General features: G+C 39.9%; 32 protein-coding genes. 17 read left to right on the top strand and 15 right to left on the bottom strand.

Features of this window, described 5'->3' with window-relative positions; all coding sequences use genetic code 11:
- Positions 1 to 986: 986 nt before the first annotated feature.
- The 5 genes from AC106S_RS05255 to AC106S_RS05235 all read right to left on the bottom strand — a co-directional run bounded on the left by AC106S_RS05255 (position 987) and on the right by AC106S_RS05235 (position 6,945).
- Positions 987 to 3,197, bottom strand: coding sequence for a glycoside hydrolase family 3 C-terminal domain-containing protein (locus AC106S_RS05255; protein ID WP_482438418.1), 2,211 nt, complete (start codon positions 3,195 to 3,197; stop codon positions 987 to 989).
- A gap of 218 nt (positions 3,198 to 3,415) precedes the next feature.
- Positions 3,416 to 4,222, bottom strand: coding sequence for a methionine ABC transporter substrate-binding lipoprotein MetQ (gene metQ, locus AC106S_RS05250; protein WP_482438030.1), 807 nt, complete (start codon positions 4,220 to 4,222; stop codon positions 3,416 to 3,418).
- A gap of 27 nt (positions 4,223 to 4,249) precedes the next feature.
- A complete protein-coding gene (gene metI / locus AC106S_RS05245; RefSeq protein ID WP_482438029.1) occupies positions 4,250 to 4,906 on the bottom strand; it encodes a methionine ABC transporter permease MetI in 657 nt (218 codons plus the stop codon).
- Positions 4,899 to 5,927 carry a methionine ABC transporter ATP-binding protein gene (locus AC106S_RS05240; protein ID WP_482438028.1) on the bottom strand — a complete coding sequence of 343 codons (1,029 nt, stop codon included), beginning with the start codon at positions 5,925 to 5,927 and terminating at the stop codon, positions 4,899 to 4,901. The genes metI and AC106S_RS05240 overlap by 8 nt, the downstream gene beginning before the upstream one ends.
- A 19-nt stretch (positions 5,928 to 5,946) precedes the next feature.
- On the bottom strand, positions 5,947 to 6,945 hold the full coding sequence (locus tag AC106S_RS05235) for an EamA family transporter (RefSeq protein ID WP_482438027.1): 999 nt from the start codon (positions 6,943 to 6,945) through the stop codon (positions 5,947 to 5,949).
- Positions 6,946 to 7,721: 776 nt separating this feature from the next.
- Between AC106S_RS05235 and AC106S_RS05230 the strand changes: the two genes are divergently transcribed.
- From AC106S_RS05230 to AC106S_RS05210, 5 genes are all read left to right on the top strand, one after another.
- Positions 7,722 to 9,848: a type IA DNA topoisomerase gene (locus AC106S_RS05230; RefSeq protein WP_482438026.1), complete on the top strand. Its 2,127-nt coding sequence runs from the start codon at positions 7,722 to 7,724 to the stop codon at positions 9,846 to 9,848.
- A gap of 944 nt (positions 9,849 to 10,792) precedes the next feature.
- Positions 10,793 to 11,215, top strand: a complete 423-nt coding sequence (locus AC106S_RS05225; protein WP_482438025.1) for a PaaI family thioesterase — start codon at positions 10,793 to 10,795, stop codon at positions 11,213 to 11,215.
- Between the two features lie 107 nt (positions 11,216 to 11,322).
- Entirely contained in the window at positions 11,323 to 11,667 is a 345-nt protein-coding gene (locus AC106S_RS05220) for a phage holin family protein (protein WP_482438024.1), read from the top strand.
- Between the two features lie 386 nt (positions 11,668 to 12,053).
- Positions 12,054 to 14,048 (top strand): S9 family peptidase, encoded by a 1,995-nt coding sequence (locus AC106S_RS05215; RefSeq protein ID WP_482438023.1) that lies wholly within the window; start codon positions 12,054 to 12,056, stop codon positions 14,046 to 14,048.
- A gap of 100 nt (positions 14,049 to 14,148) precedes the next feature.
- Positions 14,149 to 14,640, top strand: a complete 492-nt coding sequence (locus AC106S_RS05210) for a DNA-deoxyinosine glycosylase (protein WP_482438022.1) — start codon at positions 14,149 to 14,151, stop codon at positions 14,638 to 14,640.
- Positions 14,641 to 14,945: 305 nt separating this feature from the next.
- On the opposite strand, the gene AC106S_RS05205 is transcribed toward AC106S_RS05210, so the two are convergent.
- The 6 genes from AC106S_RS05205 to AC106S_RS05180 all read right to left on the bottom strand — a co-directional run bounded on the left by AC106S_RS05205 (position 14,946) and on the right by AC106S_RS05180 (position 21,870).
- The gene (locus AC106S_RS05205) at positions 14,946 to 15,974 is read right to left on the bottom strand and encodes a phosphotransferase enzyme family protein (RefSeq protein ID WP_482438021.1); all 1,029 of its coding nucleotides are present in this window, start codon (positions 15,972 to 15,974) and stop codon (positions 14,946 to 14,948) included.
- Positions 15,965 to 16,873, bottom strand: coding sequence for a nucleotidyltransferase family protein (locus tag AC106S_RS05200; RefSeq protein ID WP_482438020.1), 909 nt, complete (start codon positions 16,871 to 16,873; stop codon positions 15,965 to 15,967). Before AC106S_RS05200 ends, AC106S_RS05205 begins: the two co-directional genes overlap by 10 nt.
- The gene (locus tag AC106S_RS05195; RefSeq protein ID WP_482438019.1) at positions 16,863 to 18,260 is read right to left on the bottom strand and encodes a Gfo/Idh/MocA family protein; all 1,398 of its coding nucleotides are present in this window, start codon (positions 18,258 to 18,260) and stop codon (positions 16,863 to 16,865) included. The genes AC106S_RS05200 and AC106S_RS05195 overlap by 11 nt, the downstream gene beginning before the upstream one ends.
- A 140-nt stretch (positions 18,261 to 18,400) precedes the next feature.
- The gene (locus tag AC106S_RS05190; protein ID WP_482438018.1) at positions 18,401 to 19,474 is read right to left on the bottom strand and encodes a serine hydrolase domain-containing protein; all 1,074 of its coding nucleotides are present in this window, start codon (positions 19,472 to 19,474) and stop codon (positions 18,401 to 18,403) included.
- Between the two features lie 120 nt (positions 19,475 to 19,594).
- On the bottom strand, positions 19,595 to 21,127 hold the full coding sequence (locus AC106S_RS05185; RefSeq protein ID WP_482438017.1) for a M61 family metallopeptidase: 1,533 nt from the start codon (positions 21,125 to 21,127) through the stop codon (positions 19,595 to 19,597).
- 50 nt (positions 21,128 to 21,177) lie between these two features.
- Positions 21,178 to 21,870: an AIM24 family protein gene (locus AC106S_RS05180; protein ID WP_482438016.1), complete on the bottom strand. Its 693-nt coding sequence runs from the start codon at positions 21,868 to 21,870 to the stop codon at positions 21,178 to 21,180.
- 255 nt (positions 21,871 to 22,125) lie between these two features.
- Between AC106S_RS05180 and queA the strand changes: the two genes are divergently transcribed.
- The 5 genes from queA (at position 22,126) to AC106S_RS05155 (ending at position 27,391) form a co-directional block, all read left to right on the top strand.
- The gene (gene queA, locus AC106S_RS05175) at positions 22,126 to 23,175 is read left to right on the top strand and encodes a tRNA preQ1(34) S-adenosylmethionine ribosyltransferase-isomerase QueA (protein WP_482438015.1); all 1,050 of its coding nucleotides are present in this window, start codon (positions 22,126 to 22,128) and stop codon (positions 23,173 to 23,175) included.
- 101 nt (positions 23,176 to 23,276) lie between these two features.
- Positions 23,277 to 24,311, top strand: coding sequence for a dual-specificity RNA methyltransferase RlmN (gene rlmN, locus AC106S_RS05170; protein WP_482438014.1), 1,035 nt, complete (start codon positions 23,277 to 23,279; stop codon positions 24,309 to 24,311).
- Between the two features lie 73 nt (positions 24,312 to 24,384).
- Positions 24,385 to 25,320, top strand: a complete 936-nt coding sequence (locus AC106S_RS05165) for a sterol desaturase family protein (protein ID WP_482438013.1) — start codon at positions 24,385 to 24,387, stop codon at positions 25,318 to 25,320.
- A gap of 141 nt (positions 25,321 to 25,461) precedes the next feature.
- Complete coding sequence (locus tag AC106S_RS05160; protein ID WP_482438012.1) at positions 25,462 to 26,340, top strand: hypothetical protein; 879 nt, start codon at positions 25,462 to 25,464, stop codon at positions 26,338 to 26,340.
- A 73-nt stretch (positions 26,341 to 26,413) separates the two neighbouring features.
- On the top strand, positions 26,414 to 27,391 hold the full coding sequence (locus AC106S_RS05155) for a polyprenyl synthetase family protein (RefSeq protein ID WP_482438011.1): 978 nt from the start codon (positions 26,414 to 26,416) through the stop codon (positions 27,389 to 27,391).
- A 116-nt stretch (positions 27,392 to 27,507) separates the two neighbouring features.
- Here the strand turns inward: AC106S_RS05155 and AC106S_RS05150 are convergent, their stop codons facing one another.
- Positions 27,508 to 27,801 carry a hypothetical protein gene (locus AC106S_RS05150; RefSeq protein ID WP_482438010.1) on the bottom strand — a complete coding sequence of 98 codons (294 nt, stop codon included), beginning with the start codon at positions 27,799 to 27,801 and terminating at the stop codon, positions 27,508 to 27,510.
- Between the two features lie 137 nt (positions 27,802 to 27,938).
- Here AC106S_RS05150 and AC106S_RS05145 point away from each other — a divergent pair, with 137 nt between their 5' ends.
- Both AC106S_RS05145 and AC106S_RS05140 read left to right on the top strand, forming a co-directional pair.
- The gene (locus tag AC106S_RS05145) at positions 27,939 to 30,368 is read left to right on the top strand and encodes an alpha-ketoacid dehydrogenase subunit alpha/beta (RefSeq protein WP_482438009.1); all 2,430 of its coding nucleotides are present in this window, start codon (positions 27,939 to 27,941) and stop codon (positions 30,366 to 30,368) included.
- Between the two features lie 182 nt (positions 30,369 to 30,550).
- A complete protein-coding gene (locus AC106S_RS05140) occupies positions 30,551 to 31,312 on the top strand; it encodes a methyltransferase domain-containing protein (protein ID WP_482438008.1) in 762 nt (253 codons plus the stop codon).
- A gap of 563 nt (positions 31,313 to 31,875) precedes the next feature.
- Here the strand turns inward: AC106S_RS05140 and AC106S_RS05135 are convergent.
- On the bottom strand, positions 31,876 to 32,271 hold the full coding sequence (locus tag AC106S_RS05135; protein WP_482438007.1) for a winged helix-turn-helix transcriptional regulator: 396 nt from the start codon (positions 32,269 to 32,271) through the stop codon (positions 31,876 to 31,878).
- Between the two features lie 175 nt (positions 32,272 to 32,446).
- Here AC106S_RS05135 and AC106S_RS05130 point away from each other — a divergent pair, with 175 nt between their 5' ends.
- Positions 32,447 to 33,508, top strand: a complete 1,062-nt coding sequence (locus AC106S_RS05130; RefSeq protein WP_482438006.1) for an NADH:flavin oxidoreductase — start codon at positions 32,447 to 32,449, stop codon at positions 33,506 to 33,508.
- Between the two features lie 211 nt (positions 33,509 to 33,719).
- Here the strand turns inward: AC106S_RS05130 and AC106S_RS05125 are convergent, their stop codons facing one another.
- Positions 33,720 to 34,637 carry a T9SS type A sorting domain-containing protein gene (locus AC106S_RS05125; protein ID WP_482438005.1) on the bottom strand — a complete coding sequence of 306 codons (918 nt, stop codon included), beginning with the start codon at positions 34,635 to 34,637 and terminating at the stop codon, positions 33,720 to 33,722.
- A gap of 373 nt (positions 34,638 to 35,010) precedes the next feature.
- Positions 35,011 to 36,213 carry a C1 family peptidase gene (locus tag AC106S_RS05120; protein ID WP_482438004.1) on the bottom strand — a complete coding sequence of 401 codons (1,203 nt, stop codon included), beginning with the start codon at positions 36,211 to 36,213 and terminating at the stop codon, positions 35,011 to 35,013.
- A gap of 145 nt (positions 36,214 to 36,358) precedes the next feature.
- Between AC106S_RS05120 and AC106S_RS05115 the strand changes: the two genes are divergently transcribed.
- From AC106S_RS05115 to AC106S_RS05100, 4 genes are all read left to right on the top strand, one after another.
- Entirely contained in the window at positions 36,359 to 36,877 is a 519-nt protein-coding gene (locus tag AC106S_RS05115) for an RNA polymerase sigma factor (protein WP_482438003.1), read from the top strand.
- A 12-nt stretch (positions 36,878 to 36,889) separates the two neighbouring features.
- Positions 36,890 to 39,160 carry a TonB-dependent receptor plug domain-containing protein gene (locus tag AC106S_RS05110; RefSeq protein ID WP_482438002.1) on the top strand — a complete coding sequence of 757 codons (2,271 nt, stop codon included), beginning with the start codon at positions 36,890 to 36,892 and terminating at the stop codon, positions 39,158 to 39,160.
- A 66-nt stretch (positions 39,161 to 39,226) separates the two neighbouring features.
- Positions 39,227 to 41,995, top strand: coding sequence for a TonB-dependent receptor (locus tag AC106S_RS05105; protein WP_482438001.1), 2,769 nt, complete (start codon positions 39,227 to 39,229; stop codon positions 41,993 to 41,995).
- Between the two features lie 3 nt (positions 41,996 to 41,998).
- On the top strand, positions 41,999 to 46,567 hold the full coding sequence (locus AC106S_RS05100) for a TonB-dependent receptor plug domain-containing protein (protein ID WP_482438000.1): 4,569 nt from the start codon (positions 41,999 to 42,001) through the stop codon (positions 46,565 to 46,567).
- The last annotated feature ends 727 nt before the right edge of the window (positions 46,568 to 47,294 follow it).

Raw genomic sequence — 47,294 nt, 5'->3', positions numbered from 1 at the left:
GTTTTTATCAGCCATCAAATAAAAAATCTGCGTCATCTGCAAGATCAGCGAGCGATTAAAAAATAAAACGCGTATTGATAATATGTTTTTACCACTCAAAATGAAACCTTTATTAGTTTTTACAAACAAATTCAACAGGACAGAAAATCATAATCAGCAGATATGATCTGTAATCTGCTGATTAACACTTGAGTTTTTTTAAGAGACAAGCTGTACGTTGATAAGTGCCCCTAAGTTTTTAAAAATCTACGGTTTTTATCAGCCATCAAATAAAAAATCTGCGTCATCTGCAAGATCAGCGAGCGATTAAAAAATAAAACGCGTATTGATAATATGTTTTTACCACTCAAAATGAAACCTTTATTAGTTTTTACAAACCAATTCAACAGGACAGAAAATCATAATCAGCAGATATGATCTGTAATCTGCTGATTAACACTTGAGTTTTTTAAGAGACAAGCTGTACGTTGATAAGTGCCCCTAAGTTTTTAAAAATCTACGGTTTTTATCAGCCATCAAATAAAAAATCTGCGCCATCTGCAAGATCAGCGAGCGATTAAAAAATAAAACGTGTATTGATAATATGTTTTTTTACCACGCAAAATGAAACCTTTATTAGTTTTTACAAACCAATTCAACAGGACAGAAAATCATAATCAGCAGATATGATCTGTAATCTGCTGATTAACACTTGAGTTTTTTTTAAGAGACAAGCTGTACGTTGATAAGTGCCCCTAAGTTTTTAAAAATCTATGGTTTTTATCAGCCATCAAATAAAAAATCTGCGCCATCTGCAAGATCAGCGAGCGATTAAAAAATAAAACGCGTATTGATAATATGTTTTTTTACCACGCAAAATGAAACCTTTATTCGTTTTTAGAAATATTCAGGATCAAAAGATAAAAAAGCAGATTCCCTTCAGAAACCTGCTTTATCAACTAAAAAAAACGACTGGAAACCGAGACTCTCTTTTTCCTGTCTTAAATCTATCTCAACGTAAACTTCACTTTCGTTTTAACAGCATCCGAAGAATTACCGATCAATGCTTCAAAGTCTCCCGGCTCTGCAATCCATTCATGTTTACCGGCATCAAAATAGCTTAATGCGGTTTTATCGATTGTGAAAGTCACTTCTTTTTGCTCACCCGGATTTAAAAATACTTTTTCAAAACCTTTCAGTTCTTTGGAAGGTCTCGGTACAGAAGATTTTAAATCGCTGATGTAGAGCTGTGCCACTTCAGCACCTGCTTTTTTTCCTGTGTTTTTTACAGTTACGGTAAAAGTGATTTTATCTTCCTGTGATATCGTGGTTTTATCCGCTTTGGCTTTTCCAAATTCAAAAGTCGTATAGCTCAGTCCGTGCCCGAAACTGAATAAAGGTTTGATGTTTTTGGTATCATGCCAGCGGTAACCTACAAAAATTCCTTCATTATAGGTAATATTGATCGGATTTTTCTGATCTTTACCTTTTCCTGCCGCCAATTCATCCTTCCGGCCCGGATATTCTCCGAGCTGATGGGCTGAATTGTCTTCAAGCTTCACAGGAAAGGTAAACGGAAGTTTCCCTGATGGGTTGGCATCTCCGGCTAAAACGGAAGCGATTGAATTTCCTGCTTCCGATCCCAGGTACCAGGCTTGTAAAACGGTAGGAACCTCTTTGATCCAGGGCATTGCTACGGCATTTCCGGTAACCAGAACTACGGCCAGGTTTTTATTGGCTTTGGCCAGTGCAGAAATTACGTTATCCTGATGATAAGGAAGTCCATAACTTTTTCTGTCGTTTCCTTCGCTATCCTGGAAATCAGATTTATTCAATCCGCCGATAAAGATGACATAGTCTGATTTTTTAGCCAGCTCTACCGCTTCGTTCAGCAGTTCTGTGGCGGAGCGGGGATCTTTTAAGTCCTGTCCGGATTTTACACCGTTGTATTCACCGCCAATGTCTCCCACATAGCCTCTGGCATACTGTACATCAGCCTGTTTGCCGAATCTGGATCTGATTCCGTCTAAAGGAAGTGTTTCATATTTTACCTTTAATGAAGAGGAACCGCCGCCCACAGTCATGATTTTGATGGCATTCTCTCCAATAACGGCTATTTTTTTTGCTTTATTAAGATCAATAGGCAGAACATTTCCCTGGTTTTTCAGTAAAACAATGCCTTCTTCACCAATTTCTTTGGCTATGGCTTTGTGTTCTTCAGAAGCGATATTTCCGAAAGGTTTGTTCCTGTTCATGGTGGTTTTGTAGGCAAGACGGAGTAATCGGGTCACTTTGTCGTCCAGCTCTTTGGTTCCCGCTTTACCGGATTTTATCAAATCCAGATAAGGTTTTGCCAGAAAGTAATTATCATAGGCATTTTTAGTTCCGGCAGAAAGACCGTTGGTCCAGGTTCCGAACTCAAGATCCAAACCGTTATAGACAGCCTGTTCCGTATTATTCACGGCACCCCAGTCGGAAACAACCACCCCTTTATAATTCCATTCTTTTTTCAGAATATCATTTAAAAGATACTGATTCTGGCTCGCATACTGGCCTTTATACATATCATAAGCTCCCATGATCGTCCAGGAGTCTCCTTCCGTTACCGCAGCCTTAAAAGGGGGGAGGTAAATTTCGTAAAGTGTTCTGTCATCCACAATTACATTACTGGTGTGGCGGAACATTTCCTGATTATTTAAAGCAAAATGCTTTACAGAGGTAGCCACACCATTGGATTGAACCCCTTTGATATAAGGAACCACCATTTTTGAAGTCAGATAGGGGTCTTCACCCATATATTCAAAGTTTCTTCCGTTCAGTGGAGTTCTGTAAATATTGACTCCGGGGCCCAGAAGAATATCTTTCTTTCTGTAACGGGCTTCTTCACCCAAAGCTTTACCGTAGTTCCAAGACATTTTTTTGTTCCATGTGGCGGATAATGCCGTAAGGGCAGGGTAGGCGATAATAGAGTCATTCGTCCATCCTGCCTGATCCCATTCATCCCACATTACTTCAGGACGTACGCCGTGAGGACCGTCCGTAGTCCAGAATTCCGGAATTCCCAGTCTTGGAACCCCCGGTGAACTGAATTTCGACTGGGCATGAAGCATGGCTACTTTCTCTTCCAGCGTCATTCTGGAAAGAGCATCCTGAATACGCTGTTCCACAGGTTTTGATTCATCTAAATAAACGGGTAAAGAAGTATTGGTCTGAGCCATATAAGAAACAGAAATAAAGGTGAATAAACTTAGAATAGCGGTTTTCTTTAACATATGCCTGGTTATTTGATTGTAAGCAAAAATAAAGAAAATTTTTTATTATCTCAAAATGAGAAAATGAAATTAAGCGTATAAAAAACTGCCGGTGCATTGAGCCGGCAGTTTTATATGAATGAAAAGCTGAAAAACCGGTTTGGATTTTCACCGGTAAGTCAATGTTACCAGCCCTTTACCGCGCCTCCTTTGAAAATTTCTCCGGCCTTTTTTTCCACTTCATCAGATTCATACGCCTTTACAAAGTTTTTTACTTTCTGGCTGTTTTTGTTATCCTGCCGGGCAACCACAACATTTACATAAGGAGAATCTTTGCCTTCTTTAAGAACGGCCTGTTTTTCAGAATCCAATCCGGCCTGAACGGCGAAATTATTATTGATGATTCCCACCACAACATCCCTGTCATCCAGCACTCTCGGGATCTGCGCGCCTTCAATCTCCATAATTTTAAGCTGCTTCGGATTTTCTGTAATATCAGTCACTTTTGGAAGAAGTCCCACTCCGTCTTTTAATTTCAGTAAACCGCTTTTCTGTAACAGAAGCAGTGAACGTCCTCCGTTGGTAGGATCATTGGGAATAACAATCGTATTTCCTTCCTGCAGCTCACTGATATTTTTGATTTTTTTGGAATAGGCGATGATAGGATAAACAAAAGTATTGCCTACAACGGCTAAATTATAGCCTCTCTGTTTGGACTGTTCCGTAAGGTAAGGGACATGCTGGAAAGCATTGGCATCAATATCACCATTAGTAAGAGCTTCATTGGGAACTACATAATCATTGAAAGGAATCAGTTCCACTTCAAGATTATATTTTTCTTTAGCCACTTTCTTAGCCACTTCAGCAATTTCCTGTTCCGGACCGTAAGTGATGCCTACCCGGATGAAATTCGGATCATCCTTTCTCCCTGAACATGCCGCAAACATGAGTATTCCGGCTGCCAGTACACCTAATATCTTTATTTTTCTCATTGTTTTATTATTTCTCAATCTAAAATACTACCTGTGATCAAATTTCTTTGACAGTCTGTCACCTGAAAATTGTATGATAAACACTAACAATACTAACAATACAAGGACTGTGTTCATAATCACAATATCATAACCGATATATCCGTACTGATAGCCAACCTGCCCTAATCCACCGGCACCTACGGCTCCTCCCATAGCAGAATATCCAACTAAAGTAATCAATGTGATTGTAGCATTATTGATGAGAGAAGGCAGGGCTTCCGGAAGCAGAACTTTTCTGATGATCTGGAATGGGGATGCTCCCAAAGCTCTGGCTGTTTCTATTAAACCGTGAGGCACTTCAAGAAGGCTGTTTTCCACCAGCCTGGCGATAAACGGTGCTGCTCCAACACTCAGTGGAACCAGGGCTGCATTCACCCCAATGGATGTACCTGCCAATATTCTGGTGAAAGGAATCATCCATACAATGAGAATAATGAAGGGGATAGCCCGGAAAATATTGACGATGATGGATAAGGTTCTGTAATAAACTGTGTTTTCCAGCAGCTGTCCTTTTCTGGTTAAAAACAGCATAATTCCTACCGGAAGTCCCAATACAAATCCAAAAAATCCGGAAACAAAGGTCATATAAACGGTTTCCCAGGTTCCCTTTGCCAGAAGGGCAATTACAGTATCACTAAGCATATCCTTTTACGGTATTTTGAATTTTATTCTGATTGAAATAATAGATGGCCTGCTGATTTTCTTCTGCTCCTCCCTGAAGCTGCAGCAGCAGTTTCCCGAAATTAGAGTTGCCGAGATATTCCACATCGGCTTTCAAAAGCTTATACGGAATCTTATATTGAGAGTACAGGGTTGAAAGAAGTTCTTCAACACTGATGTTTTCATTGAGTTCTATTTCAACCAGCGGAAATAAACCTTCCTGTGGTTCTTTCTGCAGTCTGTTATTAAGTTCCTGTGGCAGGGTCATAATGTCTGAATTTATAAATTGGCGGATTACAGGATTTTCTCTATCCGAAATAATCTCACTTAAAGTTCCTTTTGCTAATAATTTTCCTTTGTCGATCACGGCTACATGGTTGCAGACCGTTTTAATGACTTCCATTTCGTGGGTAATCAGAAGGATGGTAATTCCCAGCCTTTCATTAATGTCTCTCAGCAGCTGTAAAATCGACTGTGTTGTAGCGGGATCCAGAGCGCTGGTTGCCTCATCACATAGCAGAAGGTGAGGATCATTGGCTAATGCCCTTGCAATGGCCACTCTCTGTTTCTGTCCCCCTGAAAGGCTCCTCGGATAATCGTTGGCTTTATCTTCCAGTCCTACAATTTTCAGAAGCTCATTCACCTTTTTACGGATCCGGTCTTTACCGGTATGATCCAGTTCCAGAGGAAGAGCGATATTATCAAAAACAGTTCTTGAGGAAAGAAGGTTAAAATGCTGGAAAATCATTCCTATCTTCTTACGTTCTTCCGCCAGCTGTTTTGAATTTAGCCGTGTGAAATCCTTTCCATTGATAATTACCTGCCCTTCATCCGGTCTTTCCAGCAGGTTTACCGTACGGATCAGGGTACTTTTCCCGGCCCCGGAAAATCCGATGATACCTACAATATCTCCCTTCTCTATATTCAGGCTTACCCCGTTCAGTGCCTTAAAGGACTGTTTTTTCTGGTGGAAAGTCTTTGATATATTTCTGATTTCTATCATTCTGATGCTTTATATTTTTTTAAATAGGCTGATAGCGCTTATTAGTTCTGTTAAAAAATCGTCTTACCCTTCTTAATCTGACTTTCGACCGTTTTGAAAGTTTAAAATACCTGGTGACATTCGTCAGAAGTACTCCCAGCAATATGATTGCCAAACCATACAGCTGGCCTCCATTGATGCTTTGGCTGGCTACAATCCAGCCGGCAATAACGGTAACAATAGGGTTGATATAAGTATGCGTACTTACCAAAGCGGCAGGTTTCACAGACAGGAGCCAAATGTACGACAAATAAGCGACTATCGATCCGAAGAAGATCAAAAACAATACACCCAGCCATGCAGAAACCGGAATAGCGGAAACCGAAAAGCCAACCCATTCTTTTCTGAAAAAGGCGATAAGAAAAGAAACTAATCCGGCTACGATGAGCTGTTGGGCAATATTCATAAAGGTGGATTGGGAAGCAGGATTTTTCTTGGAATATAAAGAACCCAATACCCATGCTACCGAACTCAGACCCAATACAACAAATGCTGTGATCCGGAGCTTTCCGTCGGCCGCCGCATGAGCTGCATGGGAATGCACACTTCCTTTCAGAAATAATATCAGGCCTGCAAAGCCAATAATCAATCCTATCGGAATAAATTTATCCGAAAAATAATATTTCCAGTTTTTTCTGTCGATGGCAATGAACCAAAATGGTCCGGTAGCGATGGATATGGCAGCCTCCGATGCTGTTACATACTGTTCTCCCCAGGCTACAAGTCCTGTTCCTCCGGTAAGAATAAGGGTTCCCGTAATGGCATTTTTTTTCCAGTTAACCGGGGAATTGGCTTTTTCTCCTTTTGAAAGCAGATATCCAATCATCAGAATTCCTGCTGCCAGAAATCTCAATCCGGAAAGTATGAAAGGCGGAAAACCCTGCAGACCGAATGAAATTGCTAAAAACGTAATTCCCCATATTACATAGATGTTGGTAAACGCTAACGGAACCAGCCATGTGTTTTTAGAATTGTTCATTGTTATTTTTTTAATGTTGTTTACGGTTAATAAAAAAAGCTCTACAATCATGCAGAGCCTTTGAAAATATGTCATATAAAACTAAGGTCATCCACAATATTCCTGAGGTACAGGCATACAGATCCACATCATCATGGTTTTGATGGTATGTTTCTTTATTGAATTATTTTTTAATCCGGCCTTCATTTTATTTTATTTCCTGAATACGTTTGCAAATATAGAATATAATTTTTATTAGTCCACTAAAAAAGTAGGGTTTTTGAAAATTAAATTATTGTTAACTGGATAATCATTTGTCTTTTAGTGTTTTAATTGATTTTATTTTTTTGTTTTTCAATCAGGGAATTGCCGTTTAATTTTCATTTTGTTCAAAATTTATCCGTTTTCGGAAGTAATTTTCATTGTGGAAAACATAAAATAAATTCAAATTTTTGATAATTGTGTAAAAATATTGAATAGAAGATTTTCTTCCTGAACTGAGTAAATTATTTTAATTTAAATATCAGTAAATCAGAGTGTATTGGTTTCAGGTTTTAATTTTAACATAATTTGTGACCAGACATCAATGGATTGGCTGAGGAAGAGGTTCTCTTGAATTAAGAGGTCCTCTTTTTTATTTTTAATTATTGTTTGTGGTCTGAAACCAAATTTATTACCCTTCATGGAAGAGGTTTCCGTATCTTTCAGCTATAAATTATGAGGGGGCAGCGCTTAACAAAATTAGCGAAAGTCAAAAAAAATCCCGATTTTTGCACTCCTTCAATAAACCCGAGTTCATGAAATTATGTATTGCCGAAAAACCCAGTGTTGCCAGAGATATTGCCAAAGTATTGGGCGCTACCACGCCTAAACAGGGCTATATGGAAGGGAACGGCTATTGCGTGACATGGACGTTCGGGCATCTCTGTACTTTAAAGGAACCTCACGACTACGGACCTCAGTATAAATCCTGGAACCTGTTTTTACTGCCTATCATCCCCAACAGTTTTGGCATCAAGCTGATCCCGAACAAAGGAGTTGAAAATCAGTTTAAAGTAATTGAAAGATTGGTTGAGGAATGTGATGAGGTCATCAACTGCGGGGATGCCGGGCAGGAAGGAGAACTGATCCAGCGCTGGGTACTGCAGAAGGCCAAATGCAGCAAACCGGTTCAGCGTTTATGGATTTCTTCATTAACGGAGGAAGCCATCAAAGAAGGTTTTGCCGCTTTAAAACCGGCTGAAGATTATAAAAACCTTTACCTGGCAGGAAATGCAAGAGCTATCGGCGACTGGCTGCTGGGAATTAATGCGACAAGACTTTTCACTAAAAAGTTCGGAGGAAACAAAGCCGTGCTTTCCATCGGAAGGGTACAGACCCCTACATTAGCCATGCTGGTACAGCGTCAGAAAGAGATCGATGCTTTCACCACAGAAGAATACTGGGAGCTTAAAACAAAATACCGCGACGTGGTTTTCAATGCGGCCATTGACCGTTTAAAAACCCTGGAACGTGCTGAAAAAGGACTTGAATACCTTAAAGTAAACCCTTTTGAAATCGTTTCCTTTGAAATTAAAGAAGGAAAAGAAAAAAATCCGAGACTTTTTGACCTGACCGCCCTTCAGGTAGAAGCCAACAAAAAATACGGCTATTCGGCAGAAAATACCCTGAATTATGTTCAGAGCCTTTATGAAAAAAAGCACGTGACGTATCCGCGTGTCGATACCACGTATCTATCCGAAAGCCTGTATCCGAAAATAGAAGGTATTCTTCAGAAAATGTATCCCTATCAGGAACTGATTGCCCCATTACTTGAAGCCCCGATTCCAAAATCAAAGGCGGTTTTTGATGATACCAAAGTAACGGATCACCATGCGATCATTCCTACCGAAGTGCCTCCTTCCCAGAATCTGAGCAGAGAGGAAAAACTGGTATATGACCTGATTGCCAAACGTTTCATTGCTGTTTTTTATCCGGAATGTAAGATTTCAAATACCCTGGTAGAAGGGAAGGTGGGAACCATTCCGTTCAAAACCAGCGGGAGACAGGTTCTGGAACCGGGCTGGAGAACCGTTTATGCCAAAGAACCCAAAGAAGAATCCACAGATAAAGAGAAAGAAAAGGAAGAAGAACAGACCATTCCTGAATTCGTTGTCGGTGAAACAGGACCGCACGATCCGATGATCCACCAGGGAAAAACTTCCCCTCCGAAACCTTATACGGAAGCAACACTGCTGAGAGCGATGGAAACCGCCGGAAAACAGGTAGAAGATGATGAACTCCGCGAATTATTGAAAAACAACGGAATCGGAAGACCGTCTACCCGGGCCAATATTATCGAAACCCTTTTCAAAAGAAAATACATCGAGAAAAAAAGGAAAAACCTGATCGCTACCCAAACCGGAATTCAGCTGATCGATACCATTGAAGATGAACTGCTGAAGAGCCCGGAACTGACCGGAGAATGGGAACTGAAACTCCGGAAAATCGAGAAAGGCGAGTATGAAGCCAATCTTTTCAAAGAAGAGCTGATCCAGATGGTAACCGAGCTTACCGATAAAGTGGTTTACGGAAAAGGAAAAGTGATTACCCTTCAGGAAGAGGAAAAAGATGAGGTGAAGGAAAAGAAAAAAAGAGAGCCGGCCCAGAAAAAAGAACTTCAGTCCTGGGAAGAAACCCAATGTCCGAAATGTAAAAACCATAACCTTATTAAGGGTAAAACAGCGGTCGGCTGCTCCGACTTCAAGAATTGCGGTTTTAAAATAAGTTTTGAAATTTTCGGAAAGAAACTTTCAGATAAACAGCTGATGGATCTGGTAGTAAAAGGGAAAACTTCAAAACTGAAAGGCTTCAGTACACATCCGGAAGGCCTTACAGAAGGGGTTCTGTCTTTGACAGATCATTTTGAGGTGCAGCTTAGCTAGGCGTTTTATTAGTAAATCTGTATTATCTGCTGGAGAAAAAACACGCACAACATCGGTGAAATCTATTGAAATTGTTGAGAATTATTTTAACCACAAAGGATAAAAAAGTTTTTATATTTCTCGTAGATGGAGCAGATGGAGCAGATTTTTTTAGCACAAGAGATAGATTGGAAATATCCGTATAATCTGTGTAGTCACAGCAATCTGTGGAAAATTATTTTACAACAACAAGTACAAAAGATTTTGACACTTGAATTATTTTTAAGTTTAAAAGCTTGCGCATAGAAGCTCACTTAAGTTTACTTGGACAAACATAGGAGCTTTTAAAAATCTATGATTTTTATTCCTCACATTATAAAATTGCCTAATCCGGACAAAAAGTAAAGACTTTGCTAAGTGTCAACGCCTTTGCGCGCTAAATGCATCATTATAATTAAAAGCCCTTGCTCCCCTTGCGTTTTTCCAACAAAGCCTATAAAAAATCTGCTCAATCTGCCAGATCTGCGAGAAAATAAAACATCCATTAAGATCAGTGTTATCTGAAGAATCTGTGAGAAATTCAATTCTTATGGGTATGATGGCTTAGATTTTTTTATTAACGCTAAGGTTCATGTATAGGCAATACTGATTTTAAGAGAGCAAAGAGCAGAATCAACTCCGTTGATCCGATGAAGCGATGGAATAGCCTTCAGTTCTTTCAATCCTGAAAACAGATTGTAAAAATTGCTGAAAATCTCTGATTTTCTTGCGCCTTAAAAGCAGTATAATATTAAAAAAACCTTGTACCCTTGCGTTTTTCCAACAAAATCTATAAAAAATCTGCCGGATTTGCGGGAGAAAAAATATGTGCAGACATCAGTGAAAACCCTTTGTCCATTATTTTTTTATCTTTTTGATTCTCTCATTTTAAATCTATCTTTAAATTTACGTCAAATTAAAAAATAATGACACCAGAGAAAAAGAAACTTATCACAGACAGCTTCGGGCGCTCAGAAACTTTAAAATTCTATAAGGCCGAACTGCTGGAAGTGGAAACGGATTTCGTCTCCATTAAAATTCCTAAAATGGATATGATGACCCGGAAAGCAGGAATGTTCAACGGGGCCATGATCGCTTCTTTGGTAGATGTTTCCTCGGGGTATGCCTCTGTAAGCCATTATCCGGAAGACTGTTATGTGGTGACGGTAGAACTGAAGGTGAATTACCTGCGTCCGGCAATAGGAGATGCGCTTGTTTCAAAATCTTATGTTATCAAAGGAGGAGGGAAGATCATTGTTGTAAGGACGGAAATCTATGTTCAGAGTGAAGATGCTGATTCTGAAAGTCATGTAGCTACTTCACTGGTTACAATGATGAAAATAAAATAATAGTTTTTCATAAAATATTCCCTGAATAAAAGGGTTTACAGCGTTTTTCTGACCGGAATGGAATGGCTTTTGCTCCACCTATCCCATAAATATTAAAAAATAACGATATGAACTTAATTATCCGATTGTTCGTAACGGCCATAGTGGCCTATCTTTTAACCAAAATTTTACCGGGAGTACATTTTGAAGGATTTTCTTCAGCAATTATTTTTGCTATTGTACTGGGAGTCCTGAACATATTTGTTAAGCCGATTCTGAACCTTTTTGGGCTTCCGCTCACCATCATCACACTCGGTTTCTTCGCGCTGGTTATTAATGCAGCCATTATTCTGATTGCAGATTATTTCATAGACAGTATGGTAGTAGATGGCTTCTGGTGGGCATTTATCTTTAGTATACTTTTGTCAGTCGTCACCTCTCTGGCCAGTTCAATGTTCTCAGATGGAGATTAAATAGACTCAGGATAAAAAATAAGAAAGTCCGCTGGTGTAATGCCGGCGGGCTTTTTTGTTGGAAACGGTAAGAGAACTTAGGTGTTTTCAAATGGGTTTGAAGCAGCGAGCTGGAAGAGGAAAGTTATGAACGCCATCAATAAAATAAGTGTTGAGCTGTTTTAAGATCATTTGATTTTACAGTGTCCTTCAATATTTATAACCAAAAGTTACTTCTATCCTCCGTCTTCTATCTTCCATCCTGATTTCAAGTTAATCCTAATTTTAATGTTAATTATTTCGTTAATTTTTATTTTAAGTACTAACTTTGGCAATCTTTGAATTTAATAATAGGAAATGTATGAAATTAAAATAAATACACGTCCGTTAAAAATGAATATCAACATATGAAACTTAAGTACAGTCTGCTGGCTCTGGCAGCTCCGCTTTTAATGAATGCACAACAAGTAATGACGCCTGAAATTCTTTGGACTTTGAAAAAAGTGGGAGTACAGGCAGTTTCACCGGATCAGGCTTCCCTTATTTATAAAGTGGGACAGGTAGATCTGAAAACAGAAAAAACCAAAAGTGAGAACTACTTTCTGAATGTTCTTAATAATCAGTCTTCCAAAATCGATTTCGGTAAAAAAGCCCTGATTCAATGGGATAAAAACGGGATTTATGCCCAGGAAGGCGATAAAATCTATCTTTCAAAAGATGCAGGAAAGACCTGGAGCGAATTTTACACCATCGGAGAGGCTGATAATATTGTCATTTCTCCGGACGGCAAGAGAATTGCGTTCAGCAGGCAGGTATTGGTAGAAAAGGTAATGGGGAAAGATAAATTCAGCGATACTCCCAAAACCACGGCTCAGGTATATACTGACCTGAACCACAGACACTGGGATTACTTCAATGAAGGGAAATACAATCACGTATTTGTTGTCAGCACTTCCGATAAAGTAGAATCAGCAAAAGACCTGCTGGAAGGCAAAACCTGGGATTCTCCGCAGAGACCTTTCGGGGGAGCTGAAGATTTTATCTGGAGCCCGGATTCGGCACAGCTTTTATATGTTACCAAGCCTAAAAGCGGTAAAGAATATGCAACCAGCACCAATACGGATATTTTTGCCTATGATCTGGCTTCCGGAACGACAAAAAACCTTACAGAATCCAACAAAGGATATGATGTAAATCCTAAGTTCAGTCCGGACGGAAAATCACTGATCTGGCAGAGCATGGCAAGAGACGGTTATGAAGCTGATAAAAATGATGTAAAGATCATGGACTGGAAGTCAGGAAAAACAACCAATCTTACGGCAGGCTGGGATGAAAGTGTTTCCGGGGATGTGCTTTGGGGAGCAGATTCCAAAACCGTTTACTTCACAGCGGCTTACAGGGGAACAAAACAGCTTTTCTCGCTGGATTCCAAACTGGCAAAAGTACAGCAGATCACTAAAGGCGACTTCGATGTCAACGAGATCTTTACCGATAATAAAACCTCACTTCTGGTAGGAAGAACAGACGTAAACCATGCCACGGAAATCTTCTCTGTAAACCTTAAGAACGGAGAAATGAAGCAGGTTACCGAAGCCAATAAGGAAACGTATGCAAAAATGGCTCAGGGTAAATCTGAACTTAAAATGGTAAAAACATCAGACGGTAAGGAAATGGGCGTATGGTTCCATTATCCCCCGAATTTTGATCCGAATAAAAAATATCCAACCCTTGTGTACTGCCAGGGAGGTCCGCAGTCCGCGCTTACTCAGTTTTTCAGCGTAAGATGGAACTTCTCCTTAATGGCAGCAAACGGTTATATCGTTGTGGCACCGAACAGAAGAGGAATGCCGGGATGGGGAACCAAATGGAATGAAGAGATTTCCAGAGACTGGGGCGGACAGCCGATGAGAGATTATCTGGCCGCTACCGACTATGCGAAAACATTACCTTATGTAGACGGAAGCAGAGTAGCCGCAGTAGGTGCCAGCTATGGAGGATACAGCGTATTTATGCTGGCCGGAATTCATGAAAACAGATTCAAAACGTTCATTGCCCACGATGGATTATTCGATATGAAATCATGGTACCTGACGACTGAAGAACTTTGGTTCGCCAACTGGGATATTGGTTCTCCCTGGGAAAAACCACAACCAAAAGCATATACGGAATTCAATCCGAGCAACTTCGTAGATAAATGGAACAAACCGATCATGATCGTTCAGGGAGGAATTGATTTCCGTGTACCTTACGAGCAGGGACAGGAAGCTTTCCAGGCTGCGAAATTAAAAGGACTGAAATCTAAACTGGTGTACTTCCCGAACGAAAACCACTGGGTACTTCATCCGCAAAACGGACTGGTATGGCAGAGAGAGTTTTTCGACTGGCTGAAAGAAACATTGTAGGTATTGAAAAATGACTTTAAACATCAATATGAGCGGGCTTTAGCCCGCTTTTTTTATGGAAAAGATCCGATGGCTTTAGCCAAAATTTATATATTTGAATATGCAAAACCGTATTTCTTCATTTCCGCCTCTCATCGACAGCCAATCTGAAATTATCATCCTCGGCTCCATTCCCGGTGTGAAATCCCTGGAAAAACAGCAATATTATGCCCACCCTCAAAATAAATTCTGGAAGATCATCTTTGAATTGCTGAATGAAGACTTTACCACAGACTATTCTGAAAGACTTGAAGTTTTAAAGAAACACCACATCGCTCTTTGGGATGTTATCGATTCCTGCGAAAGAAAAGGAAGCCTGGATTCTGAGATCAGAAATGAGGAAGCCAATCAGATCGCTGAACTGCTGGAAGAGCATCCCAATGTAAAGGCTATTTTCTGTAATGGAGGGAAATCTTTTAAAAACCTGCAGAAACTGTTAGGGAAAAATTACAGGCTGCCCGTTTTTCTATTGCCTTCCACAAGTCCGCTCCATACGGTATCTTTTGAGAAAAAAAGGGAAGAATGGAAAGTGATCCTGAATTTCCTGAAATAGATTTTTTATCATTCCACAGATGACGTAGATTTTACCTGCACATTTTATTAAAGAAATCACTATTTAAAGTACAGCAAATAAAACGTTATAGGTTTCCAAAACCTATAACGTTTAGAAAATATAACGCAGACATCTGCTTATCTGCGAGATTTTTTATGCCCGCAGATGATGCAGATTCTTTATTGAGTAGGTAATAAAAATCCTAGATTTTTAAAATCTGAAGTGCCCTTTATATGCAAGGGTCTTGTAAATTAAGTATTTAGGGAATTAAACGCCTTTGCTCATCATTCAAAGACAGACAGAAATCACTTGTCTAAATATTTCCTCAGTCCTTTCAGCAGTTCCAGCTGGTTTCTCGTCCTGTCCAGATTGTGTTCAGGATATTGTATGGAATAATAGGTGCTGCCATTCAGATAATCGGTCAGGAAGCGTACAGCCTGGATGTAAATGACGACCTGCGCTGCGTAATCTAAATTGTCAGCTTCTTTGGGAGCCAGCTTTTCCTTTAAATCAGATAAAAAGCCTTCTTTTACCGCTTCGTATATTTCCGCATTGAAATTGCCCGTGGCCGTTCCGTCATCTTCAACGGTGGTATTGGTATAGGATCGGGCGATATCTCCGAAATCATAAAGCAAAGTAGAGATCATTACCGTGTCCAGGTCGATAATCGCCAAAGGCTGGGAATCTTTGAAGAGAATATTTCTGACATTCGGATCTCCGTGAATAATCCTTCTGGGAAGAGAACAGCTGTTTTCCATATCTATCCACAGCTGTGGAAGCGAAAGAAGCTGATGAGTGGCTTCAATTTCAGCAGAAGCAGTCCTTATCAAAGTATTTTCTGCTTTATGTAATGCAGCCTGATAATCTGAAATCCTTTTTTCAAAATTAACAAAATCAGGAAGGGGAGTCTGTATATCCGGAAGAGTTCCGGTATTGATGGTATTCAGAAAGCAGCCTATCGCTTTTGCCGATGCATAAGCCGTTTTCACATCCGGAATTCTGAAAAAAGTTGTGGTATCTTCTATAAAAACCGTCATTCTCCATGAACTGCCCTCATGATCTTTTACAATAAAATCTCCGTTTAAAGAAGGAACCGGAATGATAAACGGCAATGGATAATTTCCGTTTTCAAGAAGCCTGTTAACCGCGAGATGATTACTGATGATGACCTCCGGCTGTCTGAAAACATGATGATTGATCTTTTGCAGAATAAATTTTTTCTGCCGGTCCAGGTCTTCCAGAAGATAGGTGGTATTGATCAGCCCGTCATTGACAGGAGAAAGGGTATAAGCGTTAGTCCCTATAAATTGAATGACAATATCATTTATTTCCATAAATCTTCCGGGTATCTGTTGTTTTGAATTTCTGATTTCAGAAAATTCCTGATATTCTCCTTATCATCGGCATAGGTAACGCCCATCCATTGTGAAGGAGACGTTTTTACAAGAACCTTTACTTCCTTTTCATCCATCATCCTCTGCACCGCAGACGGAATATAGAATTCCTGGCCGGGACCCGGTTCGGATTCTATAAAATCATAGAAATAAGCTTCCAGAAAGCAGAAAATATGCGGATGGAAAATAAAAAAATTCATGGATACCAGTGTATCAGGAGATATTTCTGTATTTTTTCCATTCTCCATGTAAATGATGGAGTCATTAAGCTTTTGAATGGAAGTCTGTTCTTCTATCCGGATCAGGTAATGTTCAGAGTCAAGGGTACATATTCCTCTCGCTACCGCGCCATGACCGCTCAGTGTGGTGCTGACGGGATAGGCAATCATTCCAGACTGCAGATCAGAGATATGATGACGGTTAATTTCGTCTGCTGCCAGCTGATAAGCTTCTTTTCCATAAAAATCATCTGCATTGATCATCACAAAAGGTTCCTGTATCACATATTTGGCACAGAGAACGGCATGAGCGGTTCCCCACGGCTTTTCACGTTCAGGATAATCAAAACCCTGTAATGCAATACTGTTGATTTCCTGATACACCCAATGCAGCTCAAATCCTTTGGTTTCAGATATAGAATTAAGCCGGTCGATATAACTTTGAGGGATCAGCCTGTTTACAATGATAACAATTTTATGAAATCCGGCTTCCAGAGCATCATAAACAGAGTATTCCAGAATGGGGGATCCGTTATCAAGGATCCCGTCAACCTGCTTAAGCCCTTTGTAACGGCTGCCTAATCCGCCTGCCAGGATAAGTAATGCTTTTTTAGAACTCATCAGTCATTCCGAATACAGGTTTACGGTTTTTCCACTTTCCGTTGGTGAAATCGGGAATATCTACTACCTGTCCTCCTTTGGCAATGGATTCTTCACTCAGCGGAGTAATGGAATACCATAAGGCAAGATCATAAACATCCATCGGGAATTCTATATTCCGTTTGATACATTCAATAAAAGTATTCATCACAAAGAAATCCATTCCTCCGTGACCAGCTCCTGCAGCCGTATTTTCGAACTTTTTCCACATCGGGTGGTCGTATTCCTTCATCCATTTTTCCGTATTGTCCCAGCGGTGACTGTGGTTCATTGTTTTTTCAAAATAAATATGTCCCTGGTTGAAGTCTCCCCAGCCGAAATCCTGCCATAATCCTTCGGTTCCCTGCACCCGGAATCCAAGATCGTACGGTCTCTGTAAGCTGGTATCGTGTGTTAACAGGATTGTTTCTCCATTCGCACAGGCTATCTGGGTCGTCACAATATCGCCCTGATTGAATTTTACTTTTGCATTCGGATGGTTTTCTCCTCCTTTAGCATGCTCTGTGATGTATTTATGTAATCCTACGGATTTTGATGAGAATGAAGACAGTCTTGTTAAACGGTTTCCACGGTTGATATCCATCATCATGGCAACAGGACCTAATCCGTGGGTAGGATACAGTTCTCCGTTACGCTTTACATAATGTTCCGTTCTCCATTTCGCTTCACTGAAGCCTTTTTCTCCGAATTCTGCTCCGGAATTGTAAGGCGTAACCCCGTCATTGAAAAGAACACCTCTCAGATCATGCTGATAACCGCCTCTTCCGTGAACCAGCTCTCCGAACATCCCTTTACGGACCATATTCAGGATCGCCATGATATCTCTGCGGTAACATACATTTTCCATCATGAAAATAGGAACCTTCGTTTCTTCATAAACTTTTACGAATTCCCAGCAGTCCTGGAGCTTTATGGCTCCGGAAACTTCCATGCCCACAATTTTTTTAGCACGCATGGCTTCCACTCCCTGGGGAAGATGCCATTCCCACGGAGTGGCGATTACAACAGCATCTATGGTTTTCAGTTTTAAAAGGTTCCGGTAATCATACTCACCGTTGGAAAACTCCTGGGCTGCTGCTTTATTGTTATCTTTTAATATCTTCTGAGAAGCGGAAAGCATTCTTTTATCCGGATCTGCAAATGCTACGATTTCTACATCATTCCGTTTAGCCAGTAATTTTACATGCTCCTGTCCACGAAGACCTACTCCGATAAAGCCGACACGGACTTTTTTGTCTGTCCTGAAATCACTGGAGTAAGCAAATAAAGAATTGGGTAAAACCAAAGCGCCAAAGCTTGCCAAAGCAGCTGTTTTTATAAAGTTCCTGCGGGAAGTGCCGTTGTCCATCTATTTTTTTTATAAATATATTAAAACTTTTGCAAACAGCGATGGAGTGGGGGATACTGGTTCAAGGACTGGAGAATAATAGCAGGAAAACGGTACCGGGCGGCAGCTGCCGGATACTGGTTGATGAACGAAGCGTATTGCTACTGCCCATAATAGGCTGCAATTACTTTTTCTCTCATCTTATTCAGATATTTGATGTCTTTGGTGTTAGACAGGATAATCAGGGTTGCACCTTTATCAATCAGATGTACCCAATTGGCACTGTGCCCGTACCCTTCACCCTGGCGTTCCGCGAATAAAGTATTGACGGTGCCGAATTTTTTAGGATATACCCAAAAGCCGAGGGCGGTATCTTCAAGCTTTTTATCGGCAGTGAGCATTATTTCCAGTGTTTTTTTGCTCAACAGGGTATGGTTAAAGACAGCCTGGTCAAAAATCAATAAATCTTTAGGAGTAGAATACATGGCTCCGGCGGAATAAAAATTATCGATATAAGTATTTGTCGGCATGTGTAAAGAAAACGGGTCCGATTCATCTGCCGAATAGCCTTCATCTATATTTCTGATAATATCATTGTGATGAAGAAAACCCGTACTCTTCATATTCAGGGGAGTGAGGATCTGTTCCTGTAAAACCTTTTCAAAAGGCTTACTGTAAATTTTTTCAATGATCTTTCCGAGCAGAATAAAATCTCCGTTGTTATAGCTGAACCTGGTTCCCGGTTTGTCAACCAGTTTTTCAGAAAGGAAGGTATTGATAAAATCATCAAGTTCCCATATCGTATTGTCATAAGCCTGATGGATAAGTTCCGGGGAGCTGATGTCTTTGTTGGCTCTTCCGCTGCTGTATGTCAGAAGATTTCTTATCGTGGCTTTATGGGCTGCCTCACCTTTATATTCCGGATAATAGGTGGAAATTGGCGCATCAAGATCAATTTTCCCTTTCTCATAAAGCTGCATGATCAGAACTGCTGTAAACGTTTTGGTGAGTGAGAAAATATGGAACCGTGTTTCACCGGAAAAAGGAATCTGGTAATGCCTGTTGGATAGCCCTTTGTAGGTAAGTAACTCAATTTTTCCATTTTGAGCCAGTAAAACTGAACCGTTGAAATTATCCTTTTTTACACAGGAATCGATCACTTTTTCAACCTTTGATATTTGTGAATAAACGATCAGGATCGGCATCAGCAGGAAGCAGGACACTATTTTTTTCATAAGAACAGATTCTTTAATCACTAAGGGAATTGTTTATGGTGAAGGTAATCAATTGTTTACTCCCTTTATAATGAGTGGCTGGAAAATAGTCAACAGGTCATCATCGTTTTAGAGTAAACCCTACTGGCCGATCCAGGACTTTCTTAAAGCCAGCTGTTTTGCATCAGGGGCAGGGGAAAGCTTTACTTTTCCTGTACTTTCATCATAATTAAAACCGACTTTTGCCAGACATTCTTTTAAGGGAACAGGCCGGGTACCTTCTATATAGTCACTGAAAAATGTACGGATTTCAGGATAAGTCATTTGGGTAATTTCATCAAACAGATCATCATCACTGAAATATTTGCCCGCTCCATATTTTTTCATAAGCTCCTGCATCAGATTCTGAGTTCCTGTTTTACCGTCTGAAAGTTCTCTTAATCTTATATCCAGACAAAGCCCGAGTAATGCTCCCTTCTGATAAAAATTCAGATACTGATCCTGTCTTTCCATTGAGTTTTTACTCAATTCAGTAAAAGATAAACTATTATCAAATTCTTTCATTCCCTCTATCTTGTCTTCTATGCTTTTTTCAAAATCATTCAAACTGATCATTTTTTGTTTTACAGGCATATGGATCGTAGCGTATTCTGTCATCCCTTCATACAGCCAGAGGTGTTTAGACATAATGGGATTCAGGAAATCATAGTGCTGGATTTCTCCTGAGTGAATGTTGAGTGGAGTGACAATATGAAAGAATTCATGTGATGCCACGATATTTAAGGCATTGGTAAGAAATTTCATGTTCCCGGAACGATACAGGCATATGGTAGATTGAGAATGTTCCAGACCGTCTCCCATAAATCCGCTCTCGTTGGAAGGCTCATAGTAAATAAGAAAAGCATATTTGCTGACCGGCAGTGTTCCACCCAGATAATCCTGTTGATTTTTCAGAATATGCTCTATATCGCGGGCGATATTTTTTGAATAATGCCGTTCGTTCTTGTTGTAGAAGGATACAAGCACTTCAGTATGCCCTATTTTGAGCCATGTTGTATCAGGAACACAGTACATCACCGGAGAGTCTACCAATTGACGGTAATCTTTTGCCCGGACTATATCTGTATTTTTATTTTTCTGCTTGTAATCCAGGGCAGAAGAAGCATAAAAACCTTTTTTCTTTGTAATATTAATCTGATAGGGAGCCTCTTTTATTTCTTCAAAATATCCTACGAGCGAATTGTAGTTGATCACAAAGACACTGTCTTTTTTAAACATACTTCCCGGAGATTTGGCTCCCTGGGTATCCTCTTCTAAGGAATTCCACCCTCCGGCTACCTGATACGATATTTTGTTCACCCGTTGAAGATCATGGATCATCCAGCTGTTTTTATCCAGACGTTCCACAGTTATTTTTTTACCGTTTTTATCTGTGGCCGTGAGGTTGGAAACATACTGTCCGAAATCCATAGCCTGATAAAATCCCGGAACCAGCTTGGGAATAATAAACTTACCTTGTTTCAGCCTGTTTTGGGGTGGAGTAAAAGAAACCTTTACTTCATTGCCGGACATATGAAGAAGGTCTATATTGTATTCGTAATTCTTTGATTTTTGGGCAATAATTGCAATTGGAAACACAATGAGAATGAAAAGTAACCTGGTCAGTTTATTCATTTGTCTTTTGTTTTTACGAATGTACAAAAATTGCCCAAAGTTTAATGGTGTTATTTCTCAGCGAAATATACTTCTTCATAAGGTTGGATCAGTACCCATCCGTGGCCTGAGAACTTCATCTGGAATTCTTCACCGCTTCCTCTTCCGATCAGGCTCTTAAAAGAAACATTGGTCTTCATTTCAGGGGTTAGGTTTCCGGACCATGCTACCGTGGCATTAGGATCTGTAAACACCGGGGTGTCGGGAGTTACCACTAAAGTTAAAGGATCACCGTGAGTAGTAATCGCGATATGCCCCGTTCCTGAAAGTTTCACCTGGAAAAGACCTCCTGCCATCATTCCGGCAACGCTTTTCAGCATGGTGATATCACTTTTTACGCTTTGCTCGTGTGCCAGAACGTCATTTCCGTTGACGCATACCGATTCATTGTTCAGATAAAGGATACGTACTTTTTTTCCGGAATCAGCTACATATAGTTTTCCTGTTCCTTCGGCTTTCATCAGCTTGGCTCCTTCTCCGCTGATCGCTTTCTTTAAAAGATTCCCGATTCCTCCGGACAGCATTCCCTGTCTTTCAAAGTTAATGTTGCCCACGTAGCTTACCATACTTCCTCTCTTCGTCCATACCGCCTGGTTATTCAGGTTGATTTCCAGAAGATGCTTGGTTTCCAGTTCAAAATAATCCCTCTGCTGCGGGTTCTCTTTGGTTTCATTGATGAATGCTTCAATTGAATACTTGCTCATAATGTTTTGAAGTTTAAATGATATATTATTTTATTGTGTCATGGAGTAAAGATGGGCTCTACCCGTATGTTTTTTCATGACTGTTTTTTTATTCCGGGCTAAAATAAAGTTTTTTTCAATACAAAACTCCCGTAAAATCACGGTTTTATATTTGATTGTAAATAATACTTGACAAAGGGGTATTGAATGTCGTATATTTGCACTCCGAAAATTACACCTTGTAATTTCAATAATTTTTAAACCGTAATTTAAAAAATGAAAACATCAGATTTTAATTTTGATCTTCCTGCGGAATTATTGGCAGAACATCCATCAGAACACAGAGACGAAGCCAGATTAATGGTTCTTAACAGAAAAACGGAAACCATTGAGCATAAGCTTTTCAAAGATGTGGTTGATTATTTTGATGAGGAAGATTTGTTTATCTTCAACAATACTAAGGTTTTCCCGGCGCGTCTTTACGGAAATAAAGAAAAAACAGGCGCTAAAATTGAAGTTTTCCTTTTAAGAGAGCTTGATAAAGAAACCAGAGTATGGGACGTTCTGGTAGACCCGGCAAGAAAGATCAGAATCGGAAACAAACTGTTCTTTACGGAAGACGAATCTCTGGTAGCTGAGGTAATCGACAATACAACTTCAAGAGGAAGAACGCTTAGATTCTTATTCGACGGTTCTTATGACGAATTCAGAACCAAGCTGAAAGAACTGGGAGAAACTCCGCTTCCTAAATATATCAAAAGAGCAGTGGAGCCGGAAGATGCAGAAAGATACCAGACTATCTATGCTAAAGTGGAAGGAGCGGTTGCTGCCCCTACGGCAGGTCTTCACTTCTCTAAGCACCTGATGAAAAGACTGGAGATCAAAGGAATCAATTTTGCTGAAGTTACCCTTCACGTAGGATTGGGAACTTTCAACCCGATTGAGGTGGAAGATCTTTCCAAGCACAAAATGGAGTCGGAAGAGATCATCATCGATGAGAAAAACGCGGCTATCATCAACAAAGCGGTAGATGCTCACAGAAGAGTTTGTGCGGTAGGTACCACGACCATGAGAGCTTTGGAAACTTCAGTTTCTTCAAACAAAAAGATCTCTGCCTTCAACGGATGGACCAACAAATTCATTTATCCGCCTCACGATTTCGGAGTAGCCAACTCAATGATCACGAACTTCCATACACCGAAGTCTACCCTGATCATGATGATCGCTGCATTTGCCGGAAGAGATTTTGTAATGCATGCTTACGAAGAAGCCGTAAAAGAAAAGTATAAATTCTATTCTTACGGTGACGCAATGCTTATTTTGTAATTAATTTTAAATTATAGATTATAAATTTTAGATTATGTTCTAACCTCCGGAAGGGATTTTAATCTAAAATTTATAATTTAAAATCTATAATCAACCCTATTTTGAAAGATATCCGTACATTATCTCTGGACCAGCTTAAAGACTACTTTGTATCTTTAGGAGAAAAGCCGTTTCGCGCGAAACAGGTCTACGACTGGCTATGGAGTAAAAACCTCCATTCGATTGATGAAATGACGAATCTTTCAAAAAATCTGCGTGAAAGGATTGCGGAAGAATATACCATTAATCCGGTTTCTGTGGATCTGCTTCAGAGAAGCTCTGACGGTACCATCAAAAACGGGGTAAAGCTCCATGACGGACTGATGGTGGAATCTGTTCTTATTCCTACCGAAACCAGAACGACAGCCTGTGTCTCTTCACAGGTAGGCTGCTCGCTGAACTGCGAATTCTGCGCTACGGCAAGACTGAAAAGAATGAGAAATCTTGAAGTTGCTGAGATTGTAGACCAGGTAGCCCTGATCGACAGCCAGAGTAAAATGTATTTCGACCGGCCGCTGTCCAATATTGTGTTCATGGGAATGGGAGAGCCGATGATGAACTACAAAAACGTGGTAGAGGCGATCCGGAAAATTACCCAGCCGGAAGGTCTGGGGATGTCTCCAAGAAGAATTACCGTTTCCACATCCGGAATTCCTAAAATGATCAAAATGCTTGCAGATGACGAACTGCGCGTGAAGCTGGCCTTATCCCTTCACTCGGCAATCGAGTCGAAGCGTAATGAGATCATGCCTTTCTCAGATAAATTCCCGCTCACAGATATTATGGAAGCCCTTCAGTACTGGTATCAGAAAACAGGTTCTGTGATTACTTTTGAATACTGTGTATGGAAAGGCATCAATGACGGAGATGAAGACATTAAAGCGCTTATAAAATACTGCCGACAGGTTCCTTCCAAAGTAAACCTTATCCAGTACAACCCGATCGGAGACGGAAAATACGACCAGTGCAACAAGCAGGCAGAAGAAAACTATGTACGCCAGCTTGAAAATGCCGGAATTACCGTTATGATCAGAAAAAGCCGTGGCGGCGATATTGATGCAGCCTGCGGACAGCTGGCCAATAAAACAGCCGATTAAAATTTCCTTAAAAAACCGGAAAAATTCCTTAAAAATTTCTTAAAGTCCTACCTTTGTGTAAAGTTAATACGTGATGATGGACTTCTTAATGAGCGAAGACGGGCTTGAAAGTGTGTATGCATGGGCAATTCCGCTGCATGCTGCTGTTATTTTGGCTGAAATGATTTACAGTCATGTGTCTGAAGCTAAATTATACAGTGGAAAAGATGTAGCCACCAATGTCTATCTCGCCCTGATGAATTTTGGCCTGGATCTGATCATGAAGGCCTTTGCTATGGGAGTGATGTTTTTCTTTTACAGTCACAGACTTTTCTCATGGGATTTTACCGTATGGTACTGGCTGATCTGCTTCGTGGTAACGGATTTCGCCTATTATGTGCTGCATTATGTGGATCACCGGTCCAGGGCGTTCTGGGCGGTTCATATTACCCATCACAACTCGGAATTCTTTAACCTTACAACCGGATTCAGAAGTCCTGTTCTCCAGCCGCTTTACAGGTATCTGTATTTTTCTCCGCTGGCCTTTTTAGGTTTTAATCCCTGGCATATTATGGTAGCTTATGCTATCGGACAGGTGTACGGAACATGGGTACATACCCAGACGGTAAAAAGTATGGGATTCCTTGAACATATTCTCGTAACACCTTCCCATCACCGTGTTCACCATGCCTGCAATATCAAGTATCTGGATAAAAATATGGGCATGTGCCTGATCATCTGGGATAAAATCTTCGGAACTTTTGAAAAGGAAGATCCCAATGTGCCCGTAAAATTCGGGATTTATCCGAAAATGCCGGACAATAAGCCGGATACCGTTCTTTTCTATGAATGGAGAAAGATCTGGAAAGACCTGAAACAGCCAGGGTTGAAACTCACAGACAGAATCAACTATATCTTTAATTCCCCGGGTTGGAGACATGACGGAACCGGAAAAACAGTGAGACAGTATCAGAAAGAATATTTAGCAAGACAGGCTAAAAAACAGGAACAGAAAAAACAGTCTGCCTGATGTCTGTACATTAATCTTACATCAATAAAAATCTACAATAAAAATCGATGGGGCGGGCTTAGGCCCGTTTTTTATTAAATGAAAGATCAGAAATCATAATGTCTCTTCTTTCAATTATTCATAAACCTTTATTTTTGCCTTATGAAAAGAATCCTTCTGTTTATTACCCTGATAAGTTTTCAGTCCGCATGGGCCCAGCAGACCGAGTTTTTGAAAATAAGAAAGCACCGTGTGGGATATCTGGATGATAAAATTAAAGAAACTTCAGGACTGAGTATTTTTAACGGAAAACTATATACCTTCAATGACAGCGGCAACGATCCTGAGCTTTTTGAGCTGGATGAAACAACCGGAAACATCAAAAATATCCTTAAAATTAATGCAAAGAATAAAGACTGGGAGGCTTTAACGAATGACGGAAAAAACTTCTATATCGGAGATTTTGGAAATAATGCAGGAACGAGGAGGGATCTGGAGATTTACAGGCTGCCTTTCGGAAATGGTGAGCCGGAGAATAATTCCATTGCTAAAATCTCTTTTTATTATCCGGATCAGACCGAGTTCATTCCCAAATATACCGACAACGATTATGATGCGGAAGCTATGATCTACCTGAACGGACAGCTGCATATTTTTACTAAAGAATGGGCCTCAAAATCAACTTCACACTATATTGTTGATCCCGAAGTCTCTGAAAAACAGAAAGCACGTAAAACAGAATCTTACAGAACCAACTTCGTGGTAACTGATGCCGCTTATTTTGATAAAAAGCTGTACCTGGTTGGATATACCAAAAAAACAGAAGTTTATATGAATATTTTTACCGAAACGGAACCGGGGGTATTTTTCAAAGAAAAACCAAGACATTTTTACCTGGGAAGTGCTTTAGCGGTAGGACAGATAGAGGGTATAGCAGTAGATGAAAAAGGAATATACATTTCAGGTGAGAAATTTAAATCCAGGTTTGGAAAGGCTGAACCCGCCCTTTATTTTATTCCGAAAGAAAAACTCAGAGATTAATTTTATCTTAAAATTGCCTGAAAAAAATTATCTTTGTGAGAATTAATTAGTATTTACCCATTATTCGCAGATTGTGGCCAACATTGTAGAAGAAATCAAGCAACCGATCAATGAGGAAATGAAACTTTTCGAGCAGAAGTTTTATGAATCCATGCAGAGCAAAGTGCCTTTATTAGATAAAGTAACCCGTTTTATCGTTACTACAAAAGGTAAGCAGATGCGCCCGATGTTTGTATTTTTATGTGCGCGGCTGACCGGTGAGGTGAATGAAAAAACCTATCGCGGAGCCTCCATGATCGAGCTGATTCACACAGCCACACTGGTACATGACGATGTGGTGGATGAAAGTTTTAAGCGCCGTAATTTCTTTTCAATCAATGCCCTGTGGAAGAATAAAATTGCTGTTTTGGTAGGGGATTATCTTTTGTCCAAGTCCGTACTGCTTTCTACCGACCATAAAGATTATGATCTGCTCAGTGTAATTTCCAGAACGATCCGTGAAATGTCCGAAGGTGAGCTTCTTCAGCTTGAAAAGGCCAGAAAACTCGATATTACGGAAGAGGTTTATTATGAAATTATCCGCCAGAAAACAGCTACTCTTATTGCGGCCTGCTGTGAAATAGGGGTTTTATCCAATAGCACTGATGAAATACTTGCCAAAAAGATGCAGGATTTCGGAACCTATACCGGAATGGCATTTCAGATCAAAGATGACCTTTTTGATTATCTGAGTTCCAATGTTATCGGGAAACCGGTAGGTATAGATATTAAAGAACAGAAAATGACGCTTCCCCTGATCCATACTCTGAAAACAGCTTCGGAAAAGGACAGGAAATACTATTTCAATACCATAAAACGTTATAATAATAACCCTAAACGGGTAAAGGAACTGATTGAATTTGTTAAAAGTTCAGGCGGCCTTGACTACGCCGTAAAGGTGATGAAGGATTTCCAGCAGAAGGCCAAAGATATTCTGAATGAATTCCCAGATTCCGAAGCCAGAAGATCTTTGCATATCATGCTGGATTATGTAATTGAACGGAAATTTTAAGAGCCGTAAGATCTTTAGATATTAAACCAGGCTTCACTTTAAAATCCTGTGTTTAATTTCCTTAATTCATCTTAACATGAAAAGGATCTTTATTTTAAATAAAACGGTTACAAACCCTAAATAATCTTTACCGTCAGAATAATAACGGCTAGAACTATACAAAATAAGGCTATTAAAAATAAATAATCCGCAATAGTCTCAAATCTGATTTCCCGCTTTTCGTGCCGGGTCCTGATGGCCAGAAATGAAAAGAAACAGCTGCATGCAAAAAGAAGACAGGCAAGACCGGCAAATTCGTCTAAATGTGTGTCTTTGCTGATCTTTGTGATTTTAAGAGACGTAATAATAATCAGCGAAAACCCTAAAAGATTACTCGATGCATTCAGGATATGAGGAGACTTTTTTTCCATCTGTTACAATTTTTTTCAAAATAAAACACAATTTTTTTTATTATCAAATTTTTAAAAAAGATTATTAAAAATTAAAATTAATTTAAAAAGTGTATATTAGCGGAATACTTGAAGAATAAAAACTTTTATATCTAGCTATGCAGACAACTTATATTGAAACACAGCAAATTTCCTTCCAGGATTTTAAAAATCAGATACTTGAAGATTACAGGTTAGGAAGGATCTCCCGCGAAATGTCTTACCTCGGAAGAAGAGAAGTGCTTACGGGAAAAGCCAAATTCGGAATTTTTGGAGATGGTAAGGAGCTTCCGCAGCTGGCAATGGCAAAAGTTTTCAGAAACGGGGACTTCCGTTCAGGGTATTACAGAGACCAGACCTTTGCTTTGGCAGCAGATGCTTTAACGGTGGAAAGTTTCTTCGCTCAGCTGTATGCCGATACAAGCGTAGAAAGAGAGCCGGCATCTGCAGGAAGACAGATGAACGGGCACTTTGCAACAAGAAGTTTAAATGAAGACGGAAGCTGGAAAGATCTTACCGCACAGAAAAATATCTCTTCCGATATTTCTCCTACCGCGGGACAGATGCCAAGATTATTAGGACTGGCCCAGGCTTCTAAAGTGTATAAGAGTGTAAAATTTGAAGGATCTGAAAAATTCTCGAAAGACGGGAATGAGATTGCTTTCGGTACCATTGGAGATGCTTCCACCGCAGAAGGTCATTTCTGGGAAACACTGAATGCCGCATGTGCTCTTCAGGTTCCTATGATCGTTTCTATCTGGGACGACGGTTACGGAATTTCCGTACCGACTAAAAATCAGAGAGCAAAAGCTGATATTTCTGAAATGCTGAGCGGTTTCCAGAGAAAAGACGGAGAAAATCAGGGATGCGAGATCATTCAGGTGAAAGCATGGGATTATCCTGCATTACTGGATGCTTATGCGAAAGCAGAACATTTTGCAAGAACAGAAAGTGTTCCGGTAGTAGTACACGTAATAGAAGTTACCCAGCCTCAGGGGCATTCTACTTCCGGTTCTCACGAAAGATATAAAAACGAGGAACGTCTTGCCTGGGAAGCCGATTTTGACGGACTGGTAAAATTCAGAGAGTGGATCCTTAACTATTCTATTGAGATCGACGGAAAAGAAGAGATCATCGCTACCGCAGAAGAGCTGGACGCTATTGATGAAGAATCTAAAAAAGCGGTAAAAGCAGGTCAGAAAAATGCATGGGAAAATTACCAGAAAGCGATCACAGACCTTATTCAGGCTGTTCTTCCGTTGGTAGAGAATCTTAAAGGACAGAATGCTGAGGTGGAAGGGTATCTTGCGCAGTTCAGTAAACTGGTTTCCAAAGCGAAGAAAGATGTATTCCACCTGGCAAGAAAGACTTTAATGGCAACCAGAGGAAATCATTCGGCAGAAAGAAATCAGCTGATGCAGAAATACCTGGAAGTATTTGAAGTGGAAAAAGACAACTATTCTTCCCATTTATACTCCCAGTCGCAATGGAAGGCTGAAAATGTAAAAGAAATCAAACCGGTGTACTCAGACGCATCTGAAGAAGTAGACGGAAGAGTAGTGGTAAGAAATAATTTCGATAAAATTTTTGAAAAATATCCTGAAACCTTAGTGTTTGGTGAAGATGCCGGAAATATCGGCGACGTGAACCAGGGGCTTGAAGGAATGCAGGAAAAATACGGTGACGTACGTGTAGCCGATACCGGAATCCGTGAAGCCACCATTCTTGGACAGGGAATCGGTATGGCGATGAGAGGTTTGAGACCGATCGCTGAAATTCAGTACCTGGATTATATTTTATACTGTCTTCAGGGAATGAGTGATGACCTGGCAACGGTTCAGTACCGGACAAAAGGAGGGCAGAAATCTCCGGTAATCATCAGAACAAGAGGACACAGACTGGAAGGAGTATGGCATTCAGGTTCGCCGATGGCCGGAATCCTGAACCTTTCCAAAGGTATTTTAGTATTGGTTCCGAGAAACCTTACCAAAGCAGCAGGATTCTACAACACCATGCTTCAGAGCGATGATCCGGCAGTTATTGTTGAATGCCTGAACGGATACAGATTAAAAGAAAAACAACCGGACAACTTAGGTGAATTCACCGTTCCTGTTGGTAAAATAGAAGTAACCAGAGAAGGAAAAGATGTAACACTGGTAACTTACGGTTCAACATGGAGAATTGTAATGGAAGCCGCAGAAGAATTGGAAAAATTAGGAATCTCTGCTGAGGTTATCGATGTTCAGTCTCTGATTCCTTTCGATCTTTCCCATGAAATTGCAGACAGCGTGAAGAAAACCAACAGACTGGTGGTGATTGACGAAGATGTAGAAGGAGGTACTTCCGCATTCATTTTACAGCAGATCCTTGAAAAACAGAAAGCATTCAGATACCTGGATTCTGATCCGTTAACGATCGCTGCCAACGATCACAGACCTGCTTATGCAAGCGACGGGGATTATTTCAGCAAACCGTCTTCAGACGATATGGTTGAAAAGATTTACGCGATGTTCCACGAAACCAATCCTCAGAAATATCCTTCATTTTAATCAGGATTAAAAATATATTTAAACCGCTTTCCATTGGAGAGCGGTTTTTTTATGGTTAAAACAGAAGTGAAAATTTTTATAACCGGGAAAGAAGAAAAAGTATAAGAAGAAAAACGATAATTTTCAGCTGTATACGCATCGTGATTTTTGCCTGGCCCTTAATTCCGTTTAAATCCTTACATTTGAATCAATACAAAACTGTTTCCATGAAAATCACCAGGCTGGTTATCCTGTTCAATTACAGAAAAATCATTTTAGGAGCTATTATTTCCCTTATTCTTTTTATACTGTCTTTCCGGGTTGATTCTCTGGAATGGGTTCTGTTTTTAAGAATAATCAGCGTTCTCATTATTCTGAATATAATAGCATCTATTACGGCATCCTATATTCTTTATGACAAATCCGATCTTTATGAACTGAATAATCTGAAAGGTATTGTAGACTGGAACGCAACGGATCACGCGGTTTTAGTTCATGCCAGTTTTGATCCTCTATCGGGATATTTAGAAGAAAAATATCCGGATCTGCATCTAACAGTCTGTGATATTTACGGTAACAGGCATGAGCATGAAAGCGGAATAAATGTTTCTAAAAAACTGTTTCCGCCCAATGAGAAAGAAATCAGAATATCACCGGATAAGCTGCCTTTTGAAGACGGTTCCCAGGATATCATCCTTGCCGTTACTGCCGTTCATGAAATACTGGATCATGACCGGAGGGTTCTGTTCTTTAAAGAAGCTAAAAGAGTGGTTAAAAAGGGAGGATTGATTATTATTTCGGAACAGTTCAGAGATGTAACCAATTTCATCTTCTTTAATATCGGAGCCTTTCATTTTCTAAGCCGTAAACAATGGGAAAAAGCCATTTCTTCCGCCGGTCTGGAAATATCAGAAAATAAAAAGATCACTCCTTTTGCGGATATGCTGGTGATAAGAAATGATTGAAGTTATTTCCATTGAAAATAAATGAGAGCATTATGAAGTTTGAATTGTAAAAAATTGCCGAAAACATTTACACCTTCCAGCTTCCCAATCTCTGAAATTTCTCTCACAGATCTTATGTAGGCTAAGATTGTAATAGCCGAAGGCCAGTCAAAGCTTTATCGAATCAACGGAGTTGATTCTGCTCTTAGCTTATTTAAAAGTTAACGTAGCCTGTAAATCATCTTTGCGTTGATTTTTTCTCATATTTTTACATGAACAGTACATTAATTCGTGCATTGGCGGCAAAAATATTTTCCCACTGATCCCACAGATTTTCCCGGATGGTAAAAATTATTTTGGCAGCTCAATAGCAAGGAATAAATAATTAAATCTCACAGATCTTGCACATTGAGCAGATCTTTTAGGTTGGTATACAATAAAAATCGTAGATTTTTAAATAGCTAATGTGAACTTCTACGCACAAAGTATTTAAACTTAGAAAATCACTAAAGTGTTTTAAAATAAAACTTTTGTGACTTTTGCGGTTTAATAAAAAAGTTTAAACAGCTTTTCAAAAAATCTGCTCAATCTGCGGCATCAGCGAGACTAATCTTTTCTGATTCTTTATTCAATACACTGCAGTGTTCAGACTGCATTTCCTTATTCTGATATTGGGCTTCCCATTCCTCCAGTTTATATAAAATAGGGAGCAAAGCCAGTCCTTTTTCCGTAAGAGAATATTCCACTCTTGGAGGCAGCTCTTTGAATTCTTCACGGATGATCAATCCATCGGCTTCCATTTCTCTAAGTTGATCGGTGAGTACCTTTCTTGAAATCACATTGATCCGCACCGCAAGTTCCCCGAAACGCAGCTTCCGGTCCTTGATCACAAGAACAATGATGGGTTTCCATTTGCTTCCCAGGGCAGACATTGCCTTGCCAAGAGGGCAGCTGTACTGCATCAGTTCATTCTTTTTCATAGAGATATTTTATTGTTCAGCCATATGAAACCGGGATTTCATATGTTACCTGAATGTTACTATTGTAAGTTACCGCGAAGTTACCACTATTTTTTCAATAAAAGATACAAAAACAAACTATTATTAGTTACTTTGTGTAACAATTTGAAAATGCACTAGCAAAAAATATTACAAAATGAGTACAGAATCACTGTTTAAACCGTTTAGCTATAAAAATTTACAGCTTAAAAACAGAATCGTTATGGCTCCGATGACCAGAGCACAGTCTGATAACGGGGTGCCTACACTTAAAATTGCAGAATACTATGCCAGAAGAGCAGCATCGGAAGTAGGACTGATCCTTTCCGAAGGTACGGTGATCAACAGGCCGGCTTCTAAAAACCTGCAGAATATTCCGGATTTTTACGGAAATGAAGCATTGGCAGGCTGGAAAAACGTTATCAATGCCGTTCATCAGCATGGCGGCAAAATGGGACCTCAGATCTGGCATGTAGGAGATACCAGAATGGCTGAAGATTATCCCCTGATGCCAATGGAGAAAGCATCAACAATGACTCTGGAAGATATTCAGGATACCATTGCCCAGTTTGCAGCGTCTGCCCGGTCTGCTAAAGATCTTGGATTCGACTGTCTGGAGATCCACGGCGCTCACGGGTATCTTATCGATCAGTTCTTTTGGGAAGTCACCAATACCAGAACCGACGAATATGGAGGAAAAACCATTAAAGAAAGAAGCCGGTTTGCCGTAGAAGTCGTGAAGGCCATCAGAGCAGCAGTAGGAGAGGACTTTACCATTATTTTGCGTCTCTCCCAATGGAAACAGCAGGATTATAAAAGCAGAATTGCGGAGACTCCAAATGAAATGGAAGATTGGCTTTTACCGCTAAAAGAAGCCGGTGTAGATATTTTTCACTGTTCACAGCGCCGTTTCTGGGAGCCGGAATTTGAAGGCTCAGATCTGAATTTTGCAGGTTGGGCTAAAAAAATCACCGGACAGCCGACGATCACAGTAGGTTCAGTGGGATTAAAAGGTGATTTCCTTAACGCATTTGCAGGACAGGGAACTGAAAAAACAGATCTTACAGAACTGACCCGCCGGCTTGAAAAAGAAGAATTTGACCTGGTGGCTGTGGGACGTGCCATTCTTCAGGACTATCAGTGGGTTCAGAAAATAAAAAACGGAAATATGGAAGAACTGCTGGACTTTTCGGCAGAAAGCATGGGGAAACTGTTTTAAGGTGAATGGTGAATTTGCCTCGCTGTCATTTATTCACATCGTTAATTTGCGCAGCAAAAACCGAAGATTGACTAAAAATTTCAATACACTTTATTTTTATATTTAATTTTTCACCTATTTATTTAAAACTGCGGCTTTCAGGAATTCCTGAAAGCCGCAGTTTGATTATTCCTGGTATCCGTTTCCCATTGTAGCAGGTTCATCAGTCTGTTTATTTTTTTATAATCTTCTTTATAATCCGGGATTTTTTTGTTTTGATTTTTAAAATATAATCTCCCGATACGATGCTGGAAATATCAACCGATGAAGAGCCAGGCTTGCCAAAATCACGGATCAGACTTCCTTTAACGTCGTATAAAGTAATACTTTCTATATCTTCTACCGTTTTAATATTCACTTTATCAGACGCAGGGTTAGGATAAATCTGTACAGCAGCCTGACCTGATGATTCCTTAGTAGACATTGTTGCAGAAATATTGGTCATTTTTATATTATCCACATAATGATCTGCTATACCGTCATAAAAATCAAAATTAAGAACCCCTATATTATTATATGCTCCCAAAGTGCCTGAATAGATCAAATTATTATCCAGATAATACTCAATTACATTAGTCGATTTTTTTTCTGTTATTTTGAAGTTTACCCACGTATTGTTCGAAAACGTAGCAACATTATTGATGATATCACCATCGGCAACAACAGATACGGAACCCAGCTCATTAATGATAATTCCTGCGGAATAAGTATCTGTATTTGACGGATCATCATTAATAGCAAACTGAACAATGGCCTGATCTGTAATATAAAGGTCCATAGAAATTTCATGATCATTTGCTGGATTATAATAAGCCGAAACATCTTTGGATATAATAACATCCTCATATATTTCGCCTGAACTTGGCATTTTAAGTGAAAAAGTCCCATCTGAGGCCTGGCTGTTGGTAATAATTACAGAATTTACAGGAAATTGAGATGATAAAGCACTAACGGACCATCCGTTTTGTCCGTCAATAGGTCCATTAATATAGCTTTCTGAAGATTCGAAAGAAATGCTTTGTGTTTGTGCCTTCAGTATTACAGGCCAGAAAAAGCAGAAAATCAGAATTAAAGAATAATTTTTTTTCATGTTAAATATTGTTTTTTGATAGTAGATAGTTAAAAGAAGCTATACCGCAAACAGAATAATAGAGATACCCTGCACAGAACCACCATTTGTATAGGGTACAAAAATTCAAAAATGAATGAAGGAATGCAAACTTTACCGATTACAATTCATATACATTATTTTTTTGGGCGGTATCAATTCGTATACAGATATTGTAACAGCCTTAATAATATTAATGTTCTGCGGCGGTCAGGAATGATAAAAAACGGTTCTCAGGGTTCTTGCAGAATTAATTACAGGTAACGATGTCATAAAAAAATCCGCCCCATTCCGGAGCGGATTACTAACAGATTTAAATATCTAAAACTGCCGTTGCCGGCAATAGTGATTATGTTTATAGACCAATATTCTTGGTAGGCTTCAACTGCTTCAGAATATTTTTCGGAACTGCATTCTTGTGAACCAGAATAGCGGTAGACTTATATTCAACATAAGGTCTTGTAACGTAAAGGTATCCTTCAAAATCATTGGTTACACCCCATGAGTTTTTCACCATATAATATTCCTTTCCGGTCTGGTCTTTAGCCAATCCTACAATATGCATGCCGTGATCGTCAGTTGTGGAAAGATTATTTAAAGCTTTCTGACGCATATCTTCAGTAATGGTTTTATCTTTTTTAGGCTCGGTAAACAGAGACTGTTTGTTTTCTGCATTGATCTGATCCAGATCCATGTCCGGAACATAAGCTACTCCGTTTTTATAGGAGAAATAAGGCTCGGAAACATCAGTAGCCCAACCCACAGAATATCCTTTATTTACAGCATTGTCAATAATAGCTGTAAGATCTTTCATCGGAACATTCCAGTCGGAGTCATGGCTCCAGTTATCCGGGATCGGAACTACAAATTTCTGGTAGTACGGATAATCTTTGTAAGAAGAGATTTCTACATAATCTTCAGGATTAATTCCCACCACTTCTTTAGCGAAAGTTTTTGGCGTGTAATTTTTTCCTTCATAGGTAAAATTAGCAGGAACTTTTCCCAGGTATTCATCCAGGATAGCATCCACGGAATCCATCCAGTTATCGGTAAGTTTTCCTTTTGAACCTGCCTGTACAAGGCTGTCAAGAACAGGCTTAAGCTTTTCCTGCATTTCCTTAAAGTTATTAAGGGTCTGCCCCGGCTTCAGTCCTGTATATACATCCTGAGGTACAGCGCCGTATTTTTTGTACATATTGATTACGTCGTGAAGTTCCCCTCCGTCACCCCAGCTGATCGCTCCGCTGTTCAGTACATATAACTTGGCTTTATCGTGGTATGAATTTCTTGCGGTGAAAATTTCAGCGAGATCTACAGGTTTTTTACCCATTCTCTGCATTTCAGATTCAAGGAAGGAATTCCCCGAATAACTCCAGCATGTTCCCGAAGAACCCTGATTTTTTACCGAAGTAGCTCCTACGTCTTTTAACGTGGTGAACTGAAAATTAGCATTTTGAGAGTGATTGTTTTTTAGTTTGTTGATCAAATCATCCTGGGCAAACATCATACTTCCTGCAGACAAAACAAAAAGTAATGACACAAATTTGTTATTTTTCATTACTATAAAAAGATTATTTATATGAATAGTCGTTCATATTAAAGATTTGTTACAGAGGGAAAAGTTAAATTTGAAATGAAAAAAAGTTGATATGTTTCCAACCAATCTCAATTTGTATGCATCTATAACAGTATAAAGCCAGACTATGGAAAGAGAATTACTAATAGAATGCCAGCGTAACAGCCGAAGTGCACAGCGGAAAGTTTACGAGACAATGGCGGGCAGGCTGTATTCAGTCTGCAGGCGCTACCTGAAAAATGATGAAGATATTGAAGAAGTATTGGCAGATACCTTCTACAAAATATTCACCAGGCTCAGCCAGCTTCAGAACCTGGAAACTTTTGAGGCATGGGCCAGAAAAATTGCCGTGAATGAATGTCTGCAGAAACTGAGAGCAGGGAAAACGCAATTCATTTCTCTTGATGACGGTTTTACAGAAGTATCGGGTTCTGCGACAGAAAATATCTCTTTTGAAAAAGATATTCTGAGTCTGCTTAATTTCCTTCCTGAAGGCTGCCGGGCGATATTCAACCTTTTTGCCATTGAAGGTTACCCGCATAAAGAAATTGCTTCCATGCTTTCCATAAGCGAAGGAACTTCAAAATCCCAGCTCAATTTTGCGAGAAAAAAATTACAGGAACTTTTGGTGAATCAAAACATTTAAACTTTAAAAACAATGGAAAATAATCACGATATAGATAAAAGATTCAATGATGCTTCAAAGCTTTCAGAAGAACCTGCGGGATTTCCTGGTTTTGAAAAAGTCTGGGCAGAAGTGGAAGAAAAACTGGATAAAAAAGACAGCCGCAAGAAAATTATCCCGGCATGGTTTCCCTATGGAATTGCAGCCAGCCTGATCCTCGGTCTGGGAGCCTTTTATTTTCTGAATAAAAAAGATACCGCTATGGTTCTCCCTTCACAGCCTGTGATTGCAGAAAATATAAAAGAAAAACCTTCCGGAACTGATATTCAGAAGACAGACAGTACGGTAAAGGCTAATATTCAGAAAGAAATAAAAGGAATTGAACCTCCTGTTTTAGCATATAAGCCGATAGCAGTACCGGAACCGTTTATTCCTCCCGTTTCCTGTAATCTGCCGGTACCTCCGAAAATAGATGAAGAACATAGGGTTTCCCGGATTGGAAGTGATACTCTGAAAGAAAAAAGTATAGATGAGGTAGTCATGATAGGATATGGAATGAAAAAGGCTGCCGCAGTCACCACTTCATCAAGTGCTTTAATCGCCTCATCAGATGTGAGTGTTTCCTCTGCCCTAAGCGGAAGAGTAGCCGGGGTATCTGTTTTGCCTGGAGATTATAACGATGGCGCAATCAGGATCAGAGGAGCCGGCAGTCTTGGAACTGTGAAATCTCCACTCTATGTAATAGATGGCACGGTAACAGATGCGGGTTCCGGAATACTGAATGTTCTGGATACCAGAAATATCAAAGAATTCAGAGTTCTAAAAGGATTTGAAGCCACTTCTTTATACGGAAGCAAAGCCAGTGGAGGAGTAGTGGTCATTACAACTTTAAAAGGCCTTTCCGAATCCGATCTAAAGAAAATTAAAGAACTTCCCCCTGAAAAAGAGAAGGAACCTGAGCCGGAAAAAAAACTTCCGAAAGCAGGTCAGCTGACCGCAGGAGAAATCAATGATTTTTCCAAATGGGAATACTGGAAGGATATTGCTGTTCCTGCACTTGATGAATATAAAAACAGCTGGAAGTTCTTCCCGGACAGAAGAGTCTCTGTTCAGCTGGTCAATAAAAACAGAAAACCAGTGATAGGAGAAAGAATAAAGCTTCTGAATAATAAAAAAGAAGTGATCTGGGAAGCCGTTTCCGATAATCTGGGAAATGCAGAACTCTGGATCAGCCCTATGACAGGAGACGGGGATTTTTCAGGAAAATATTCACTGACAGACGGTTCGGGACAAACGGTCAGCACCAACATCAGGGAGTTTAAGAACGGGCAGAACCTCATTATGCTGGATAAGCCCTGCCTGATCAGAAGAAATCTGGATATTGCCTTCGTAGTAGATGCTACCGGTTCTATGGGAGATGAAATTTCCTATCTGCAGTCTGAACTGCTGGATGTACTGAAAAAAGTGGAAGGAAACCTGAAAAATACCAGCGTAAGATACGGATCTGTTTTTTACAGAGATAAAGGAGACGAATATGTAACCCGCAAATTTGATTTTTCCGAAAATGCAGAAGACCTGATCAGCTTTATAAAAAAACAGAAAGCAGCCGGAGGAGGAGATACCCCGGAAGCAGTAGTGGAAGCATTACAGGTTTCTGTGGACGAACTGAAATGGAGCAGCGGAAATTCGGCAAAAATAATGTTTCTGATCCTGGATGCCCCACCGCACCGTTCTGATGAGAATATCGCCATTCTTTATGAAAAAATAAAGGCCGCTGCTCAAAAAGGAATTACCATTATCCCTCTCGCAGCAAGTGATACCGACAAGCAGACCGAGTACCTGATGAGAACATTTGCCCTGATGACCAACGGAACCTATACTTTCCTCACCAACGACAGCGGAATAGGAAACCATCACATAAAACCGACGATTGACTCCTACGAAGTAGAAAAGCTGAACGCCCTGCTCCTGAGACTGATCCTTCAGCGGGCAACCCTCCCGGAATGTAATGACGGAATTACAAACCAGAACCTGAATAAAAAACTGGAAACAGAAGCTAATAATCAGGAAGAAACCAAAGTAACCCTATTCCCGAATCCTACCAAAGGGCTCATTAATATAAAGTCTCCAAAGACAATAGATGAACTGTTTGTGTATGATCTGGCGGGTAAGATCATCATGAGGAAAGAAAAACTGGTAGAAGGTAAAAACACGATTGACATCACGGCATATCCCCAAAGCATTTATCTGATAAGAATGAGGTTCAGTGACCGCTGGGAAACTTTTAAAGTGATTAAAAATTAATGCCAAAAAAAAGAAATTTCTTCGGAGATTTCTTTTTTTTCTTTACTTTTAAACAGATAACCATGTATGAAGAAAATTTATCTGACACTGCTGCCATTGGCGGCTAACTTTTTGTTTTCACAAAATACCTATTATTCAGGCAGATTTTTGGACCTGAAAGATAATCCGAAGAATTTTTTAAAGGTTCACAATAAAAATAACGGAGTTTATGAACTTACAGATGATAGAGGATTTGCCATTATTGAAGCTAAAGAAAATGATACTCTCACCTGGAACAACGGTAAAAGCTGGCTGGTCGTACGCAGTGCCCGGGAACTTAAAAAGATTTTAGAAAATCAGACTGACAGCGAAAACGTCAGAAATATCACAAGCGGGGCTTATGACAGCCTGGTTACCAAAGAACATAAAGATGAGTTCAGTCTGGAGAATTCGGAAGAATTCGCCTATGGAGATTACAATTCAGGAAATTCTTCGTCTAAGGTAAGAAGGATTAAAAAGACAGACGAAAATTCATACGAAATAAAGAGCCTGCCGGAAAAATATCTTGTCTTTAATGGGAGCTTTACCACATCCTTTGATATTAAAAGCAGAAATTCAGTTCCGGACACCCAAAAACGTTATGTACAGGGGCGTTCAGAAAGCGGACAGCTGATATGGAGAGGTCCTGAAACAGGGGAAATGTTCAGCTTTGGTCCTGATATTTCTTCGTTGGGATATGATCATCAGCCCTATCCGTATGATGTGAACGGAAGACTGATTCCTTTGGCCGACGGAACTTCCCCTGCAAAAGCCTATCGTAATGATATTTTCAAAACAGTGGCCGGGTATAATAACCAGCTGAGGCTGGGTACCACCCTGAAAAGAGGATATTACGAAAAATTACGTTTGTCCGTCGATCTGGGTCAGCAGAAAGACATGATGTATTTTGCAGATCAGTATCATGTTTCTAACTCATTCAAAACCAAACTGAATACAGACATTCTTAAATTTTATCTGAATTTTGGTTTCAGTTATGACGATAATAAAGCCGTGAATTCAAACCGGATAGGCCTTTACAACAGGGTTTATCAGAATTCACTCCTGACTCCGGTTTCTTTCTCGAACACTCAGAGCAGTTTGTTTCCGGACGGATCCCAAAGAAGCTACGGGCAGTCGGCTGACAATCCTTATTTTTTGTTGGACCAGAACGATAAGTACAATTACAGGGATCAGAGAAGACAGTTCAGTTTTGATTTGTCAAGAAACTGGAATAAATGGAAACTGAATATCAGTCAGACTTATGAAAATGATGCTTTCAAAAATACTGATCTTTACAAACCTTCCACATATGGCTTTGTAAATGGGGTCTATAACAGCAGGGAACAGAAAAACAGACTGTATTACTCCAGTGTTCAGGGGGCATATTCTCTGGGAGACTACCGTCATAAAAGCGTATTAAATTTTAATTTTATTCTGAATAACAGAGAGTCCGGTGTATACAATAGCCTTACCCGGACAGCCTATGCGTATCAGAGAACTTCACAGGATTATATTCTGAATTATAAATTCGATTACGATAGCGGATACCGGGACTTCAAGGCAGGATTTAATGTGGGAAATGCTTTCTACATATCAAACACTTCAGTCCGGAATAACTATTGGCTTCCAAAGCTGGGAGGTTATCTGTCATTTGATAATGTCTTTGACTGGCACAATGCCAACTTTAAAATTATCGGAAGTTACACCCAGCTGAGTTCAGAGCCGGAAATCACAGGATCTTATGCTTCCTATGCTACCACAACCCTGAATGCACAGAATGCCTATCTGTATTTCCCGGTGCTTGAAGCAGATACATTCCGTAATCTTTCCAATATCAACAGCAGGGAAGGAAAAATAGGAGCTTTTTATGAAGTGAATCGCTGGCTGAATATTGAAGCAGAGTATTTTAACCGGAAAATAACGGATGACGTATTCCCGGTTTTTGAAAACAACAGACTGCTGCTTAAAAATATGGCAGACCACACTTATAGCGGCTTTGAAATCAATGCTGAATACAACAACCTTTACCTGGGAACAGATTTTAAGATGACGAATAAAGCTTCCTTTTTTAAGTATAAAGATGTTGTAGACAGAGTAAATCCCGGCTATAACGGATTAGCTGTTTCCGGATTCAGGGATATTTACAAGACATTGTCGGAAGGTGAGGTTCTGGGTGCGGTAAAGGGAAGCTATTTTGAAAGAAACGCTGCGGGAGAGCTGGTTATTGATGAATTCGGGTATCCCCAAAAAGCAGATGGACTGAAAATTATTGCCGATCCTACGCCCGATTTTGTGATGAAATTCAACCATACCCTCAATTATAAAATGCTGACACTGGATATCAACTGGGAATGGAAAAAAGGAGGTCAGATATGGAACGGAACCCAGGCCGTACTGGATTATTACGGACGTTCCCAAAGCTCAGGAGAAGACAGGAACATCAAAAATTATGTCTTTCAGGGAGTGAATGAAGGAGGAACAGCCAATCAGATCCCGGTGGATTTCTATGATCCAGGGCAGAATGTTTCAGAGAACCGGTGGACGAGGTACGGTTATCTGGGGGTAGCGGAAGACTATGTTCAGGAAGCAGATTACATCAGGATCAATAACATCTCGTTAACCGGAAAGTTCGATATCGGACGGTTTAGAAGAGGACTTGGCGTAACGCTTTATGTAAATAATATTCTGCTTTGGCAGGCCAGTAAGGGAGCAGATCCTAATCAGAACTTTTATGATCTGAATAACGGAAAAGGCCTTGATTTCTTTAATCTCCCTTCCTACAAGACTTTCGGATGTATGGTTTCATTTCAATTTTAAAGTATGAATTTCAGATTTACCGCCTATATTGTACTGCTCATCGCTCTGTTTTCAATGGATTTGAAAGCACAGAAGCAGTTTAAAGATTTCGAAAAAGAAAAAACGTATATACAGACCAGCCATGTTTTTTATAAACCCGGTGAGACGATGTATTTTAAAATCTACACGGTGCAGGCAGAAAACAATCTTCCCGCAGACCAGAGCCGGGTGGTGAATTTTGAACTGATTGATCCGTCCGGAAGCGTCATTTCAAAAAATAAGTACGAAATTACCAACGGCTGGTCAGAAGGATATTTCCATTTCAGTGAAGATATGAAGGGTGGAATTTACAAAATCAGGGCTTTTACAGGCTGGATGCAGAATGAAGAGGGAAAAAATGTCTTTGAAAAAGAAATTACCCTTCAGAAAGTGGTTTCACCGAGAATTCTGATGAAGCTCGATTTCCCTAAAAAAGGATACGGAGCAGGAGATGAGGTAACTGCCGATTTTTCAATGCGGAGTCTTGCCAACCTGCCAATTCCTTTCTATGAAGCGTATTACACCGTGATGCACAACGGAGAAAAAGTGACGGAAGGCAGCCTGATAACAGATAAGGAAGGAAAAAAACAGCTGAATTTTAATCTTCCCAAAGTTTTAACATCATCAGATGCACTCCTGAGTATCAAAGTGATTTTTGACGGGTTTACAGAATCCATATCAAGAAATATTCCGGTTGTTCTCAATAAGCTAGATGTGAAATTCATGCCGGAAGGAGGAACTTTCATCAATGGAACAGAACAGAATATAGCGTTCAAAATTATAGATGAATTTGAAAAACCTGTCGATGCCGTACTTGAAATCTATAACCGGAGTCACCAGAAAGTCGCTGAAACTTCTGCCTACAACTTCGGGATGGGAAGTTTCGTTTTAACCCCTGAAAAAAGCCAGGTCTACTATGCAAAAGTGATCAGACCTGAGAATATTTCACAGACGTATCCGCTTCCGGAAGCTCAGGATGAAGGTGTTGTTTTCAACATCATAAAAGATCATCAGAAGATCTATTTCACCATGACTTCCACAGATCACAGAAATGTTGTGGTGAAAGGCAGTTTCCGCGAAAAAGAGATTTACAGTCAGTCGTTTTCCCTGCAGAAAGGACCCAACCGTTTTGAAATCCCGGAAAATGAACTTCCGGCCGGCATCATCAGATTTACAGTTTCCGAAGGAGAAAAACCTCTTGCAGAACGTATCGTTTTTACCAATGAAGACCGGCAGATGAACGTTAAAATAAAACCGGTAAAGAAACATTACCTTCCGAGGGAAAAAGTAGTTCTGGATATTGAAACTACTGACAGCAACGGAAAACCGGTTCCTGCCAATCTTGCGATGAGCGTGGTGGATGATAAGCTATGGACGTATGCAGATGACAAGCAGAATCATATCCTTTCGTGGCTTCTGATGGATTCCGAGCTGAAAGGAAAAATAGAAAAACCTCAGTTCTATTTCGATAAAAAAGAAGAAAAAGCAAAGAAAAGTCTTGATCTGGTAATGCTTACCAACGGATACCGGTATTTTGAGCTGGTTCCGGAAATAATTAAAAATCAGAAATACAAATACCTTCCCGAAAAAAAGAATCCTGTTTATGGAATTGTAGAAGATGAAAAAGGAAATCCTGTGAAAGCAGACATCTATCTGCTGGAAGGAAACAAGGTGCTGAAACAGGAAACTTCAGACGAAGGGACTTTTTATTTTTCAGATCTTAAACAATCGTATGACTATAAGCTTATTGCCAAATCTTTTCAGCCGAAACAGAAGGTGAAGATCAGGATTTTGTCTTACAGGCTCGCTGTGAATCCTCTGGCAAAAAAATCCCTGAATAACATCAATGTAGATGAGATTGTAAAAGAAGCCCTGAAAGAAGCCGGAACCATAAAGCTGAAGGCAGAACCCCAGCCAGAACAGACGAACACTGAAACTTCAAAACAGACTTCCGGAGATCAGAGGGAAAGACCTTCCAGAGCGGGAAGCAGAAGGACCGTGAGAGATTCGGCCAATGCCAGAATTGAAGAAGTCGTTATAGTTGGGTATAGTATGATGAAAAAAAAGGATCTTACAGCAGCTGCAACTACTGCAAAAGCAGAAGAATTACAGAATCCGGATCTTGCTTCTGTTTTGAACGGTAAAGTAGCAGGACTGGCTATAAGCCCTTCAAACGGACAGCCTGGCATTGCAGGTAACATTCTGATCAGAGGAACGGCCTCAATCTCAAATAAAACCCCTCTGTTTATTGTAGACGGAGTGCCGGTGGAGAATTTTAAAGCGGTTATTAATCCTGATGACATCAGCAATATAACCATCCTGAAGGATGCTGTGGCAACCTCTGTTTATGGAAGCCGGGCTGTAAATGGGGTGGTGATTATCAATTCTTTAAGCAATAGAAGATCAGGACTTAATGTTGATGTTACCCCGAAAACCTATTATGCAGTAATGGCTGTTCCGGGAGACAGCCTTTTGTCTTATTCGTACAGCAGAAATTTTTCCTATCCTGTTTACAGAAATACCAATACCTCTTACCGTTTTGATTACCGGGAAACTCTGTATTGGAATCCGGTAGTGGAAACCGATAAGAACGGAAAAGCCAAAGTTGAATTTTATAATTCTGATGCTAATTCAGCATTCAGGATCATAACAGAAGGGATTTCCGGAACAGGGCAGATCGGGAGGAATGAAACCACCTACGCTGTGCAGAGCCTGATTGCCATTGATGCGAAAATTCCGCAATACCTTACAAGAACAGACCAGATGACCATTCCTGTTGTGATAAAAAACAATTCGTCCGAAACCCGGAAAATGAAGCTGGATGTTATTGTTCCGAATAGGGTTCGATTAATAGAATTTGACAGTATTATTACTTTAAAACCGCTGGAGTCCGGAAGAATGCTGGTCAGAATGCAGACGGATGAGGTCATCAGTTCCAATATCCAGTTTGCCGTACAGTCCGGAGATTTCAGGGAAACAGCAATTTTTTCTTTGAATGTGGAAGAAAAAGGATTTCCGCATCATTATGCCCTGATCAGCAATAAAGTGGAAAATATAAAGCCCGACATTCCCGATTACATCAACGGAAGCCTTTCTTCTTCCTATACGGTCTTTGAAAATACAGCTCTCCAGTTGTTTGAAGATCTTGAAAGGCTGAAGCGTGAACCTTACGGATGTTTTGAGCAGCTCTCATCAACCGTATATCCCAATATCTTTATTCTTGATTATCTGAGAACCATCAAAAGAATTACCCCGGAAACTGAAGCTTTAGTAGTAAGAAATATGAGGAAAGGCTTTCAGAAAATGCTTGCCTATAAAGGAAAAGAAGGCGGTTTCGGATATTTCAATTCTTCGGAATCTGATGCTGCAGTATCTGCGTTTGCCCTGCTGGAATTCAACGATCTGAAAAAATACGTTCCTGTTGATCAGAGAATCATACAGAACCTGACTTCTTTTATTTTATCCAGGAAAAATCAGAACGGAACTTTCGAAGTAAGGAAAAGCTATGAAATGCAGCGTCCTTTTAATGAACATGCATGGTCCAGGAATCTGTATGTGATCTATGCACTTTCTAAATCAGGAATAAAAGAAGGGCTGGATCAGGCTTATAAAACAGCACTGGATAAAGCAAAATCGACTCAGGATTCGTACCAGCTGGCTTTAATGGCCAATACGGCAGCCCAGCTTAATAAAGAAAGTGATTATCAGGAACTGATAACCCTTCTGAACAGGCAGTATGAAAATGATAAGATGAAAACCGAAATCACTTTCACCGGTTCAGGAGGTTTTTCCGCCAAAGCAGAAACTTTATCGCTGTACATCATGGCTTTGCAGAAAGACGAAAAACAGAATGAACTGAAAATTGCTGAAGCTGTTGATAAGCTTGTAAATTACAACGGATATTACGGCTTCGGATCTACACAGGCTACGGCACTTGCTATGGAAACTTTATCCGGTTTCTTTGCAAAAAATGAAAAACTATACGGTAAACAGAAACCGGTTATTACCATCAACGGTGCAAAAGTAAAACCGGATCTGAGCCTGGCCTCAGCCTATAAAACCGGACAGAATGAAATTAAAATAGAATATGAAGGTTCAATTCAGAAAGGACTGCCTTACAAGCTTGAATATGAATATCACACCCTTCAGGCTCCTGAAAGTAAAGACATTCCGGTAACCCTGGAAACAAGATTGAAACCGGGTATTTTAAAAGTAGGAGAGACCGGCAGAATGACCGTGAGCGTTAAAAATAAGATCAACGGACCTCTGCCGATGGTTACTGCAAAAATCGGTATCCCTGCCGGACTGACCTTACAGAATGCCCTGCTGAAAGATCTTATCGATAAAAAGCAGATCTCTTATTATGAGATTTTCGATAATTATCTGGTGCTGTACTGGGAACATTTTGATGCAGGGGAAACCAAAGTCGTCAACCTGGACCTGAAAGTGGAATTCGCAGGGGAGTATACCGGAAAATCCAGCAATGTCTATATGTATTATATGCCGGAATCCAAATTCTGGAATCAGGGGATAACGGCAAAAATTGAATATTAAAACTAAGTGAAAAAATATGATAATCCCGGTTCGTAAAATCCGGGATTTTTAAATGTTGTTGGATCAACGCAACAGGCGCTAAGAATCTTTTAAAATAGAGATGCTTTTAAGGCGCAAGGGCGTTAGCACTTAGCAGAGGTTCTATTTTTATTCTCTCGCAAATTTTGCAGATTATGCAGATCTTTATTTCATCATAAAAGAATTTGAGGGCATAATAAAATCGTTGCTAAAAATCTTTGATTTTTTTTGCGTCTTAAAAACAGAATAATGGCTTAAATCCCTTGTATCGTTGCGTTTCTCCAACCCCGAATATTACTATCCAAAAGTTTTATTTCCCACAGATGACAGAAGGCACAGATTTTTGATAGATGTTGTTGGATCAACGCAACAGGCACTAAGAATCTTTTAAAATAGAGATGCTTTTAAGGTGCAAGGGCGTTAGCACTTAGCAGAGGTTCTATTTTTATTCTCTCGCAAATTTTGCAGATTATGCAGATCTTTATTTCATCATAAAAGAATTTGAGGGCATAATAAAATCGTTGCTAAAAATCTTTGATTTTTTTTGCGTCTTAAAAACAGCATAATGGCTTAAATCCCTTGTGTCGTTGCGTTTCTCCAACCCCGAATATTAATATCCAAAAGTTTTATTTCCCACAGATGACAGAAGGCACAGATTTTTGATAGATGTTGTTGGATCAACGCAACAGGCGCTAAGAATCTTTTAAAA

The organism is Chryseobacterium sp. FR054, assembly GCF_056844565.1.
Note: the sequence above shows the minus strand (reverse complement) of the source record. Positions and strands in the feature narration are given on the sequence as shown.

Excerpts from the sequence above, each read along its gene's own strand:
- AC106S_RS05150 (WP_482438010.1), bottom strand. The coding sequence starts at position 27,801 with ATGGAAAAAAAGTCTCCTCATATCCTGAATGCATCGAGTAATCTTTTA.
- AC106S_RS05235 (WP_482438027.1), bottom strand. The coding sequence starts at position 6,945 with ATGAACAATTCTAAAAACACATGGCTGGTTCCGTTAGCGTTTACCAAC.
- AC106S_RS05240 (WP_482438028.1), bottom strand. The coding sequence starts at position 5,927 with ATGATAGAAATCAGAAATATATCAAAGACTTTCCACCAGAAAAAACAG.
- AC106S_RS05125 (WP_482438005.1), bottom strand. The coding sequence starts at position 34,637 with ATGAAAAAAAATTATTCTTTAATTCTGATTTTCTGCTTTTTCTGGCCT.
- AC106S_RS05165 (WP_482438013.1), top strand. The coding sequence starts at position 24,385 with ATGATGGACTTCTTAATGAGCGAAGACGGGCTTGAAAGTGTGTATGCA.
- AC106S_RS05200 (WP_482438020.1), bottom strand. The coding sequence starts at position 16,873 with ATGAGTTCTAAAAAAGCATTACTTATCCTGGCAGGCGGATTAGGCAGC.
- AC106S_RS05115 (WP_482438003.1), top strand. The coding sequence starts at position 36,359 with ATGGAAAGAGAATTACTAATAGAATGCCAGCGTAACAGCCGAAGTGCA.
- AC106S_RS05220 (WP_482438024.1), top strand. The coding sequence starts at position 11,323 with ATGAACTTAATTATCCGATTGTTCGTAACGGCCATAGTGGCCTATCTT.
- AC106S_RS05105 (WP_482438001.1), top strand. The coding sequence starts at position 39,227 with ATGAAGAAAATTTATCTGACACTGCTGCCATTGGCGGCTAACTTTTTG.
- AC106S_RS05185 (WP_482438017.1), bottom strand. The coding sequence starts at position 21,127 with ATGAATAAACTGACCAGGTTACTTTTCATTCTCATTGTGTTTCCAATT.
- AC106S_RS05120 (WP_482438004.1), bottom strand. The coding sequence starts at position 36,213 with ATGAAAAATAACAAATTTGTGTCATTACTTTTTGTTTTGTCTGCAGGA.
- AC106S_RS05215 (WP_482438023.1), top strand. The coding sequence starts at position 12,054 with ATGAAACTTAAGTACAGTCTGCTGGCTCTGGCAGCTCCGCTTTTAATG.
- AC106S_RS05195 (WP_482438019.1), bottom strand. The coding sequence starts at position 18,260 with ATGGACAACGGCACTTCCCGCAGGAACTTTATAAAAACAGCTGCTTTG.
- AC106S_RS05210 (WP_482438022.1), top strand. The coding sequence starts at position 14,149 with ATGCAAAACCGTATTTCTTCATTTCCGCCTCTCATCGACAGCCAATCT.
- metQ (WP_482438030.1), bottom strand. The coding sequence starts at position 4,222 with ATGAGAAAAATAAAGATATTAGGTGTACTGGCAGCCGGAATACTCATG.
- AC106S_RS05130 (WP_482438006.1), top strand. The coding sequence starts at position 32,447 with ATGAGTACAGAATCACTGTTTAAACCGTTTAGCTATAAAAATTTACAG.
- AC106S_RS05160 (WP_482438012.1), top strand. The coding sequence starts at position 25,462 with ATGAAAAGAATCCTTCTGTTTATTACCCTGATAAGTTTTCAGTCCGCA.
- AC106S_RS05145 (WP_482438009.1), top strand. The coding sequence starts at position 27,939 with ATGCAGACAACTTATATTGAAACACAGCAAATTTCCTTCCAGGATTTT.
- AC106S_RS05180 (WP_482438016.1), bottom strand. The coding sequence starts at position 21,870 with ATGAGCAAGTATTCAATTGAAGCATTCATCAATGAAACCAAAGAGAAC.
- AC106S_RS05110 (WP_482438002.1), top strand. The coding sequence starts at position 36,890 with ATGGAAAATAATCACGATATAGATAAAAGATTCAATGATGCTTCAAAG.
- AC106S_RS05190 (WP_482438018.1), bottom strand. The coding sequence starts at position 19,474 with ATGAAAAAAATAGTGTCCTGCTTCCTGCTGATGCCGATCCTGATCGTT.
- AC106S_RS05205 (WP_482438021.1), bottom strand. The coding sequence starts at position 15,974 with ATGGAAATAAATGATATTGTCATTCAATTTATAGGGACTAACGCTTAT.
- queA (WP_482438015.1), top strand. The coding sequence starts at position 22,126 with ATGAAAACATCAGATTTTAATTTTGATCTTCCTGCGGAATTATTGGCA.
- AC106S_RS05225 (WP_482438025.1), top strand. The coding sequence starts at position 10,793 with ATGACACCAGAGAAAAAGAAACTTATCACAGACAGCTTCGGGCGCTCA.
- AC106S_RS05135 (WP_482438007.1), bottom strand. The coding sequence starts at position 32,271 with ATGAAAAAGAATGAACTGATGCAGTACAGCTGCCCTCTTGGCAAGGCA.
- AC106S_RS05255 (WP_482438418.1), bottom strand. The coding sequence starts at position 3,197 with ATGGCTCAGACCAATACTTCTTTACCCGTTTATTTAGATGAATCAAAA.
- AC106S_RS05230 (WP_482438026.1), top strand. The coding sequence starts at position 7,722 with ATGAAATTATGTATTGCCGAAAAACCCAGTGTTGCCAGAGATATTGCC.
- AC106S_RS05100 (WP_482438000.1), top strand. The coding sequence starts at position 41,999 with ATGAATTTCAGATTTACCGCCTATATTGTACTGCTCATCGCTCTGTTT.
- metI (WP_482438029.1), bottom strand. The coding sequence starts at position 4,906 with ATGCTTAGTGATACTGTAATTGCCCTTCTGGCAAAGGGAACCTGGGAA.